The following is a 56500-nucleotide window of genomic DNA, read 5'->3' as shown; positions in this document are numbered from 1 at the left end:
TCGACTACCGCGCCGACAGCCTGGAACCCGGGCGGTACGCGTACGGAGCCGTCATGTTCCGGGCCGCGACCCCTTGACGGGCCGACTGCCGGCAGGGCCGAGCCGCGCGCGGAGGGCCGCAGCCTCCGGAATCGGTGCCGCCCGGGCCGCACGCCTGATCACCGACGGGCTCGATCCCAAGACCTGGATCATCGCCGACACCCTCCTGATCGGGTGGCACACCGGCGGCCTCGCCGGAATCGGATGGGGGCTCGTCGGCTGCCTGTTCGCCGCGGGCGTTCCGCTGGCCTTCATCACGTACGGCATCCGGCGCGGCCGCTGGGCCGACCGGCACGTCGGCCAGAGGCAGCAGCGGATCGTCGTGATGGCCGTCGTCATCGCGTCGGTCGCCACCGGCACCGCGTTGCTGTGGGCCGTCGGCGCCCCCCGGACGATGATCGCGCTCATCGCGGCCATGCTGAGCACCGTGGCCGCGCTGCTCGCCGTGACCCCCGCCTGGAAGATCAGCGTGCACGCCGCCGTGTCCTCCGGAAGCGTGGCCATGCTCACCGTCACGTACGGGCCGTGGGCGCTCCTCGTCTGCCCGGTGGTCGCCCTGGTCGGCTGGTCGCGCGTGGAGCTGGAGGACCACACCCTTGGCCAAGTGCTCGTCGGCGCCGCGGTGGGCGGGGCCATCGCCGCCGGCACCTTCGCGCTGCTCCGGTAGCGGCGCCCGATCCGGCTGCCGCGGCGTTCCTCATCGGGAACGAACGTCACCGAGGCCGGGGGTGGGAAGAGTGTCCGGCCGGTCCCCGTCGGTGGGTATCGGGAGGACGAGCCGGACCTCGAAGCCGCCGAGCGGTCGGGGGCCGGCGGTGACCGTCCCGCCGTAGATCTTCGCGCGCTCCCCCATCCCGATCAATCCGTGACCACGGGTGATCACCTTGTCCGGCAGCGGGTCGTCGCCGCCCTCGTCGGTGACCGACACCACGACCGCGCGGCTCTCGTAGCGGATGGTGACGGCCGCCCTGGTCGGCCCCGCGTGCTTGAGCACGTTGGTCAGTGCCTCCTGGATCACGCGGAAGACGCACAGCGCCATGCCCTGCGGAAGCGGTGTGGGGGAGCCGACGACCTCCATCGTGGCCCGGACCCCCGCGCCGCGCACCCGCTCGAGCAGCCGGTCCAGCAGGTCCAGCCCGGGGGCGGGGGCGTAGGCACCACCGTCCTCCGGCTGGTCGTCGGCGGCGTAGTCGACACCGACACCGGTTTCGGCTTCGGCCTCGGCCTCGGGTGGCCCTTCCTGGCCGACGCGGAGCAGTACGAGCATGCGGCGCATCTCCTCCAACGCCTCCCTGCTGGTGCGGGCGATGGTGTCCAGGGCCTGCCGGCTCACCGCCGGGTTCGTGGGGAACACGTAGGAGGCCATGCCCGCCTGGAGCGAGATGACGGACATGTGGTGCGCGACCACGTCGTGCAGTTCCCGAGCGATGCGCACCCGCTCCTCGGTGAGGGCCTGGCGGGCGATCTCCTCCTGCTGCCTGCGCAGTTGGAAGGTCAGTTCGGCGAACTGCCGGTTCCGCTCGGCCAGTCTTCCCGAGCCGCGCCCGACGACGAACACCACGGCCGGGAACAGGACGGCCTGGGCGAGGACGGTCGGCATGGAGCTGTTGTCGGCGTTGCCCAGTCCCGCGTACACCCACGTCCCGGCCACGACCGTCGCGCACACGAGGGACGTACGCAGCAGACGGGTCGCCGCGACCGTGTACAGGCCCAGAAGCGGCGGCATGGAGTTGATCACCGGCCAGTACCCGCAGGCGATGAACAGGATCCACAGCGCGCTGCTGGTGGCGAACACCCCGACGGGCGCGATACGGCGGGCCAGCAGGACCAGACCCACCAGTGCGGTGAGGACCGCCCCCAGCCCGTCCACGGGCTGCCATCCGACGGGCGGCTGCTCCTGCCCCAGGAGCAGGCCCGCGCCGGCGTAGCCCAGCGCGAGCAGCGAGTCGACGAGCAGCGAACGGTACCGTCCCGTGAGCTTGCCGAGGAACCCGAATCCAGCGCGCATCGCCGCAGCCTACGGGCCGCGGCCGAGGCAGGTACCCGGAATCCGGTCTCAGGCCGGCTGCGCCCGCACACGCTCCGGCACCGGCACCGGCTCGGGCATGGACGTCCGGCCGGTGACACTGCTCACACCTGAGGGGACACCGCGGGCCGCCCGACTCCGGCGGGGTCGGCCCGGACGCGGGTCAGGGCCTGCCTCACCGCCCCGGCGGGGGCCGTCGAACCGGCCGATCGGACGAGGAACGGGCCCGGAGTCATGACCTAGCCTGGATCGGCAAGGCGAGATCCGGGGGCCGAGCGCAAAGGAAGAACGCGTCCATGGGCATGACCACCAGTTCCGCACGTCGTCTGCGGGCGGGATCCGCCGCGGCGGCGGCCGTCCTCGGCCTCCTGGCGGCTGCCGGTACCCCGGCCCTGGCCGCGACGGACGACTCGGCGGGCCGGTCCCCGGGCACGATCCCCGGCCGCCACTCCACGGCCGCCCGAGGCTCCGGGCCCGGCCAGGGCGTCAGCGGGGTCCCGCTGGGGATCTCCCGGCTGGCGCAGGGAGCGGGCCGGGACGTGGCGATCACCATCGACGACGGTCCGGACCCCCGCTGGACGCCCCAGGTGCTCAAGGTGCTGCGGGAGAACCACGTCAAGGCCACCTTCTGCATGATCGGGACGAAGGTGCAGAAGTACCCGGACCTGGCGCGTGCGGTCGCCGCCGACGGGCACCGGCTGTGCAACCACTCCGTCGACCACGACGTGACGATGGACCACCAGCCCGTCGCCTACCAGCAGCAGCAGATACTCGATGCCAAGGCCATGATCGAGAAGGCTGTGCCGGGTGTCCCCGTCGGCTACTACCGCGCGCCGGGCGGAGCCTTCACCCCCGACAGCCGGGCGATCGCCGCGGCCGCCGGGATGCGGCCGCTGGGCTGGAGCGTGGACCCCAAGGACTGGAGCCGTCCGGGCCTGCCCGCGATCATCTCCGCCGTCGAGGACAAGCTCCCCCAGCAGCCGACCGTCCTCTTCCACGACGGGGGCGGCGACCGCAGCGAGACCGTCGCGGCGCTCAAGGAGTACCTGCCCTGGCTCACCGCACACGGCTACACCTTCTCCTTCCCGGCCCGCACCACCCCGTAGTCCCGTGCCGATGGGTACCGGGTACCCGTCGTGGGCGGCCGCCGGCTCAGGGCCGCTGTGCGGGGACGGGCCGGAGCGTGGGCCAGCGGGCGAGCATGCGCTGGCGCATGGCGGTGCTGAGGCCGCTCAGGCCGGTGAGTGAGGCGTCGTCGGCCGTCATCCGGGCGACGACCGCGAGCCGGTGCACGAGCCGTTGGCGGGCGGTCGCGGTGCCCCACGTCCAGTCCCCGTCGGGAAGCCGGGCCAGGTGGTCCGTGCCATCGCGGTGTGCCCGCTGGACCAGCGCGTCGCCGCGGATCAGCCAGCCGGCACAGGCGTCGGCGAGCCTGCCCCGGACTTCCGAGCCGGTCGCTGCGCGCCACTCCTCCCGGTAGGCGCCCTCCGCCCGCTCCAGTAGCGGCTCCGCCGCCGAAGTGACGCACCAGCAGGTCGGAAAGCCGATGCGCAGGTAGGCGAGCTCCATCATGCCGCTGCCCAGTGACGCTTGTTCGAAGTCGATGAACCTGATCCCCGAGGCCGTGTGGAGATCGTTGCCCGGGCAGGGGTCCCCGTGGAGGAGGGCATGCCCGGGTGCCTGGTCGAGCCTGTCGACGAGGTCGTCGAGTTCGCCGGACACACCGGACGGGACCGGTACCTCCAGCGCAACGGCCAGGCGTAGGAAGGACGCGACGTCGGCCCGGGTCGGGCCCTGCCACCGGGGAAGCACCCCGGCGTCGTCCGGGCGGGCCGTGGCGTGCAGCCGCGCCAAGGCGGTCGCGTAGTCGACGATCCAGTCGTCGGCGGGGCGTTGGTGTTCCAGGTCCTCCAGGACCAGGACCCGCTCGGCGGGATCGGTGGCCAGCAACGCCGGTACCACGGGCACACCGGAGCGGGCCGCGAGCCGCAGGCCGGCCAGCTCACGGGCGTACCGCTCGTCGGCGTCGGGACCGCCGACGAGCTGCTTCACCACCGCTGTGGACGCCGGCAACTCGACGCGCCACACCAGCGAGCGGGGGCTGCTGGCCAGTCTGAGAGGGCGTTTGGGCTCTCCCAACTCGGTCCGCAGCGCGTCTCCGAACGGCAATCGTGTCTCCATCAGCTCATCCTCCCACTCGCACGAACCGGCGGAGCGTCGCCTGCCACGTCTCGCACCACATCACGCCCTGTACGACGCCGAGGGCCTGCGACCGGCAGGCGTCGTCCGTGATCGGCGGCAAGGCCGCCGCCATACCGGGCAACAGGTCCCGCGCGAACTCCGACGACGGGTCGAAGGCGACGTACCGGCTCCTGCGGGTGGCCGGTTCCACGGCGAACACCTGCGCATGGCGCTGCCGTGTGGCGGCGTCCGTCGACTCCAGTAGTTTCCGCGCCTGTTCGGCGGTCACCTCCCGCAGTCGGCACCCGTCCGTCCCGCCACCGCCGGGCCCGTGGCCGGGGCAGTGGGCGCGCAGGGTGTCCGCCAGCAGTGCGGCCGGATCGACGGCCAGCGCCTCCTGTACGGAGGCGTCGAAGTGCTTCGCCGCCCCGGCGACGACGAAGGGCTCGACATGGAGCAGCAGGTCCTGGAGGGCGAACAGTCCTCCCCCGCCGCCCTCCCGCACCCGCCGGGCGCGTTCGTCGAGGATCCCGGTCATCAGCTCCCGCAGCGGTTCCAGCGCGGCCACCTGCTTCGTGACCTTCGGGAACGGCGTGAGGCCGTGCCGTGTGACGGTGTAGCCGAGGCTCCCCCGCACCGAGCCGGTCAGTTCGGCGCGGATGGTCTCGCGGAACGCGGGATCGCCGAGTACGGATTCGACGCCGGCGGTCCCCCGGCGCTGTATCCACTGCAGGGCGAAGACGCGTTGGCCGTCGCCGGGTTCGGCGAGCGGTATTCCCACCCGCCGCATCAGGGCGAGCAGTTCGAGGTCGACGCCGACGCCCCAGAAGTCACCCCCCAGCGATCTGCTCTCCAGCCCGAGCAGCGGGTCGCGGGTCTCGCCCGCCTCGCGCATCCGTGCCGCGATCGATGCCAGCACCGGCTCAAGGCCGGCGACGGGCTGGCGCAGACCCGCATACTGCCGGAGGAACAGCGTCAGCCAGGCGTTCGCCGCCTTCGCCGCCGCGGCGGGGTCGTCCTCCGCCCCTCCGGTGATCCGGTCCAGTCGGCCGAGGCGTGCCATCAGGGCGAGCCATGCCTCTGCGGCCGCGGTCTTCGCCACGGCCGAGGAGCCCCGGGGCTCCGGCAGGTGGGTCCTCAAGTGATCGACGGTGTCGGGGTGTTCCGCGAGGTCGCGCTCCAGCGGTGCCGTCCAGGCTTCCCACACGGGCGCCTGGGCCGTCGCCAGTGCGCCACCCCGCAGCAGCAGGTGGAAGATCTCGGTGTTGGTGTCGTCGGCGCCCGGCGGGCCGCCGCCGGTTCCCTCCGCCAGCTCCACGGCGAAGGACGCGGGGATGTCCCGCTGCCGGTGGTGCGTGACGCCGTCCCGGACGAAGGAGGTGGGGATCCCGCTCTCCCTGCGGAGCGACGCGAGGACGAGCCGCCGGTAACTCTCGTACGCCTGGCCCGCCGACGAGCGCGCGGCGACGTCGTCCCGGTACTGCCGGAGGAGCTTCTCGTCGACGACGCCGAGCGCGCGGAACTCCGCGACGCGATCCCACAGAGCGCTCTCGTCGATGCCGCCCAGCCGCTTCTCGGCGGCGCGTGCCTCGGTGTAGAGCGGCCTGGCCATCGCCACGCTGCCCGCCGCGGCCACGATCCGCGCACCCTCGTCCAGGGCGAACGGCAGGAGCTCGGGGTGAGGCGCCGTCAGCTTCTTCAGGCTCGTCGAAAGCTGCGTCGCGGCCCGGCCCGGTTTCGTGTCCGCCGTCTTCGCGCACATGCGCAGCGCAGCGAGCAGCCCCATCGCCTGCCGTGCCAGCTCCGGGTGCACGCGGCAGACCCGGGACAGGAAGTCCAGGGGCCGTACGGATGTCCGGCCGACCGGTGTGGCCCCGCCCGCGTCGGGCTCCAGGCCCAGCGCCTGCGCCACCGCATCCTGTGCGCCGACCGCTCGCGCCACGACCAGCCGTACGAAAGGCCCGCCGTCCTCCAGCAACGGCGATCCGTAGCGGCGCGCGGTCAGCGGTTCCTCGTCCGGGCCGGCGGGGTCGCCCGCGAGGACCGCGCCCGCGTCGAGGAGCCGGCGTGCGTCGGCAGGTTGACGCTCCTTCGGCGGGCCGGCGTCGGGAGCGCCCGCTGCGGCGTACTCCGCGCACGCGACGAGGAAGGACTGGTATCCGCAGGCCCCGTCGGCGGGCATGGTCCCGAAGGAGCGCCCCTGCGAGAGGTCCCGCTCGTCGTAGAGGGCCGCGATCGCTCTGATCCCCTCGGACCAGACGGTCCTCGGCACCACGTCGTACGCCCCGGAGCCCTGCCGCTGCCCGACGTCGCCGAACCAGAAGTCGTGCAGGCCGACGGGAGCCACAGGTCCCTGGTAGCGCAGGTCGGCCACCATGCCGTGCCGGCGTCCCTGGTGGCCGAAGGTGAATCCGGCCCGCTCCCCGCTGATGCGTCCGCCCAACCGCGCCACCGAGCGTTCGAAGCGGGCCCCTGACTCGTACGAGGCGCCGTAGAAGACGGTGATGCCCCCGCGGGTGCTCCGTGCTCCCGCAGCGGGCGCGGGCGAGCAGTCGGGCCGTACGTACACGGCGCGGTTCAGCTGCTCGATCCCCTGCTCGGCGCCCAGCGGTTCCAGCAGCTTCCGCCAGCGTTCGAGCAGCCCGGTGCCGCGCGGGTCGAGGAGCACCGGATGCGGGATCACGACCACGGCGTCGTCCAGCTCGTGTTCCCCGTCGAGTCCCGTCACCACCAGTGCGCTGCCGTCCGGGCGCGGCGCGAGGCCCGTGAGCACCCCGGCGCGACGCACGTCCGGCTCGCCCGACGACCCATCGGCCGCCGGCCCGTCACCCGGGCCGTCGTACGGCGCGATCACCGCGTACCGCAGGGCACGCTGCCAGTACGGGTCGGGCCACACCTGCCGTATCAACGCGGCGGGCACCGGCAGGCATTGCGTCATCCACCGCTCGACGCTCGCCCGCGTCTCGACGGCGTGGTCGCCGATCCATTCCGCGAGCGCGGTCAACTCCCGTGTCAGCGGCTCCGTCTTGAGCGCGGCCGGCACCTTCTTCAGCTCGCGTCCCGCCGCCGTACGGCAGCGGAGCACCGGCGTCGGCCCTGCCCAGGGATCGAGTGTCAGCTCGTAGTCCCCGGCGGCCCTCCATGCGGTGGTCGAACTCATCGTGTGTACCCCCGTGGTGCATCGGTGCCCGCACACGTACGAGCAGGCGATCACAACCTACTGGTCGCCACTGACAGCCGACCGTCCGAGCCTCGCCGGCCCGCCGTCCCGAGATGCCTACCGGCTGGTCGGTGACTAGTATCTTCCGTAGGTAACTGTGGCAATTGCGGGAAACACACCCTTTGCCTGCAGTGATGCGCCGGCACGCGTGGCCTGCGAGTTTGGCACCAGCCCCGAAGGTCCGTGGCCCGAACGAGGTCTCGTTGACGGCGGGCGCGCACCCTACACACCACATGTGCATGGAAAGTCATGGACACAGGTGCGGCGCGTGCATCACATCTCATGTGTGAGGAGGAAAAGAAGTCTTCGTGCTCAAAGCAATGATGAAGGGTTCTGAAACCATGCGAGCAATGAGAGTGAACCGACTCTTCGCGGTGTCTGCCATCGGCGTTCTGATGGCCGGCGGCGCCGCCATCGGAGCCGCAGGTACGGCCTCCGCGGCAACCCCGACCCATTCCGCCACGTACGTGACCGGCGGCGGCTGGGACCACGACCGGGGCGGCCACGGCTGGTACGACGACGATGACGACGACGACTGGGGCTGGGGTTACGGAGGGTATGGAGGGTACGACGACGACTGCTGACCCCAGCAGGGAGGCGCTGTGCGGCCCCGTCGCGGGCTGCACAGCGTCACGTCTCGGTGAGTGAGCCGTCCGCCCGAGGTGCCCGGGCCCCCGCGCGTCCCGCTTCGCGCAGGCGCCAGGTGAGCGTGACCGAGATGGCGGCCTTGGCCTCGCCGTCCGCCAGCAGGGCGACGGCCTTGCCCGGCTTCGCCATCAGCTCGATGCCGAAGGTGACGCCGACCTCGTCGGGTCCGGCGGCCAGCGCGGAGTCGAGTACGGCGGAGCCGATGCCGCTGACCAGTTCGTTCAGCTGGTCCACGCGGGCCGTGAGGTGGTCCAGCGCGCCCACGTCCTCGTAGGCGGGTTCGTCGGATCCGCGGGGAACGTCCTCGGGTCGCATCACGCTGACTCGGGCCAGTACGGTCTCCCCGCCCGGCAGTTCGATCTGTTGGATCCGTCGTTCCATCGGCTCTCCCCCTGCCACGGACCACCGGCTCCCGCCCGTGCCTCGACGACTCGCCGCAGGCCATTGTGCCCGTCGGGCCCGGCCCGTGCGGGGCGATGGCCCGATCCACGCCGAGCACCGACGGCTTCCGCCCCCGCCGGAACCACCGCGGACCGGCCGGATATCGTCGTACGGGACGTCCCCGGCCCACCCCCGCCCCGGGCCGCCCCCGCCCGGCAACCCGCCCGGGCGTCCTCCCGCCCTGCCCCGGCCCGTCGGCCGCCTATCCCGGACCTTCCCCACACATGAGCACCGACACGATCCTGCGTCCCGAACCCGCGCCCGCCCAGGCGCCGGACCCTTCCGCGAAGGGAGCCGGGCGGGCCCCGGCCAGGCCCACGCCGGCGGCGGCCCTCCACAGCATCTGCGCGGCGACCGCCGTCCTGCTGGGTCTCGTCGCGATCGGCGCGATGATCCACGAACCGGTGCTGATACCCCCGCTGGCCGCCAGTGCCGCGCTGGTCCACAGCGCCCCGGCCCTGCCGCTCGCCCAGCCCCGCAGCGTCGTCATCGGCCACCTGGTCGGCTGCGCCGTGGGCTACTGCGTACTGGCCGTGGCGGGCAGCAGCGCCTGGGCGGCGGCCGTCGCGGCCGGGGTCACGCTCGCCCTGAACATGACCGCCCGCACCCCGCACTCGCCGGCCGTGGCCACCTCCGTGATCATCCTGCTCCAGACGCCGGACCCCCGCCGGTTCGTCCCGCTGCTCTTCGGTTCGACCGTGCTGCTGGTACTGACCGGGTATGCCGCCTCCCGTGTTCGCCGCGGTGCTCCGCGGTACCCCGCCTACTGGTGGTGATCCGGCCACGGGCCGATCGGTGGTCCGTCCCGGTGGTTTTGACCCGGTGGTGTGTTGCTCGCTTTGATGGCGCCGGCGATGTGAGGTCGTTCGCACGAGTAAGCCAGAGGACGGGGGCGCGCTGACCATGGTGGCCGGGCGCTCGCTGGGTCGGCGGCTCGGGTGGCTGTGGGCCGCGTACGCGGTCAGCACGCTCGGCACGTGGCTCGCGTTCGACGCGTTCACCTTGATCGCGATCCTCGTACTGCACGCAGGGGCGACCGAGGTGTCGGTGCTGGCGGCCGCGGGGCTGGCGATCGGCTCGGTCGTGGCGTTGCCGCTCGGCCCGTGGGTGGAGTTCCGCCGCAAGCGGCCGGTGATGATCGCGATGGACCTCGTCCGGTTCGCGGCGTTGATGAGCGTGCCCGCGGCGTTCGCGTGCGGCCGGCTCGGCTTCGCCCAGCTGCTCGTCGTCTCGGTCGTCGTCGGCGCGGCCGACATCGCCTTCACGGCGGCCAGTGGCGCATGCCTGAAGGCACTGGTGCGGCCGGAGGACCTGCTCGTCGCGAACGGCCGGTTCGAGTCCACGACGTGGACCGCCACCATGCTCGGTCCCCCGCTCGGCGGTGCCGCGATCGTCCTGATCGGCCCGGTGATGACCGTGGTGGCCAACGCGGTGAGCTACCTGCTGTCCGCGGCGGGGATCCGCGCGATCGGCGGGGAGGAGCTGCGCCCGGTCCCCGCCGAGGGGCGGCCGGGGCTGCGCGTCCGCGACCTGGTCGAAGGATGGCGGTACATCCTGAGCGACTCCGCGCTGCGCCCGTTGTTCGCGAATACGGTCCTGGTCAACGGCCTGATCATGGCGGCCGCACCGCTGCTCGCCGTCCTCATGGTCCGCGACCTCGGTTTCACGCCCTGGCAGTACGGCCTCGCCTTCGCCGTGCCGTGCGTCGGCGGCCTGATCGGCGCACGGCTGGCTCCCCGGCTCGTCGCGCGGTTCGGCCGCCACCGGGTCATGGTCACGGCCGGGACGCTGCGGGCGTGCTGGCTGCCCGGACTGGCCCTCGTCGGCCCCGGGACCGCCGGCCTCGTGCTCGTCATGGCCGTGGAGCTCGGGCTGATCACCTCCATGGGCGTGTTCAATCCGGTGTTCGCCACCTACCGGCTCGAGCGGACCCCGGCAGACCGGGTCGCCCGCACCCTGTCCGCGTGGTCGGTCAGCAGCAAGGCCACCATCGCCGCGCTGACCGCTCTGTGGGGCCTGCTGGCCGGCATCACCAGCGCCCGTACCGCGCTCGCGATCGCCGGTCTCCTCGTCATGGCGACCCCGTTCCTCCTCCCCCGGCGCGAGGGCACGCCGCGGCACGAACGGGAACCGGCCCACGACCGCAGCTGACCTACCTGACAACGCCGCGCTTCACCGCCGGCGCCCGGAGGAGGCGGACGGCGGCGATCTGTCGGCGGGCGGCGGACGGCCGGACATGGCGCCGGCCGTCGACCGCCCGAGCGATGCCAAGGCACCGGCCCGGACGGTCAACAGCCCCCTTCCGTACGGTACGTTGGGCGTGCCTCGCGGTGACCTGTACGGACGGACAAGATCACGACGAGGTCATCTGGTCGAACCGACACACCGCCGTCCGGGCAGACCCGTACCGTCCACGCGGTCGGGGCCCCGCCCCGGACCGCCCTACTGCAGGAGTCACCCGTGGCGCGCTCGCTCGACGGCCTCGTCTTCGTCCCCGTGGCCGACCAGGCACCCGGGCAGGTCGGCCGGCAGACCCGGTTCGCGTACCACGAGCAGGACGGCCGGGTCTGGGCGGAGTACGGCGGCGGGGACGTGCTCCGGGGCTACCTCGTCGGCACGCGGGCGGACGACGCCGTCGACTTCCGCTACGTGCAGCTCCGCCTCGACGGCACGACCGCGTCCGGACACTGCACCTCGCTCGTCACGGAGCTCCCCGACGGCCGCCTGCGCCTGGAGGAGACGTGGACGTGGGAGTCCCAGGAGGGGCACGGCACGAGCACGGTCGAGGAGCCGCTCACCTGAGTCCCCGCTGCCACGCCCGGGGTACCCCCGCGCAGGAGTGCCCGGCGAAGGGCGCGGCCCCACCGGGAGCCGCGCCCTTCGTCCGTGACCTGTCGGTTCGTGACCTGTCGGTTCGTGACCTGTCCGTTCGTGTCCTGTCCGTTCGTGCCCTGTCCGTTCGTGTCGCCGCCGGTGTCACACCGCGAGCTCGACGGTGGAGCTGCCCGTGGGGCTCGGCACCGTGGGCCGCTGCCGGTCCGCGCACTGCTGGGGAGTGTCGATTCCGAGGCAGAGCTTCGTGCCCTGCGGAACCTTGACCGTGCCGTCGCCCTTCGGGAGCGGCTTGCCGTCGACGCACAGCCCCGGGAGCGCCTTCGGGTCGTTGCAGTAGCTCTCCTTGACCACACCGGACTCGGACTCCTCCGGCTCGGAGGCGTCCTGGCCCGTGCCGGAGCCCTCCTCCTGGGTGCCGTCCTGCTTTGTGCCCGACTCCTCGCTCCCGCCGGAACCCTCCTCGCCGGAGCCCTGCGAGTCCTCGTTCCGGTCCTCGCCCCGGCTCCGGTCCCCGCCCCGGCTCCAGCCCTCGTCCTGGCCGTCCTCGTGGTCGTCGCCGCCACGGTCGGACTGGACAGTGGCTGTGGTCGGGGTCGCCGGGGCAGCGAAAGCGCCGGTGGGCAGCAGCACGGCTCCGGCCGCGAGCGTGGTCGAGGCCGTCAGCATCACGAGGCGCAGGGAGCGGGAGGTGCGGGGCATCGGAGAACTCCTACGTGGGGGGATGGGGAGGGGGTCACCGGTTCTGCGTGGACCCATGACTCAAGTAGGCCCCGGCGCCCGCGTCGCGTCACGCCCCTGCATTTCGTGACTTGACGGATATCGGCACCGCTGTTATCTTCCTGTCGGCCCGGCGCCGCTGATCACCGGGCCGGCGGCTCCGGGCGCCGCTGCGACCACGGCCGGACCGTTTCCAACTGCGCCGCCACCCGGAGCACGGTCACCTCGTCGTCGCGGCGGCCCACCAGTTGCACGGCGAGCGGCAGCCCGTCCGGCCCGTGGCCCGCCGGGACGGAGGCGGCCGGGTGTCCGGTGACGTTCCAGAGCGCCGTGTAGGCGACCATCGGGCGCGAGCGTGCCAGTGCCGTCAGCAGCCCGGCGCCGTCCAGCGCGCCCACCGGGCGCGGGCGCTCGGCGATCACCGGGGTCAGCAGCAGGTCCATGGTGGTGAACATCCGGTCCGCGCGCGCCGCCAGCCGCTCCCCCGCCCGGATCCCGCGCTCCACGGCGGATTCGGGAACCAGCCGGGCGAGCGCGAGGGTGCTGCGGGTGCGCCGCTCCAGCAGGTCGGGGCGCTCGACGGCGGCGGCCTCCGCCCGTACGCCGCCGCAGAACTGGGCGGCGAACGGGGCCGTCGCGTCCGGGTAGCGGGGGTTGACCTCGCGTACGTCGTGACCCAGTTCGCGCAGCGCCCGTACGGTCTCCAGCATGGCCTCCACGTGCGCCGGATGCGGCCGTACGCCGGGCACGGCGGGCTTGGCGGAGTAGCCGATGCGGAGCCGGCCGGGCTGGGTCTCCAGGGCCCGGACCCAGCCGGTGGTCGCGGGGCGGGCGCTCCAGCGGTCCGTGGGGGTGGTGCCGGCGAGGACGTCGTAGAGCAGGGCGCTGTCGCGCACGGTGCGGGTCAGCGGTCCGACGGTGCCGAGCGCGTACCAGAGGTGGGCATTCGGGGCGGTGGAGACCCGGCCGCGCTGGGGCTTGAGGCCGAAGAGTCCGCAGCAGGCCGCCGGGATGCGGATCGAACCGCCGCCGTCGCCGCCGAGCGCCGCCCCGACCAGTCCGGCCGCGACGGCGGCGGCGCTGCCGCCGCTGGAGCCGCCGGGGGTGCGGGTGGTGTCCCAGGGGTTACGGGTGTGGCCGTGGGCGACGGACTCGGTGAACGGCCACTGGCCGAACTCGGGCATCGTCGTCTTGCCGATGACGACGGCTCCGGCCGCACGCAGGCGGCGTACGGCCTCGGAGTCGTCGGTGACGGGGGTGTGGTTGGCGGCGCCGCCGAAGGTGGTGACCTGACCGGCGACGTCCAGCTCGTCCTTGACGGCGATGGGCACGCCGTGGAGCGGGCCGTCCGGCCCTTCCGCGTCCCGGGCGTCGGCCTCGGCGAGGGCCTGCTCGGCGAGGACCACCCGGAAGGCTCCGAGCGCGGGGTCGATCCGGGCGGTGCGGCGCAGCGCGGCCTCGACGAGGGCGCGGGAGGTGGTCTTGCCGGTGCGGACCAGTTCGGCCTGCCGCTCGACGGACTGGTACATCAACTCCGCATCGTCCCAGGCCTGTTCATCGCCGTGTGCCCCGTCCTGCCACCCGCCCCGCGCGCCGTCCCTGTCCATGGCCACCCCTCCCGTTTACCAGTCGGTAACTCCGGGCAAGGCTGTCGTCCCGCCACCTGCACGTCAAGCATCCGTTGTCGGCCGGGGGCGCGGCGACATGCCCTGTCACACGGCTGTGACAGTCGGCGGACACGGTCATGAAGTCACCCGACCAATCTCTTTATCAGGGACAAACACCGCATTCCGGAAAGCGTCCCCTGCTTCCGAGGTCGTGAGCAGAGATGACCGAGACGAAACGTCGGAGGAATCCCATGAGCCTCACCCTCACCGCACCGACCCCCGAAGCCACCCTCCTCGCCCCCCGCGAACAGGAAGCCCTGCGCCACATCGCCGCCGGACGCACCTACCTCCAGACCGCCCGCCACATGGGACTCTCCAAACACACCGTCGACGCCTACCTCCGCCGCATCCGCGCCAAGCTCAACATCAACAGCACCGCCGAAATGACCCGCATGGCCATCGCCCTCGGACTCTGACACCGGCCGGCCTACGAGGCGCCGGGTACGGGAGACGGCCGGGCTGCTGCCCGGTCCGCGACGAGCCGGACCGCCGCGATCGTGAGGTCCGGGTCGTGGATCTGCACGTAGTGGTCACTGCCGGTCGCCAGCAGGTGGGGGGTCTGCGGGCGCAGGTCCACCAGCGCCTGCTGGGCCTTGGGCCAGGCCGTCTCCAGCTTCGCCAGGAGGCTCTTGGACATGGTGGCCGGCGCGGCGAAGGGTTCGGTCTTGCTGAGCACCGCGACCGGGACCGGCGGGAGCGGGCCGCCGCGCTCGACGGCGGTGGCCGCGCCCGCGATGTCGACCTGTTCGAAGGCCGGGTCGGCGTCGAAGGGCGTGCCCGGATGCCGTAGCGCTTCGACGTACGCCGCCCAGTCGGCCCCCATGGCGGGCTTCAGCGCGGGGCCCAGCGCGTCGACCAGGACCAGCCCGCGGGTCCGCTCCGGGTGCTCCTGCGCGTACCGCAGGGCGAGCATCCCGCCGAACGAGTGCCCCACCAGCAGGTACGGACCCGGTACGTGTCCGGCGGTCAGCACCCGGTCCAGGTCCTGGACCGCGGCCGACAGTTCCCGGGTGCCCTGTACGGGCGTGCTGCGCGTGGTGAGCGCCGGCGGCTGCGTGTAGCGGATGGTGCCCGGGCGGTCGTAGGTGCAGACACGGGTGAACGCGGCCACGCCCGGCAGCACCGCGGGCGCCTTCGGGACGGGCGGGGTGGTGTCGGTGAGGGACCACGGGTCGGAGGCCTCGTGCAGCCCGGACACCAGGACGACGGTGGGACTCCCGGAGCCGGAGCAGTGCAGGTACAGGCTCCGCCCGCCGCCGACGCCCACCCGCTGCTCGGTGTCCCCGCCGCCCGGCCCCGGCGTGCCCGCCACCAGCAGGACGACGGCGACCGCGGCGGCCGTCACGCCGCCGCGCACGCTCCATCGCATGTCCCCAGCGTCCCGCGGCCCCCGGCACCCCGCCAACCGGACCCGGCCCGGCCGCCCGCCCGGGTGAGCCGCGTCTCACCTGGCTGCCGCCGCTTGTCCGTGCAACGAGTTGCATAGCAAGATCGCGGCATGGCGCTCGAACACGCGATCCTCGTCTCCCTGCTGGAGAAGCCGGGCTCCGGCTATGAGCTGGCCCGCCGCTTCGACCGGTCCATCGGCTACTTCTGGACCGCCACCCACCAGCAGATCTACCGCGTCCTCAAGCGCATGGAGAGCGACGGCCTGCTCACCGTCCGCACCGTCCCACAGCAGGGCCGGCCGGACAAGAACGAGTATTCCGCCGCCGACCCGGGCCGCGCCGCACTCGCCCGGTGGCTGCACGAGCCGATCGAACCGGAGAGCCTGCGGCACGACCTCGCCGTGAAGATCCGCGGCGCGGCCTTCGACGACCCGGCCTCGCTGATCCGCGAGGTCGAACGGCACCAGCAGGCGCACCGGGACCGCCTCGCGCGCTATCTCGCCGGGGAGCTGCGCGACTTCACCGGGCCCGACGCCCCCGCCCCCCTGGACGCCGGTCAGGAACTCCAGCACGTCGTCCTGCGCGGCGGCATCGCGCAGGAGCGGATGACGATCGCCTGGCTCGACGACGTCCTGGCGACCCTCCACCGGCTCGCCCGGCCCGCGACCGACTGAACCGCACCGCACACGCCCCCGGCCCCACCACCTCCTCCCCCGCGCGTCCGCGCGGCCTTCGACTCCCACCCCTCGGAAGGTGCATCGCCATGTCCGACCCGCTGCTGTTCCACCCGCACACCTACGACCCCGCGCACTTCGACCCCGAGACCCGCAGGCTCCTGCGCGCCACCGTCGACTGGTTCGAGGCCCGCGGCAAGCGCCGGCTCATCGAGGACTACCGCTCCCGCGCCTGGCTGGCCGACTTCCTCGCGTTCTCCGCCAAGGAGGGACTCTTCGCGACCTTCCTGACCCCGGCCGCCGCGGCCGACGAGGACGAGCCGGACAAGCGCTGGGACACGGCGCGCATCGCGGCCCTCAACGAGATCTTCGGCTTCTACGGCCTCGACTACTGGTACGCGTGGCAGGTCACCATCCTCGGCCTCGGCCCGGTCTGGCAGAGCGACAACGCCGCCGCCCGCGCCCGCGCCGCGCAACTCCTCTCCGAGGGCGAGGTGTTCGCCTTCGGCCTGTCCGAGAAGTCCCACGGCGCCGACATCTACTCCACCGACATGCTGCTGGAGCCTGCCGCCGACGGTTCCGGTGGCTTCCGCGCCAGCGGCTCCAAGTACTACATAGGCAACGGCAACGCCGCCGGCCTCGTCTCCGTCTTCGGCCGCCGCACCGACGTCGAAGGCCCCGACGGGTACGTGTTCTTCGCCGCCGACAGCCGCCACCCGGCCTACCGCCTGGTGAAGAACGTCGTCGACTCCTCCAAGTACGTCAGCGAGTTCCGCCTCGACGACTACCCGGTGGCCGCCGCCGACGTGCTGCACACCGGCCGCGCCGCCTTCGACGCGGCCCTGAACACCGTCAACGTGGGCAAGTTCAACCTCTGCACCGCCTCCATCGGCATCTGCGAGCACGCGATGTACGAGGCCGTCACCCACGCGAACAACCGGATCCTCTACGGCCGCCCCGTCACCGCCTTCCCGCACGTGCGCCGCGAGCTGGCCGACGCCTACGTCCGCCTCGTCGGGATGAAGCTGTTCAGCGACCGCGCCGTCGACTACTTCCGCTCCGCCGGACCCGACGACCGCCGCTACCTGCTCTTCAACCCGATGACCAAGATGAAGGTCACGACGGAGGGCGAGAAGGTCATCGACCTGATGTGGGACGTCATCGCCGCCAAGGGCTTCGAGAAGGACAACTACTTCGCCCAGGCGGCCATCGAGATCCGCGGGCTGCCGAAGCTCGAGGGCACCGTCCACGTCAACCTCGCGCTGATCCTCAAGTTCATGCGCAACCACCTGCTGGACCCGGCCGAGTACGCGCCCGTGCCGACCCGTCTCGACGCCGCCGACGACGACTTCCTGTTCCGGCAGGGACCGGCCCGCGGTCTGGGCTCCGTACGCTTCCATGACTGGCGTCCCGCGTACGACTCCTACGCCGCCGTGCCCAACGTCGCGCGCTTCCGCGAGCAGGCCGACGCCCTGTGCGAGTTCGCGGCCACCATCGCCCCCGACGAGGAGCAGGGCCGCGACCTCGACTTCCTCCTGTCCGTGGGCCAGCTGTTCGCCCTGGTCGTCCACGGACAGCTCATCCTGGAGCAGGCCCGCCTGACGGACCTGGACGAGTCCGTGCTCGACGAACTGTTCTCCGTCCTCGTGCGCGACTTCTCCCAGCACGCCATCGAGCTCCACGGCAAGGACTCCACCACGGTCGAGCAGCAGGCCTGGGCGCTCGGCGCCATCCGGCGCCCGGTCGTCGACGAGGCCCGCGCGGCCCGCGTCTGGGCGCGCGTCGAGGCGCTCTCCGGAGCCTACGAAATGACCCCGTAGTCGCCTGGTCCCTCGTCGGCCTGCCGCCACACCACCGGCGTGCAGGCCGCCGAGGGGCACCGCTTCATCTGAGGGAGCGACGCTGACCAGGGGTTTCTCGGGGAGTGACGACCGGACCGGCGACGGGGGGCCGGCGTTGTCACACGGCTGTGACAGTCGGCGGACACGGTCATGAAGTCACCCGACCAATCTCTTTATCAGGGACAAACACCGCATTCCGGAAAGCGTCCCCTGCTTCCGAGGTCGTGAGCAGAGATGACCGAGACGAAACGTCGGAGGAATCCCATGAGCCTCACCCTCACCGCACCGACCCCCGAAGCCACCCTCCTCGCCCCCCGCGAACAGGAAGCCCTGCGCCACATCGCCGCCGGACGCACCTACCTCCAGACCGCCCGCCACATGGGACTCTCCAAACACACCGTCGACGCCTACCTCCGCCGCATCCGCGCCAAGCTCAACATCAACAGCACCGCCGAAATGACCCGCATGGCCATCGCCCTCGGACTCTGACACCCGACTGTCAGTGGGGGCTGAGAGCATCGGTCCATGACGGACCGTGCTGCTTTGATCACCGCCTACTGGGATGCCGCCGCAGCGACATTCGACGACGAGCCCGACCACGGGCTGAGGGCCGCCGCCACACGCACCGCGTGGATCCGGCTCCTGCAGCCGCTGCTGCCGACGGACCCGGCCGACGTCCTCGACATCGGCTGCGGTACGGGGTCCCTCTCGCTGCTGCTGGCCGAGGCCGGGCACCGGCCGACGGGCATCGATCTGGCGCCGCGCATGCTGGAGCGGGCGCGCGCGAAGTTCGAGGCCGCGGGCGTGACGGGCCGCTTCGTGGTCGGTGACGCCATGTCGCCGCCCACCGGGAAACAGCGGTTCGATGTCGTGCTGTCGCGCCATCTGGTGTGGACACTGCCGGATCCGGAGGCCGCCTTGCGCGCGTGGGTGACGCGCCTGCGGCCGGGAGGCCGGCTGGTCCTGGTCGAGGGGCGTTGGCGCGAGGCGGGCCAGAACGGTGCCCCGTACGTCCCCGGCGCCGCGTCACTCCCGTGGAACGGCGGAATCACCGCCGAAGACCTGGCCGCGGCCGTCCGCCCGCTCGCTGCCACGGTCCGCATCCAACCGCTCAGCGACGACCCGGACCTGTGGGGCGGGCCGGTGGCCGACGAACGGTACGCCCTGATCGCCGACGTGTGAGGCGCCACCGCCACGCATTCCGGCAAGATCGGGACGAGTCGACTCACACGACCGGCGGGCGGCCCAGGCGGGTCATGCGGACCACGGTCGACCACCGCATGGGCCGTCTCCGGCCGCCGCTGGTGCGCACGCCTTCGGCGAAACCCGCGAGCCAGGCCCGCAGACCGGGGAACGAGCGGGTGCGGGCCGCGGTCAGCACGGTCCAGACACCGAGGTAGACGGGGATCAGGAGGGCGGGCAGGCGGCGCTTGGCCAGCCAGACCCGGTTGCGGGCGGTCATCCGGTAGTACACCGCGTGCCGCGCCGGGGACGTCTTCGGGTGCCGGAGCAGCAGAGCGGGTTCGTAGAGGACGTCCCAGCCGGCGTCCAGCGCCCGCCACGCGAGGTCGGTCTCCTCATGGGTGAAGAAGAACGCGTCCGGCCAGCCGCCGGTCTGCTCCAGCATCGGCATCGACAGGGCGTGCCCGCCGCCCAGGAAGGTGGTGACGCGGCCACGTCGCATCGGGTCCTTGGCCCGCAGCCGCGGGATGTGCCGGCGTTGCGTCTGACCCGTCTCGTCCGCGATGCGGAAGCCGACGATGCCGAGGCGGCCGTCGGCCTCGTAGAGGTCGGCGATCGTACGGATCACGTCGGCGTCGACGAGGAGGCCGTCGTCGTCCAGGTCCACGAGCACGTCGATGCCGCCGAGCTCGCGCAGCGTGCGCCAGGCGACGTTGCGGCCGCCGGACACCCCCAGATTGTCCGCCAGCTCCACCCCGGTCACACCGGGCGGCAGGTCCGGCAGGGCGCAGCCGTTGCCGACCACCACGACGGCCGCGGCCGGCTCGTCCTGGTCGGCCACCGAGGCGAGCAGCGCCCGCAGGGCGGGCATCCGGTCCCCCATGGTCAGCACGGCCACACCCACCCGCGGTCGGCTCACGACCACTCCCCCTTGCTCCTGGTGAAGGGCGAGCGTACCGCCGACCGACCCCGGTTACCGGCCAGGCCGGGCGGCGCCGGGGGTGAAGGTCACCGGGAGGGTCTGGGGGCCGCGGAGGCCGCCGGGGCGCCAGCGGATCTCGTCCGGGGACACGGCGAGGGCGAGCCCGGGGAGTCGGCGCAGGACGGTGCCGATGGCGATCTGGCCCTCCAGTCGGGCCAGGGGTGCGCCCAGGCAGTAGTGGATGCCGTGCCCGAAGGCGAGGTGGGGGTTGTCCCGTCGGGTGATGTCCAGCTGGTCGGGGGCCGCGAACCGGGCCGGGTCGCGGTCGGCGATGGCCGAGGCGATCAGTACGGTCGCCCCGCGCGGAATGGACGTGCCCGCGATCTTGACGTCCTCGCGTGCGAAGCGGGCGATGCCCGGGCTGACGGGTCCGTCGTAGCGGAGGAACTCCTCGATCGCGCCCGGCAGCAGCTCGGGGTCGGAGCGCAGCAGGTCCAGCTGGTCGGGGTGGGCGAGCAGCATGGCGATGCCGCCGCCGATCAGGTTGACCGTGGTGATGTAGCCCGCGACCAGCAGCAGGAACACCATGGCGATGAGTTCGTCCTCGCTCAGCTGCTGCTCCTCGTCGCGGGCGGTGATGAGGCCGCTGAGCAGGTCATCGCCCGGCGCTGCCCGTTTGGCGCGGATGAGCTCGGCGACGTACGCGCGCATGTGCTGCCACGCCTCGTTCACCACCACGGGGTCCGGGGGCTCGGCTCCCCGCATGATCATGCGGTCGGTCCAGCCCTGGAAGTCGTGGCGGTCGTCGACCGGGACCCCGAGCAGTTCGCTGATCACCGTGACCGGGAGGGGTAGCGCGAAGTCCGCGATGAGGTCGGCGCGGCCGTGCGGGACGACCGCGTCCAGCAGCTCGTCGGCGAGGGACTGGATCCGGGGCCGCATCCCGGCCACCCTGCGGGCGGTGAACGCCTTGGAGACCAGGCGGCGCAGGCGCGTGTGGTCGGGCGGGTCGCTGCGGAGCATGTTGCTCAGCATCGACTCGCGCTCCGTTTCGGGCAGCTGTTGCAGGAGCCGGGTGTCCGAGGCGTCGCGTACGTCGCTGCTGAGGCGGGGTTCGGAGAGGGCGGCGAGCCCGTCTTCGTAGCGGGTGACGAGCCACGCCTCCAGAGCTCCGGCGATGACGACGCGCCGGACGGGGCCGTCCTCGCGCAGTTGCCGGTACAGGGGGAAGGGGTCCGCGACGAAGGCCGGGTCGGCGTAGGGGAGAAGGACCGGCTGCTCGCTCATCGTGCCTCCAGAAGTACGTCGCCTTCTCTCTGGAGCGCGATGATATACGCCCAACTCTCCCCGATTGCCGGTTTCCGGCCACGCCCGGCGCCGCCCGCCCCGGGGGAGGACCGCGTTACTTCAGGCCGATCTCGTCGCACGTGGCCTTGAGCTTGTCGGTGCAGATCTCCTCGATGGTGAAGACACCGTCGAGGACCACGGTGCTGCTGATGTTGTTCCTGGTCACGGAGGTGCCGGGAATGAGGACCGAGGGCACGCGCTTGGTGGTCGGGCTGCTGACCACCTGGTTGATGATCCCGTCGATCTTCTCGCCTTCGGCGAGGGTGACGGCGAGCTCCGCGGCGGCCTCGGCCTCGCGGGGGTACGGCTTGTAGACGCTCATGTACTGTTCGCCGGCCACGATGCGCTGGACGCCGGCGAGTTCGGCGTCCTGGCCGGTGACCGGGGGCAACGGGTTGACGCCCGCGGCCTTGAGGGCGGCGATGATGCCGCCCGCCATGCCGTCGTTGGCGGAGTAGACGGCGGTGATCTTGTCCTTGCCGAGGGCGGAGATCGCGGCCGCCATGTTGCTGTTGGCGTTCTCCGGCTTCCACTCGACGGTGTCGTACTCCTTGCCGACGTTCACCTTGCCGTCAAGGACGGAGCGGGCACCGGATCTGAACTGAGCGGCGTTCGGGTCGGTGACCGCGCCGTTCATCATGACGATCTTCCCGGTCCTGGCCTTGTCGCCCAGGGCCTCCAGCAGTGCCTTGCCCTGCACGCGACCGACGTCCTCGTTGTCGAAGGAGGTGTACGCGTCGATCGGACCCTCGGCCAGGCGGTCGTAGGCGACGACCGCGATCCCCGCGGCCTTGGCCTTGGCCACCGCCCCGGCGATCGTCTTGGCGTCCACCGCGTCGATGATCAGGGCATCGACCTTGTTGCCGATCATCATGTCGACCTGGGCGTTCTGCTTCGCCGCGTCCCCCATGGCGTTGGCGTAGACGACCTTGCCCTTGCCGAGCGTCAGGAGGGCGACCTTCTTCTCGATCAGGGGCTTGTCGAACTTCTCGTAGCGCGCGGTCTCGTTCTCGGGGAGCAGGAGGCCGATCTTCACCGCGCCCTCACCCCCGCCGGCTCCGCCGGCCCCGCCGTCCGCACCACCGCAAGCGGCGAGCGTGACGGTGAGGGCCGAAAGGACCAGTCCGACGGTGGCGCGACCCACATACACGTTCACGAAGTGAACCTCCCTGACGGGGCCGTGTTCCGAACGGCCGAGGTGGGGGCAGTCAACGGGGCCGCTTCACTGCCGTCAAGAAGTGAAGTGTTAACGACCTGGCAACGTTGTCTTGACCTGGCCGCAAATCGCCTATGACGGTGTTTTGTCCCCTCCTTGCGCCACCACTTCCTGACTTCACGTCAACTTCTGAACGAATGGTCCAGGCCAGATCCGGTGGGCGAGACCGGCGGCAGGCCCTCGGTGTGTCGGTACCGACCGTCGGAGCTGCCGTCCGGCACGGTGGGCGCATGGCCGAGAACGACACCCACCGGACCAGCCGTCGTGCTGTTCTACGAGCCGCCGGTACGGCCGGGGCGGCCGCGCTGGCCGCGGCCTGCGCCGGTCCCGCCGGCACACGGGGCGCGGCCGGACAGCCGTCGGCCTCGGCGCCCCGGCCGCCGACCGGCACCGGCACCGGCACCGGCAGCCCGTCCTGCGTCCTCGCCGTCGCGGCGGGTGCGGGCCCGTACTACCTGGATCTGGAGCGGGTGCGTTCGGACATCACCGAGGGCGTGGGTGGGGTGCCGTTCCGGCTCGACCTGACGGTGGTCCGGGTGTCGGCGGGCTGCCGGCCGCTCGCGGCCGCCTCCGTGGACGTCTGGCACGCCGACCCCTCGGGCGCCTACTCCACCGGCAAGTCCACCTTCCTGCGCGGCACGCAGGTCACCGACGCCGCCGGGCGGTGCGTGTTCCGCACGATCGTGCCCGGCTGGTACGCGGGGCTGGCACCCCACATCCACTTCAAGGTGCACCCCGACCACCGGACCGAGACGACCTCCCAGTTCTTCTTCCCCGAGGACCTCCTGCTGGAGGTGTACGCGCGCCAGCCCTACGCACGCCGCCGCGCACCCGAGCACCCCAACCAGCGGGACAGCCGCTACCGGGCCGCCGGCGCCGCCATGACGCTGGCCGTCTCGCCCGACGGGGACGGCTACCGCGCCGCGTACACGGTGGGAATCGCCTGAGCCGGGCGACCGCCGGAGAGGCGCGTCCCCGCCGCCCGGAAGCGGCTGCGCGGCCTCGTCCCCGGCGTCACCTACCGCTCTGCGGTCGTCAGAGGGCGCTCTTGGTCGCGCTGTCGACGGAGCACTTCTTGTACTCGCTGCCGTCGCCCTTGCCGGTGTACGCGGTCTTGGCCTCGGCCTGGGCGGAGGCACCCGCCTTGACGGTGAGCGCGCTCACCCCGGCCTGGGCGGAGGTCGCGGTCGAGGTGGTGTCCCCGCTGAACTTCATGGTGATGTTGTAGGTGTAGTCCACCGAACCGCTGTTGGTGACGGTGAGCCGCGCGACCAGGTTCTTGCCCGCGTCGTCCAGCTTGCAGCTGTCGATCCGGATGTCGCGCTCGGCCTTGTTCTTGCTGCTGGAACCGCCGGTGACGGACGTGCCGCCGGAAGTGCTGCTGCCGCTGGTGCTGCTGCTGTCGCTGCCACCGGTGCTGCCACCGCTGGTGCCCCCGCTGGAGCTGCTGTGGCTCGACCCGTGGCTGCCGCCGCAGCTGGCGCCGTGGGAGCCACGGGCTCCGGTGAGTGCGACGATCGCGATGCCGAAGACGGCGACCGCGCGGACATGGCGAAGCTTCACGTTCAACCCCGTTGAAATATCAGTGACCGAAAACGGCCCGTCTTGACGGGCACACGTCACCCTAACAGCGGTCACGGGATGCCCCGCCCGAGCCCACGCCGGCGGCGCGTCGGCACGGCGGCGCAGCGGCACCCGGGTGTCTCGACGTGCCGCCACCAGGCGGCTCGCGCATCATGAGTGCTGTGCCAGACCCACACAGGGGAGCGATCTCGCTGTCGATCGTCGTCCCGATCTTCAACGAGGAGGAGGTCCTGCCTGTTCTGGTGGCGCGGCTGCGGCCGGTCCTGGACGGGTGCGACGAACCGTACGAGGTCCTCGCCGTCGACGACGGCTCGACCGACAAGTCCCCCCGGCTGCTGGAAGACCTGCGCACCACCTGGCCCCAGCTGCGCGTCGTGTCCCTCCGGCGCAACAGCGGCCACCAGGCGGCCCTTACGGCCGGCCTGCACCGCGCCCGCGGCGCGTACGTGATCAGCATGGACGCGGACCTCCAAGACCCGCCGGAGGTCATTCCGGCCATGCTCGCCCTCGCCCGGGCGGACGGCCTGGACGTCGTCCACGGCGTCCGCGTGGACCGCTCCACCGACACCGGCTTCAAGCGCCGGACCGCCGCCGCCTACTACTGGCTCATGCGCCGGCTGGCCGGTTCCTACGTCCCCGCCCAGGCGGGTGACTTCCGGCTGCTGACCCGCCCCGTGGTCGAAACCCTCAAGGCCCTCCCCGAGCAGCAGCAGATCTACCGCCTGCTCATCCCCTGGCTCGGATTCCCCAGCGGTCAGGTCACCTATGAGCGCGCGGAGCGGGTGGCGGGCACGACCAAGTACCCCCTGCCCAAGATGGTCCTCCTGGCCTTGGACAGCATCACCAGCTTCTCGGCCGTTCCCCTGCGCCTGGCCACGGCGCTCGGCGCTTTCAGCCTCGTCGTCTGCCTCGGGTTCCTCACGTGGATCCTCGTCGTCCACGCCACGGGGAACACCCTGCCGGGCTGGACGTCCTTGATCACCACGATCCTGTTCTTCGGCGCCGTCCAGCTGTTCTGCGTGGGCATGCTCGGCGAGTACGTGGCCCGCATCTACACGGCCGTGCAGGCCCGGCCCACCTATTACGTCGCCCGCGACACCGGCGAGGAAGAGCAGTAGGCCACCCGTCTACACCAGCACCCCGGCGAAGAACATCGCGCCCAGAAGGGCGTACTGGGCGGCGCACAGCACCAGCAGCGGCACCTGGACGAACACGGACATGCGTCTGACCAGGAGGAGCCCGACGAACATCTGCGCGTGGTTGCGGTACCACGACATTTCGGCGCCCGCGAAGAACGGCACCAGGAAGACGGCCACCGTCAAGGCCAGGGCGGCCCATTCCTCGACCTCGAGTCGACGGTGACGGACGAGGAGAACGACGGCCGTCGCCACCACGAGCAGCACGTAGACGAGGTTCAGCCACAGCTGGGGCCGGTGGGCGGCGAGAGCGTGCTCCACCAGCCACGGCAGGTGTCCCTTGGGCGTGTACCAGTCACGGAACGGGAAGTCGTAGGCGTCCGCCATCGCCGCGAAGGGCTGGTGCAGGCCCCCTTGCCCGTAGCTCGACGCCTGGAGGATCTCGTACGCGTCCCAGTGGCCGGTCGCCTGCCACATCAGCCATTTGGCCCACAGGACGCCACAGCCGGCGAGGGCCGCCGACACCCCGGCTTTCGCGAACCGGATCGGCCACGTGTCCCCCCGCCACGCGAAGAACGCGCTCGCCAGCAGCATGCCGACGGCGACGGCGCCGACGGGATGGCAGGAGGCCGCGACGAAACCGCCGGCGGCGGCGAGCATCCAGGAGCCGCGTTTCACTCCGGCGACGCAGACGAGGAGCGCCATGGTCACGGTGGCGATGGGGAACACGGCATGGAGGTAGACGCCGCCGGGGAACACCGTACCGATGGCCAGGGTGAGTCCCGTGGCCCGGGTGAGGCGGGCGCCGAGCAGCCACCACAACAGCGCGAACATGCCGAGCAGGGACACCTCGGTGACGACCACGGCGGACAGCTCGTAGGAGAGCCCGGTGGCGGAAACGGCCCGGACCGACATTGGATATCCGGGAAACCAGGCGACGTTTCCGCACATGACGTCGCGGAAGTCCGGATAGCGTTCCCGGCACCAGAACATCTCGTAGCCGGTCCTGGCGATGGACAGGTAGTGGGCGGAGTCCCAGCGGCTGCGGCCGCCCGTGGACCAGTACGCCACCCGGGATCCGTCGCCGGCGACCGATGCCCTCGCGACCGTCCAGGTGACGAGGTTCGCGATCAGCCACGCGGCGACGGGCGGCAGCAGGGCATGGCGCCAGTCGCGGCGCGCCGGCCGGGCAGGTTCCCCCACCGCCGGGTCAGGCATCAGGCACCGTGCCGATCATCAAGAGCTCCGCGGTCCGTCGTCCAGCCCGTACGGTGCCGTGCCGCACGGTCGGTTGCGCGAACGCCTCGCGGAGCCGCACCCGGAAGTACCCCTCCGGCCGAGCCCGGGGGGTGTTACGGAACGGCGGGCTCCTCCTCGGACGGGAAGCGCGCGAGCGGGCGCTCGCCGTGGAAGAACGTCTTGGCGCGGACCATCGCGCGTTCGTCGTCCTGCACCTGACCGGGGCGCGAGCCGTTGCCGAACAGCACCCCGCCGAACCGCATCCGCATGTAGGCCGCCGAGTTGTTGAGGCTCGCCACCAGGCCGTCCGCGACCAGCTCGTCGCGCTCGGCCATGACCGTCACCCCCACAGGGTCCGGCCCGCGATCCGCTGCTTGAAGTCCGAGCCGGGCTGCGTCAGCCATCCCGACCAGTGGTCGAGGTAGCGCTTGGTCTGCGCGGAGAGCGAGTACCAGTACAGGGGCGAGGCGATGACGATGTCCGTGGCCTCCAGGGTGGCCTGGCGCAGCAGTTCCTCGTTCTCGTGGACGGTCGTCTTCGTGCCGTCCGTCCTCGAAATCGGGCAGGGGCAGCTTGGCCAGGTCCACCCAGCGCCGCGCTACCTCAGCGGGTAGTTGTTCGGCCGCCGCCCGCGCGAGCATCTCGGTGTTGCCGTCCGCGCGGGAGCTGCCGAGGACGAAGAGGAACGAGCGGTCTGCGCCACGGGGTGCCTCGGTCTGCATGTCTGCTCCGGGTCTCCGACCCCCGCGTACGGGGGAACGACTGCGATCGTCGCCTCCAACACCCGGAGCCTGCACGGCCATTCCGACAGACGTACGAGCCGCGAGGTGGACCCAGTAGCCGGCGCTCTCGTCGTGCGTGAGGCGGCTGATCGCCGCACGTGCGGCAGGGCGAGGAGGTTGCCGAGCAGGATGCTGCAGTCGCCTCCGAGGACGACGGGAAAGCGGCCGTCGTCGAGGACGGCGCCGACGGCGTCGGCGAGCCGGACGGAGTACCGGGCGATCCCGACGGGGTTGCGGACCTGGGTGTCGGGGGCCCGTCGCGGGTCGTACGCCGGTGGCTCGACCCGGCCGGCGTGCACCGTGCCGGGGTGGTCCGTCAGACCGGCCGCGAGGAGGGCCGCGGGCAGGTCCTGGACGCCGCCGGGGCGCAGCCCGAGCACGGACGGTGCCTCGACGATCGCCGTTTCGCGCACGGAACCATGGTCCGGTGCGACGGGGCGTCGTGCTGAGGTGGGGTGGGGGCCTCAGCCGGTGTCGAGGACGAGGTCGGCGCGGTGTCGGCCCGGCGCGACGAGCCGGGCGTTCGCCTCGTCTGAGCGCCTCACCCACTCGCGTGCGTACTCCGGCTCCTTGCCGTGGCGTACGTGCCGCTCGACCAGGCGCCGGACGCGCTGTTCCTCGTCCGGGGCGAGGTACCAGGCCTCGTCCAGCAGGGGTCGGACCGACGCCCACTCCCCCACGTCGTGCAGCAGGTAGTTCCCCTCGGTGATCACCAGAGGTACGGCCGGGTGGACGGGGATGCTGCCCGCGATCGGCTCCTCCAGGGAGCGGTCGAAGGCGGGTGCGTACACCGTGGGCCCGTCGGATGCGCGCAGGCGGCGCAGCAGCGAGACGTACCCGGCCGCGTCGAAGGTGTCCGGGGAGCCCTTGCGGTCGGCCAGACCCACCCGCTCCAGCTCGGCCTGGGCGAGGTGGAACCCGTCCATGGGAACCACCACGGCCGTGTCCGGCCCGAGCGCTTCGGCGAGCCGAGCGGCCAGCGTCGATTTCCCGGCCCCCGGTGGCCCGGCGATGCCCAGGATCCGCCGGCTGCTCCGTACGGCAGGCCCGGCCGGTCCTTCCGCCGGACCGGCCGGTGTGTCCCGCCCGGCCAGCCTGGCCGCCCTGAGTACCAGCTCCGTAATCGTCCGCACCTGCATCTGCACATCCTGCCCGAGGATCACGCACCCGTGGGCGTCCCGCCCTTCCACCCCCAGGCCGTGAGCATGCCCGGGGACAGGCCGGTGCACCGGGGGGAGTCCAGGTAGCGCACGGCCTCGTCGAGCTGTGCGTCGTCGACGATGCCGGTGCCGACCATGGCCTCCCGTGCCCGCTCCCAGGTCTCCGCCCAGAACCTGCTGATCGCGCTGCCCGGCAGGAGCGGTGGTACGTGGATCTCGGCCGCCACGGATTCCAGCCCGGCTTCGCGCAGCAGCTCGGGATGGCCGGGCACCCGGGACACGTCGGTGCCGATGCTGACGCGCAGCCCCTCCCACATGGCCCGCATGGCGCGGGTGTAGGGGGTGACGGGCGCCGAGGCGGTGGTGAGGTCGACGGCGTCGCTGACGACCAGGACGCCGCCGGGGGCGAGCAGTCCGCTCAGCTTGGCGATCATGCGCTGCGGGGACGGCAGGTGCATGAGGACGAACCGGGCGTGGACCAGCTGGAACGGGCCGGGAGCGAAATCGTCGGAGGTGACGTCCCCCTGCAGCACCGTCAGTCCGGGAACGGGGTGCGCCGCGAGGAACCGTACGTCGCGGTCCACGGCGAGGACCGTGTCGACGCCCGCTTCGTCCAACAGGCCGCGCGCGACCGTGCCGGTGCCGGCGCCCACGTCCAGGCAGTTCCAGCCGGGGCCCGCCCCCAGCAGCTTCAGGCGGGCCAGGGTCGTCGCGTCGTAGGTGAGGGCTCCGAGGTCGATCCGCTCGCCCTCGCCTCCCTCGTCGGGCCGGAAGACCCGCTCGCCGTAGCGCCCCTCCCCCGGGGAGGGCGTGTGGTCCGGTGAGAGCTCTGCGCCGGTCATGGGCCGATTGTCCCCCGATCGGTTCTCGCGGGCGCGCCCGCGACTTGCCTAAAAGCTTTAGGTAATTTATTAATGGCTATAGGTAGACGGGAGAGTGCTGATGGCGCGCGTAGGACTGACCACGGAACGACTGGTCCGGGCGGGTGCGGAGCTCGCCGACGAGGTCGGTTTCGACCAGGTGACCGTCTCGGCGCTCGCCCGGCACTTCGACGTCAAGGTGGCGAGCCTGTACTCGCACGTGAAGAACTCCCAGGACCTCAGGACCCGGATCGCCCTCCTCGCTCTGGAGGAACTCGCCGACCGGGCGGCCGCGGCGCTCGCGGGGCGGGCCGGCAAGGACGCCCTGACCGCGTTCGCCCACGTCTACCGCGACTACGCCAAGGAACACCCCGGCCGCTACGCCGCGGCCCAGCTGAGGCTCAGCCCCGACGACGCGGCCGCCGGCGCGGGCGTCCGGCACGCGCAGATGACCCGGGCGATCCTGCGCGGCTACGACCTGACGGAACCCGACCAGACCCACGCCGTCCGGCTCCTGGGCAGCGTCTTCCACGGCTACGTCAGCCTGGAGCTGGGCGGAAGCTTCAGCCACAGCGCCCCCGACGCACAGGAATCCTGGTCACGGGTCCTCGACGCCCTCGACGCCCTGCTGCGGAACTGGCCCGCGCCCGCCGACGGACCCGGCCGCTCAGCCCCCTCGGACGACTCGGACGACTCCGACAACTCAGACTCCACAGATCACAGGCTGGAACCGTGAGCACCGCACCCCACTGGATCACCACTCCCATCACCGCCGACCTCCTGCGCGGCGCCCTCGACCTGGAGCGGACCGCCCTCGGCGTGCTGCCGCACCGGCTGCCCGCCCGGGCCCGCGCCGAGAACACCGACGGTCAACTGGCCATGGCCGAGGCCCAGCCCTCGGGCGTGCGCCTGGTCCTGCGCACCCGCGCCACCGTCATCGAGCTCGACGCACTGCGCACGAAGCGCGCGTACGTCGGCGCCCCGCCGCGCCCCGACGGCGTCTACGACCTCCTCGTCGACGGACAGCCGGCCGGGCAGGCCCGCGTGAGCGGCGGCAACCTGCTCACGATCGACATGGCCACGGGCTCAGCGGAGACCCGGACCGGCCCGGTCGGCACCGTCCGGTTCGCCGGTCTCCCCGAGCGCGTCAAGGACGTGGAGATCTGGCTGCCGTACAACGAGACGACCGAGCTGGTCGCCCTGCGCACCGATGCCCCCGTCGAACCCGTGCCGGACCGGGGCCGCGCGCGGTGGGTCCACCACGGCAGCTCGATCAGCCACGGCTCCGACGCCGCGAGCCCCAGCGCGACCTGGCCGGCCGTGGCCGGGTTCCTCGGCGGTGTGGAGCTGACCAACCTCGGTCTGGGCGGCAGCGCGCTGCTCGACCCGTTCACCGCCCGGGCGGTGCGTGACACCCCCGCCGACCTGATCAGCATCAAGATCGGCATCAACCTCGTCAACACCGACGTGATGCGGCTGCGCGCCTTCGGCCCGGCGGTGCACGGCTTCCTCGACACCGTCCGCGAAGGCCACCCCGCAGTTCCGCTCCTGGTCGTCTCGCCGATCCTCTGCCCCATCCACGAGGACACGCCCGGCCCCAGCGCCCCGGACTTCGAGGACCTGAAGGCCGGCCGGATCAGCTTCCGCGCCATGGGCGACCCCGCGGAACGGGCGGCCGGAAAGCTGACCCTGGGCGTCATCCGGGACGAACTCTCCCGGATCGTGCGGCAGCGGGCGGCCGAGGACCCCCACCTGTACTACCTCGACGGCCGGGCCCTCTACGGGGAGGCGGACTTCGCCGAGCTGCCGCTGCCCGACCAGCTCCACCCGGACGCCGCGACGCACCGTCGCATGGGTGAGCGCTTCGCCGCGCTGGCCTTCGCCTCCGGCGGCCCGTTCGCCACCGGCGGGTGACCGGGCGGGGCTGCGGCGCTGAGCCGCGAGGCGGGGTCGGCGGCGCAGTCGGTCCGGATCGGGCGTGGCGTCCACCTCCGCCGACGTGAATGCCGATATACCCCAGGGGTAGTCCCACCAGGTCCCTCTCCCCCGGCCCGCGGGAGGCCCCGTGTTCCACCGCCTCGGCCTCGCCGCACTCGGCCTGGCCCTCGCCCTCGCGGCCGGCCCGTCCATGGCGGCCGCACCGCCGGCGGCCACTGCGGGCCCCGGGTCCGGGCCGGGGCCGGGACGGCAGGTCACGGCGGTCACCGCCGTCACCGCCGTCGCGTCCGCCCCCGGCAGTACGACGGCCCTGGCCGGGTACGCCATCCGGTCGACTGCGGAGGTCACCGACGCTGCGGCCACCGTCTCCAGCCCCGGATATCCGGCGACCGGCTGGTATCCGGCCGGCGCACGCTCCACCGTCCTCGCGGCGCTGCTCGCCGCGGGCGCGTACCCCGACCCCTTCTACTCCACCCAGCAGCAGCGGATCGCGGCCGCGGACTTCGACGTGCCCTGGTGGTACCGGTCCGATTTCACCGTCGCCGACACGACGGCCCGCACCCACCTGGACTTCAGCGGGGTCATCTCCGCGGCCGACGTGTACGTCAACGGCCACCGGATCGCCACCGCCGACGACGTCGCCGGCGCGTACACCCGGCACGAGTTCGACGTGACCGACCTGATCAAGGAGGGCACCAATACGGTCGCCTTCCGGATCCAGCCCAACGATCCGCGGAAGCAGCTCACCATGAGCTGGCTCGACTGGCTCCAGCCGCCGCCCGACGAGAACATGGGCATCGTCCGTGACGTCACCGTCCGCCGCGGCGGGCCGGTCGCCCTGCGCGACGCACATGTGGTGACGGCCCTGGCCGTGCCGTCGATGGCCTCCGCCGACCTGACCGTGAAGGCCCAGGTGCGCAACGACTCGGCCGCCACCGTGACCACCACGGTGTCCGGCACCGCGGGTCCGGCCGCCGTCAGCCGCACCGTGACCCTGTCCCCGCACGAGACGCGGACCCTGGTCTTCTCCCCCGCCGACCACCCCGCGCTCCGCCTCGGCGCACCCCGCGTGTGGTGGCCCGCCGCGATGGGCGAGCAGCCGCTGTACGAGCTCGACCTGACCGCGGCCGTGGACGGCGCGGCCTCCGACACCGCGCGCCAGTCCTTCGGCATCCGCGACGTACAGGCCCCGCTGAACGCCGACGGCGACCGGCAGTACCGCGTCAACGGCCGGCCGCTGCTGATCAAGGGGGCCGGCTGGTCCCCCGACGCGTTCCTGCGCTGGGACCGCACCTACGTCGAGGACCGGCTGAAGTACGCCCTCGACCTGGGCCTGAACACCCTGCGCCTGGAAGGACACATCGAGCCCGACGAGTTCTTCGACCTCGCCGACCGGTACGGGATCCTGACGCTGCCCGGCTGGGAGTGCTGCAGCAAGTGGGAGGGCGAGGTCAACGGCACCGAGGCCGGGGAGGAATGGGACGACGGCGACTACCCCGTCGCCCGGGCCTCCATGGCCGCCGAAGCGGCCCGGCTCCGCCATCACCCCAGCGTGATCTCCTTCCTGATCGGCAGTGACTTCGCGCCGGACGAGACGATCGAGCGGGGTTACGTCGAAGCGCTGCGAGCCGCCGACTGGCCGGCCCCCGTGGTTGCGGCCGCCTCCGACTCCTCCGCTCCGCTCACCGAACGCTCCGGCATGAAGATGACGGGACCCTACGACTGGGTGCCGCCCGGCTACTGGTACGGGAAGCGGGAGGGCGGCGCCACCGGCTTCAACTCCGAGACCAGCGCCGGCCCGGACGTACCGACCCTCGACACGCTGCGCCGCATGATGTCACCGGCCGAGCTGGAGACCCTCTGGAAGAACCCGTCCGCCGCCCAGTACCACCGCTCCCCCTCCCGCACCTTCGCCACCCTGGGCCTGTACGACGCGGCGCTGGCCGGCCGCTACGGCGCCCCGACCGGCCTCGCCGACTACGTGCGCAAGGCGCAGCTCGCCCAGTACGAGAACGTACGCGCGCAGTTCGAGGCCTACGGGCGCAACGCCAAGGACGCCTCCGAACCGTCGACCGGGGTCGTCTACTGGATGTTCAACAGCGGCTGGACCTCCCTGCACTGGCAGTTGGTGGACCGGTTCCTGGACCAGGGCGGCGCCTACTTCGGCGCGAAGAAGGCGAACGAGCCGCTGCACGTCCAGTACGGGTACGACGACCGCTCGGTGTCGGTCGTCAACAACCGGCCGTCCACGGCCTCAGGCCTGACGGCTCGGGTGACGCTCTTCGACCCGGACGGCGCGCAGCGGTACGACCGGACGGTGACCGGCCTGAGCGTCGCGGGCGACGGCGCGAGCCGCACCGCGCTCACGGTCCCGGAGCCGGAGTCGGTCCCGGGCCTGGCCACCACGTACCTGGCCCGGCTGCTGCTGACCGACGGCGCCGGGCGGGAGGTGAGCCGGAACGTCTACTGGCTCTCCACCCGGGCGGACGTCCTCGACTACGAGAACAGCGACTGGTATCACACGCCGACCACCTCCTACGCCGACCTGCGGGGGCTGAACTCGATGCCGCAGACGGCGGTCGCCGCGGTCGCGTCGACGACGCAGGACGGCAGGGGGACGTCCACGACGACGGTGACCGTGCGCCACACGGGTGCGGGCACCACCCCGGCCCTGCTCACCGACGTCCACCTCGTCGGCGCGGACGGCACTCCGGTGCTGCCGGTCCGGTGGAGCGACAACCAGGTCTCCCTCTGGCCGGGCGAGTCGGCGACAATGACCGCGACCTACCGGACCGCGGACCTGCGCGGCACAGCACCGCGGCTGCGGGTCTCCGGCTGGAACACCCCGACGACCACGATGTGACCCGCCTGGAGGGACCGTGTCCGTGTCGAGCCTGCTGGGGGTCTTCGCGCACCCCGACGACGAGTCCCTGCTCGCGGGCGGCGTTCTCGCCCGGCAGGCCGCCTCGGGCGGCCGTACGGCCGTCGTGACCGCGACCTGGACGCCGGGCAGCCACCGCGCGGCCGAACTCGCCGACGCGCTGCACGTGCTGGGCGCCGGTGAGCCGAGGCTGTTGGAGTACGCCGATGCGCGCGTCCCCGAATCGGCGTCGGGGCGGCCGCGGTTCATCGACGCCCCGCTCGACGAGGCGGTGGCACGGCTCGTCCGCCACGTACGCGCGTTCCGGCCCGACGTCGTGGTCACGCACGACGACTACGGTCAGCTGACCGGGCACCCCGACCACGTCCACACCCACCGGGTCACCCTGCTGGCCGTGCACGCCGCCGGCCTCGAACACCTCTATCCGGAGGCGGGCGAACCCTGGCAGCCCGGCTCCCTGTGTCTGGCCACCCATCCGCACTCGGGCGTCGGTGAGCTGGGCGGGTTGTTGGCCGGCGTCGGCAAGGCCGTGCGCAGCGTTCCTGACGAGCGGGTCACCGAGACGGTCGACGTACGTCCGTGGCTGGACCGGAAATGGGCCGCCATCACCGCGCACCGGAGCGAGGTGCAACGCCACCGCTCGCTGCCCGGAATCCTTGCGCGCCTCCCCGCCGATGCCCGCGGGCGCATCCTCGCGACCGAGTGGTTCACCCGCCTTGCCGTGCGTCCGTCGCCGGGTGGCGCGGGGGACGCGGGTGGGTGGAACGGCTGAGGCGACGCCGTCGGCTCGCGGCCCCTCACCCGCGCGGGTGGTTCGGGGCGTCCAGAGGGCGCAGCGCGGCCAGCCGCACGCGCTCGGCCGTGCCGCTGCCAACAGGCTGTGGCCCGTCACAGGAGGCGGTGGCCCGCTGCGCGGCGGCGAGCGGGCAGGAGGGACTCAGATCGACATGTCCGCATTCCCTTCCGGTCCGAGAAGAACGCTGGGACGTGCCGCGGTCGCGGCCGCCACCGGCCTGGCCTTCGTCCTGACCCTGCCGGGGGCCGCTCTGGCAGCGCCCGGCGACCTCGATCCCACCTTCGACGGGGACGGGCGGGTCGTCACCGACTTCGCCGGTTACGACGAGAGCCGTGACATGGTCGTGCAGGCCGACGGCAAGATCGTCACCGTCGGTCTCAACACTCCTCCGCAAGGCGGCGCCGCCGACTTCGCGGTGGCCCGCTACCTCGCGGACGGCAGCCTCGACACCTCCTTCAGCGGCGACGGCATGGTCCTGAGCGACCTGCGCGGTGACGGTGACGACGTCGCCAACGGGGTGGCGGTGCAGCCGGACGGCAAGATCGTCGTGGTGGGCACCAGCGCGGCGCCCGACAGCGGCGGGCTGTTCACCGTGGTCCGCTACCAGAGCGACGGCAGCCTCGACACCGGCTTCGACGGCGACGGCGTCGTCCTCACCGACTTCGGCGGGGGCCCGCAGGAGGCCTTCGCGGTGACGGTGCAGGCGGACGGCGGCATTCTCGCCGTCGGCATGAGCGGCGCCGAGGTCGCGCTCGCCCGCTACCGCGCGGACGGCAGCCTCGACACCTCCTTCGACGGCGACGGCAAGGCGACCACCGCCTTCGCGGGGGGCGCGGCGACCGCCTTCGACGTGACGACGCAAGCCGACGGAAAGATCGTCATCGCCGGCCGCGCCGGCTACAACTACCCCGCCAACGCCTCCGACTTCGCGCTGGCCCGCTACCACGCGGACGGCAGCCTGGACACCTCCTTCGACGGCGACGGCAGGGTGACCACGGCCTTCGCCGAGGCCGACGTGGCCGGCGGGGTGCAGGTGCAGTCCGACGGGAAGATCGTCGCGGCGGGATCCAGCGCCTTCGACTTCGCACTGGCCCGCTACCTCCCCGACGGCACGCTCGACGGCGGTTTCGACGGCGACGGCAAGGTCACCACCGATTTCGGGACCGGCACCCTGGACGGAAGCTCCGACCTCGCCCTGCAGCCCGACGGGAAGATCGTCGCCGCGGGCATCAGCCGGGCCGATTTCGCGGTGGCCCGCTACAACGTCAACGGCACCCTGGACAGCGGTTTCGGTACCGGCGGCAAGGTGACCACCGACGTCTACTTCGGGTTCTTCGACACCGCGAGCGCGGTGGCCCTGCAGTCCGACGGCAAGATCGTCGTGTCCGGGAACACCGGCGACGACCGCGGTCTGGTCCGCTACCAGGTCGCCGCCACCCCGCCGCCCCCGCCCGGAGTGAACCTGACCGTCACCAAGACCGGACCCGCCACCGTCAGCCTCGGCGACCAGGCCGCCTACACCGTGACGGTGACCAATACGAGCACCACGACGACGGCCACCGGCGTCACACTGACCGACACCCTCACCGGACCCGGCTCACTCCTGTCCGCCACACCCGGCCAGGGCACCTGCACCACGACCGCCACCGGCGCCGACTGCGCTCTGGGTGCCCTCGCCCCCGGGGCGAAGGCCACGGTGCAGGTGGTCGCCGAGCCGCGAGCCACGGGCACCCTGTCCGACCGGGCCACGGCCGGCGCCGCGCAGACCGACCCGGTTCCCGCCGACAACACGGCGACGGCGGTCACTACCGTCAACAACGCGCGCGGCTGCACGATCGTCGGCACCAGCGGCGCCGACAACCTGGTCGGCGGCTTCGGCAACGACGTCATCTGCGCCCTCAGCGGCAACGACGTCATCAGGGCCGGCTACGGCAACGACACCGTGTTCGGCGGACCCGGAAACGACAACGCCGACGGGGGCTTCGGGAACGACACCCTGAACGGCGGGCCCGGCAGCGACACACTGACCGGCTCCTACGGCGACGACCGGCTCAACACGGTCGACTCCGTCTCCGGGAACGACACCGCCAACGGCGGCCTCGGCACCGACACGTGCACGACCGACCCGGGCGACACCCGCCTGAGCTGCCCGTAGTCCGTCGATTCCGGAACCCTGCCGGAACTCTCGCGCACCTCCCCCGGATCTCCCCCGGAGCTCCTCCGGCCCTCCTCCCGATCTCGTGCGGATCCCGTGCGGGCCTCTTCCGGCCCGGGCGGGCTCCGCGGGGGCTCGTCCTTTAGGGTGGCCCCGCGCACGGTCCGTACGGGACGGGTCGGCAAGGGTCGTGGGAGCAGGTGGAGTTGGTGGAGTCTTTGCTGCCCGGTGACCCGCCGGAGATCGGGGGGTACCGCCTGCTGGCGCGGCTCGGCGCGGGTGGAATGGGCGAGGTGTTCCTCGCCCGCACCGCCTCCGGGCGGCCGCTGGCCCTGAAGACCGTGCACCGGGACCTGAGCCTGCAGCCGGACTTCGCCGAACGCTTCGACCGGGAGATCCGCACCAACGACCGCGTGCGCAGCGCGTGGACGGTCTCGGTGGTGGACTTCAGCCGGCCGGGCGCGTTCCCGCAGTGGCTGGCGACGGAGTACGTCGCCGCGCCTTCGCTGGGCGACTGGGTGCACCGGTACGGGGCGCTGCCGGCGCCGGCCGTACGGTCCCTGGCCCGGGAGCTGGCAGCCGCGCTCGTCGCCGTACGGGCGGCGGGGGTGGTCCACCGGGACATCAAGCCCGCGAACGTGCTGCTGGGCCGGGAGCGGCCCTTCCTCATCGACTTCGGCATCGCCCGCGCGGTCCGCGACCCCCGCTACACGCAGACCGGCGCCGTCATCGGCACGCCCGGCTTCCTCGCGCCGGAGCAGGCGACCGGATCCGTGGCCTCGGCGCCGGCCGACGTGTTCTCCCTCGCCGCCGTCCTCGTGTACGCGGCCACCGGGCGCAGCCCGTTCCTGGGCGGCGGCGAGGAACTGGACGTGCCGGCCCTCCTGTACCGAATCGTGCACGACGAGCCCCTGCTGGACGGCGTGCCGGACGTACTTCTTCCGCTCGTCCGGGAGTGCCTGGCCAAGGACCCGGACCGGCGACCGACCGCCGAGGAGCTGCGGGACCGGCTCGGTGCTGCCGAGGAGGAACACGGCGGCTGGAGCGGGGCGGTGCCCGCGGCCCTGGTGACGGAGGTCGGCCGCCGGGAGGCCGCACTCCGTTCGCTCCTCACCGACCCGCAGCCACCCGCCCACGCCCCCGGGGGTACGGGACCTTCCCCGCTCGGCCCGCCGCAGGCGCCCGCCCCGTCGCAGCCGCCCGGGACGGCTCCGGGCACTCCCCCGCCGTCCCCCACCCACGGTCCCGGTCCCGCCGGGCGCGTCGGCGGGTGGGCGTCCCGTAGGCCCCGCGTGGCCACCGCGGGCGCCGGCGCCGCCGTCCTCGCCGCGGTCGTCGCGGTGACCGTCCTGCTCCCGCGGCACGGTGACGGCGACAAGGCCGCGCCTGCCGGCACCTCACCCGCACCGTCCTCGTCCGCCGCTTCCGCTCCCCCCGCCGCTTCCGCCTCGTCGTCCTCCGGTCCGTCGCTGCCGGCGTCGTGGGTCGGCACCTGGACCGGTGTCGGCCCCGGCACTCCGGAGGCGGACGGCATCACCCGCGCGCGGGCCGGTGAGTTCTCCGTCACGGTCACCCTGCACGCCGCCGCCGTGGGGGAACTCGTGGGCCGGCAGGTCAGTGATCTCAAGGAGCTCTCGACAGGTCGGAACCTGGGGTGCACGGAAGCCCTCCAACTGCGCCAGATCCGCCAGGACAGTGCGGTCTTCGAGGCGGTGACCAGCCACCCGACCGACCAGACGGGCACCTTCGACTGCCCCAAGGGCAACCTCTACGTCCTGACCATGGCGGAGCCGGACCGGCTGACGCTGGAGTCGGAGGGAGCACAGTCGGCCGGCGCGCCCGGTGCGCTGACCCGCCGTCAATGAACCGGCGTTGACCTCAAGCGGGCTTGAGGTCGTAAACCTGTGCTCATGACTACTCCACTGCGCATCGCACTCGTCGTCGGCAGCACCCGGGAAGGCAGGTTCGGCCCGACGGTCGCCCGCTGGTTCGAAGCCGTCGCCACCACCCGCGCCGACATCGAGCTCACCGTCATCGACCTGGTCGACGCCGACCTCCCGGCCCACTGGACCAGTGAGCTCACGCCGCGCGGCCGGGCCTTCGTCCAGCGCCTCGCCGAGGCGGACGCCTACGTACTGCTCACCCCCGAGTACAACCACTCCTTCCCGGCCTCGCTGAAGCAGGCCATCGACATCGCCGGGCGCGTCTGGGCGCGCAAGCCGGTCGGCTTCGTGTCCTACGGCGGGCTGTCGGGCGGCCTGCGCGCCGTCGAGCAACTGCGCCTGGTCTTCGCCGAGCTGGCCGCGGCCACCATCCGCGAGACCGTCAGCTTCCACCAGTTCCCGTTCGACGAGGCGGGCCGACCCCACGACACCGGGGCGGCCGAGAAGGCGGCGGTGACGATGCTCGACGACCTGGTCTGGTGGGCCGGCGCCCTCCGGACGGCGCGCGAGCGCGACACGGTGTGGAGCGAGGCCTCGTAAGGGCCGCCCGCCACGACGCCTGAGGCCTGGACGCGTGCCGCAGCCTGGCGGCTGACCGGGGACGCCGACACTACGGTGGCGACCCTGCTCCCCGAGCTGCACGCCGCCCTCGGCGCGATCGGCCGGCCCGCCGCGGCGGCGGCGCCCCTGCTGGCGGAGGTCCCCCTCTCGGAGCGCCGCTACGGCGGGGACATCGTGCGGGACGAGGCACGGTGCCGGGTGGTGCGCACCGCTTTGGCGGCGGTGGGCTGACTCCGGCCCGCGATGCCCCCGGACGCCGCCACGGGGCGGCGCGCGGCCGGCGCGGGCTGCCCGGCCGGCACCGAGGCGGTGTCGACGGCGTGGGTGAGGCTGGCGCGTTGGAAGTTCCTCCGCATCCCGGCGCGCCTGGACGGGATCCGGTGCCTGGGGCACCCACAGACCTTGGCCCTGCCGACTGCGGGGTCTCGCGTGGCACCGGCTTGCGAGGCGGCGGTGCCTGTCGCATAGTCCGAGGTATGGACGCGCGCGAGGCGGCGTTGCGACGAGCACACGACCATGCGCTCCGCTGGCTGGCCGGCCTGTCCGACCGCCCGGTTCCCGCACGTGCTTCGGTCGACGAGATCGTGCGCGCGCTCGGAGCCGAACTCCCCGAGGGTCCCTGCACCCCTGCCGACGTCGTCGATCTGCTGGCCACCGCCTGCGAGCCGGGGCTGACCGCTTTCCCCGGCGGCCGCTTCTACGGGTTCGTGATCGGGGGCACCGAACCGGCCTCGCTCGCCACGGACTGGCTGGTCAGCGCCTGGGACCAGAACTGCGTGATGCGCGCCGTCTCGCCCGCGTACACCGCGGTCGAGGACATCGCCGGCGCGTGGCTGCTGAGGCTGCTCGGCCTGCCCGGTGACAGCGCGGTCGGCTTCACCACGGGGGCCACGATGGCGAACTTCACCTGCCTCGCCGCCGGGCGCGACGCGGTGCTGCGGCGCGCGGGCCGGGACGTCGCCCGCGACGGACTCGCGGGCGGCCCGCCCGTACGCGTCATCGCCGGCGAGGACCGGCACATGGCCGTCGACCTCGCGCTGCGCTACCTGGGTCTCGGCAGCCCCGAGCTGGTACGGGCGGACGGGCAGGGGCGCATGGAGCCGGAGGCCCTGCGGGACATCCTGGCGGACGGCGGCCGGGGCCCCACGATCGTGGTCCTCCAGGCCGGAGACATCCACTCCGGCGCCTTCGACGACTTCGCCGGGACGATCCGGGCCGCACGCGGGGCGGAAGCGTGGGTGCACGTGGACGGCGCCTTCGGGCTGTGGGCCGCCGCCTGCCCGCGCCTCGCACACCTGACGGAGGGCTGCGGGGAGGCCGACTCCTGGGCGACGGACGCCCACAAGACGCTGAACGTCCCCTACGACTGCGGGCTCGCCATCGTGCGCGACCCGCTCGCGCTGCGGGCCGCGATGGGTGTGCACGGCGACTACCTCATCCTGCACGAACACGGGGACCCCGCCGACAAGGTCCCCGAACTCTCCCGGCGCGGACGGGCCTTCACCGTGTGGGCCGCGCTGAGGTCCCTCGGACGGTCGGGGGTGGCCGACCTCGTCGACCGACTGTGCCGTCACGCCTGCGCGTTTGCCGAAGGCATCGCCGCGATCGACGGCGCGAGCGTCCTCAACGACGTGGTGTTCACGCAGGTCTGCGCCGAGTTCGGCGGCGACGAGCGTACGGACCGGGTGCTCGCCCGGCTGCTCGACGACGGCACGGCGTGGATCAGCGGCTCCACCTGGCACGGGCGGCGCGTCATGCGGATCTCGGTGAGCAACTGGTCGACGACCGACGAGGATGTGGCGCGCACGCTCGACGCGATCCGGCGTGCGGCGGCCGGAGCCTGATCCGGAACCACCCTGCCGCGACCCCGGCCGTGCCACCCCTCCCGCACCCGGGTGCAGGTCCGCGTCTAGCATCTCCCCGTTCGTACGAAGACCTGGATGATCCGCCGCGCGGCGGTTCCGGCGGTCGGACAGAGAAGAGACACGACACCGTGGTGCCGGTACGTTCCCCGCGCCGGGGCCTGATCGTGGGCCTGGCCGTCACCATCGGCGGTGTGTCCGGCCTCGGCCTGCTGGCCGGGTCGCTCTACCTGCTCTTCTACGGTTCGGAAGGCGCGTGTGAGGAACCCGGCGCACGGGAGCGGCTGGCGCGGGTCTCCGCCGTGGCGCCCGCCGCCGCGGCCGGGACGGCCCTCGTGGCGGACCGGACCGGTGCGCAGTGCATGGACGACAGCGGGGACCCCTGGATGGCCGCGGACAGCGTGTACACCCACGGCGGAGACGTCCAGGCGCTGATCACCCACTACCGGGACACCGCCACGGCGGACGGGTGGAAACCGGTCGGCACGCGGGGAGACGCCCGGGAGCGGTTCCGGGGCGTCTCGGGCATGTGTTTCCGCAAGGACGTGGCGGGCGAGCCGGCCCTGCTCCGGGTGGGATCCGCAGGGCCCGGGGAAGTGCTCGTGGCCGTGGGGTCCGCGCTGGACGGATCCTCGATGGACTGCTGAACCGCGACCAGGGTGTCCCTGCCCACCCTGGCGGCCTGTCAGTCGGGTGCGGATGAGACCCCGTTGGGGCTCGCCGCGGGCCGGCCCGCCCCGGGCGCGTGCGGCGGCGGGGCGGGCGACCGCGCGGGGTGCTACCGGAGCCCTCGGCCGGTCAGCCCCGGAAGCCCTCGGGACGGACCGGGGAGGCTTCGGCGAGGGCCTTGGTGACGCCGTCGACGCCTTCGCGGAGCCCATAGACGGGGGTCTCCGGCTGCTGGCGCCAGGAGTCGTCGATGCCTCCCGCGTCCACGGTGTCGAAGCCGAGCTCATCGATCAGGGCGCGGACGGCCTTCTTCCCCGCCTCGTCGTCGCCCGCGACGGGCAGGGCGATCCGGTCGGGCGCGCCGGCCGGGCGGTGCCGGTCGAGGATGTCCTGCGCGTAGGTGCCGTTGAAGGCCTTGATGACGGAGTGTCCGAGCTGCCGTTCGGTCCAGCGGCTCTCCGTCAGGCCCTCGTCCTCGACGGCGGCGATCCGGCCGTCGCGCTGCTGCGGGTAGTAGTTCCCGGTGTCGATGACGGTGAAGCCCGGGGCCGCCTCGTCGAAGAGGCCGGCGGGCAGGTCCGGTACGTTCTTGAAGGGGATGGTGACCACGACGATCTCGGCTCCGCGCGCGGCTTCCGCCACGGTCACGGGGGTGGCGCCGGTCTCCGCCGCGAGGGCCGACAGGGTTTCGGGGCCGCGCGAGTTCGCCACGGAGACGTCGTGGCCGAGGGCCGTGAGCCGGCGGGTGAGGTTGCCGCCGATGTTGCCCGCGCCGATGATGCCGATCTTCATGAGCTCTCCTGTGCCTGCTGGGTCAGTGTCGCGCTCGTGCCAACTTCCGGCGTCCGCCCGGCATTCCGGTCCCGGACGGCCGGCCCGCGGGAGAACGACGGGATCGCGCCGCGCCAGGAGGGCCGATCGGCGTGCGGGGCCGCGTGGGACACGCCCGATGCGTCCACCAGCGTGACTTTTCGGCCATTTCTCACATTCCGCGAACCGGGCGGGCCCTGGGGTGCGTCGAACCGTTCAGTCACTCAGCACGGGGAAAGGCTCAGCCGATGTCCAAGCCCTCAGCCAAGCGAACCGTCTCCCTCACCCTCGCGGCCGCCGCCGTACTCACCCTCGCCCTCGCCACCACCACCGCAGCCTCCACCTCGGGCGACGGGTCCACGCCGCAGCGGGCCACGGCGGCCGCGGCGTTGCCGTCCGTCTCGGGCAGCCCGGAGGCGGCCTTCACCCGCATCGCCGACTTCTACGGTTCCTACGTCGACGCGGTCTACGACGGGGACGGGCAGACCGCAGAGCGGCTGCGCGCCCTGTACCTCTCGGAGCCGCTGCGGACGGAGCTGCGGCAGTGGGAGGAGACGAACCACGCGGACGGCGTGCTCCGCGCCCAGAACGTACCGCTGCAGTGGAAGGTCGCCTCCACCGGCAGCGGCACGGGCAGGACCAACGCCACGGTGACCCTGACGTGGGGCGGCGGCGCCACGACGAAGGTCTACGTCCAGGCCGACCTGGCCACCCGGAAGATCGTGTCCGTGCGGGACTGACCGGCGGACGCACGGACGCGTACCGGCGCCCGCGCCCCGCCCTCAGTGGATGACGCTGAAGCTGCGCCAGGGCAGGCTGTCGGGCGCCGTCACGTTCGAGAGGGTGGTGGCCACGTAGATGCCGTCGGCCCGGTCGGTCTTGCGACAGTTCTCCGTCCGGTACAGCACGATGTCGACGAGGGTGTTGTTCTCCACGTGGGTGGCACCCTTGGGGATGGCGATCTTGTGGCAGCCCACGACCGGGGTGTTGGTGTAGCTGAGCTCGACGGGCGAGTCGTGGCCGCGGAAGGTGAGCATGCCGACGGTTCCCCGACCCAGGCCCGAGCAGGCGGTGGCCGACAGCAGCAGCGCTGCCGCCCCCGCGAGGATGCTGATACGTCGCCTGTGGGACATGGTGCGGTCCTCGTCTGTGCGGTGGTGGCGGTCCTTGCACACAGCGTGGCCCGGCCGGGCGCGCGTGGCTTGCGCTGCTCGGCCGACCGGATGAACACGGCGGCGGATGGCGGGTGGGACACACCCGCGCGAGGGATCCGTCCGGGCCGACGCGTAACCACGGCGAGGGTGAATCGTTTCTCTATCTGTCGCAGATACACCACCGCGTCCCCCGCGGCGTCAGCGGCACGAGGGTCCGGGGAAGTCCATCACTCCCCGGGCCCTCGGCTCCTCCCCCGGCCGGCGGGACCGGACGCCTGGTCGGGCCCGTCCGGTCACCGCCCCCGCGTCGGGCGGCGCCGAAGCGGTCAGCGGCCGCGGCGGTTGTCGTAGACCGTGAGGGACAGCGCCTTCATCGCCGTCTCGGCCCGCTTCGCGTCCAGGCCCTCGTCGATGGCTTCGAGGGCGGCGGCCGCCGAGGTCTGCACCGGGTGCGGCAGGCCCTCGTAGGCGGCGATCCGATAGGCCATCGTGCGGCGGGCCGTGCGCTCGGCCTCGGTCACCCCGTCGGGGGTGAGGGGGAAGACGGCGGCCTGGTACGTCGCGATGCACACGAGGGTCGCGTCGGAGAGGCCCTCCGCGTAACCGTCCGCGGGGAGGGCGTCCTCGCGCTCGGGCCGGAGGAAGGCGAAGACCTGGCGGCGGGAGAGGAAGGCCCCCGTGCCCGCGCCCAGGCCTGCCGCGCCCGCGCAGACCAGGGCCATCAGCCGGCCGGACAGGAGCAGACCGAGGCAGGCTCCCGCGACAGCACCGCACGTCACCAGGACGAAGGTGATCATCAAGTGGATGCGGTGGGCGGGCGGCGACTCCATGCCAGCAGTATGCACAGCGCCGACGGGCCGGCCGGGCCCGGGCCGGCCACCGGGCGGGGCGCCGCCGCCGACCACGGTGCCGCGTAGGGGACAGCGCGCTCAGACCCCGCGGTCGGCCGCGTCGAAGCGGGCCAGGGACAGGGCTCCGGCGTGCAAGGAGTCCTCCAGCGCGCGCCGCGTCGCCCCGTCCAGTCCGCCCAGGGCTTCCGCCACCTCCTCGGTGGCGTCCCGGGCCATCTCGACGGCCAGTTCTGCCGGCGGCGTACGGGGGCCCAGCTTGCTCACCGCCGACGCGGCCCGGGCCGGGGTGAGCAGGCCGGTGCCGTGCGCGAGCAGCCAGCCGGGGACACCGGCCGCGCCCTGCGCGGGTGCCTGGTAGGGGCGCGAGCCGTCGAACCGTTCGTCCTCGGCGAAGGCGGGCTGCTTGAACTTGGCCATGGGCCGCCCGGACCCCCCGGTTTCCCCGGTTTCCCCGGTTTCCCCGGTTTCCCCGGCGGGCTTGACGACCAGGCCCTCCGCGAGGTTGTCCGGCAGCGCGGGCAGGCCCAGCAGGCCGGGCAGCCGGGTGGGGAAGCGCACGGGCAGTTCCTGGAGCCGGGCGATCGGCCCCTCGGCCAGCCGCGGGACGCAGACCAGGCCGGCCGCGGCCGCCGCCGCGCGCAGCGTCCGGTCGGCGACCCAGCGCGGGCCGTCCTCGTTCCCGTGGGCGACGGTCGCGTCGAAGGGCAGCCACAGCAGGTCGGGGGCGTACCAGACGCCGGTCTGTACGGGCTCCGCGCCCTGCGTCGGCGGCACGTCGGGGTGGGGGTAGCGGCCGCCCGCGAGTTCGCCGTAGAGGGTCACGACCGCCGTGGCCGGGGCCCCGCAGTCCGTACGCAGGGCTTGCGCGCAGCGCAGCGCCGCGACCGCCAGGGCGGGCCAGATCCGGCCGACGCCGAAGAACTCGTCCAGTCCGGCGTCGGCGAGGAGTTCGCGCCGCTTGGCCGGATGCGCGCCCGCCCCGTCGCACACGACGGCGAAGTTGGCGCCGTGGATCTTCTCGTGGGCGACCCAGTTCCGTCCGCGGACCTCGCCCAGTCGGCGGTTCGCGGGGATCTTCGGATACGGGGACCAGGGGCGGGGTTCGGGGTGCACCGCGCGATGGTAGCGAGCACGTCGGGTGCGGGGCACGGGATTTGCGCGGGGCGCCGACGCGGCCTCGGGGAGGGCATCCCCGGCAGCGAGGTGGCTGGTCGGCGCCTTCTAGGGTGGCCACGACAACCGACCGGCTTGGAAGGGGAATCCGGACGTGTTCGCTGTGATCTACCGGTGGCGGCTCCACCCGGGCCTGGAGCGGCAGTTCGCCGACGGCTGGCACCGGGTGACGGCGGCCATCCACGCGAGGTGCGGCTCGTACGGCTCGCGGCTGCACCGGGCGGACGACGGCACCTGGGTGGCGTACGCCCGCTGGCCCGACGAGCAGACGCGTGAACGGTGTTCGGCGCCCGACCCGCAGGGAATGGCCATGATGCTGGAGGCGATCGCGGAACGCTTCCCGGAGACCCGGCTGCAGATCGTCGACGACCTGCTCTCCGAACCCGAGCGGGAACCCGCTCCGGAACCCGCGAACGAGCCGCTCGGCTAGTGCCCGTCGGCGGGGACGGGCACGAGCCGGTAGGCGCCCTCGTGGGAGACGACGCGGCCGGCGGTGGGCGGCGCGAAGTGGGTGCCCAGGAGGAGGGCGTCCGTACCGGCGAGCGTGCCGAGCAGCGTGCGGCGCGACGTCTCGGACCGTGCCGGGTCGATGTCGACGCAGGCTCCGATGCCGGGGTGGGCCAGCTGGACGGGGTGGTGGATGCAGTCACCGGTGATCACGGCCGTCCGGTCACGGCTGGTCAGCTCGACGGCGACGTGGCCGGGGGTGTGGCCGGGCGTGGGGAGCAGGCGTAGGTGCGGGGCGAGGGTGGCGCCCCCGGCGGGGACGTCGACGAGGTCGAGCAGCCCCGCCTCCTCCACCGGGATCACGGAGTCGACGAACATCTGCCTGCGCGCCCCGTCCATGTCGTAGCCGGCCCAGAACTCCCTCTCGGTGCGGGAGGTGACGTAGCGGGCGTGAGGGAAGGTCGGGACCCACTCTCCGTCCACCTGGCGCGTGTTCCAGCCGACGTGGTCGGCGTGCAGGTGGGTGAGGACCACGAGGTCGACCGATTCCGGGGGGAATCCGGCGGCGGTGAGGCGCTGGAGGTAGTCGGTGTTCAGGTCGTGCCATGCGGGGTTGGCGCGTTCCTTGCCGTTGCCGATGCCGGTGTCCACCAGGACGCGCAGCCCGTCGACGGTGAACGCGAAGCTGTGACTGTCGATGCGCAGGATGCCCTCGTCGTCGGCGAAGTGGGGGCGCAGCCAGTCCTGCCCGGCGACGACCGCGGGGGTGGCGTCCGGCAGCAGCCAGGGCCCGGTGGCGGGCGGCAGGAGGGTCTCGTCGATGCGGTGGACGGTGACGTCTCCCACGGTCCAGGTGGGGAGGGCGGTCGGATGGGCGGCCGGCGGAGTGCTCATGGCGGTGCGTTTCCTCGGTCTCGTTCCGGGTCCGGTCGGTTCGGCCTGGCCGGTCTGGTGGTTGGGCTCCCAGGCGCTCAACGCAATCGGTTCGCTTTAACTCACCGTAGAGCCGTACGGTCGACTAACGCAAACCCTTCGCTTTTGCGCTACGGTGGACGGCGTGAGCAGGCAGATGGTGCGCCCCGGCGGGCGCAGCGCCCGGGTCCAGGCAGCGGTGCACACCGCGGTACGCGAACTCACCGCGGAGGTGGGTCGGGACGCCCTGACGGTTCCGCTGATCGCCCGGCGTGCGGGGGTGACCCCGTCGACGGTCTACCGTCGCTGGGGCGACCTGCGGGAGCTGTTGTCGGACGTGGCGGTCGAGCGCCTGCGCCCCGAGACCGCGCCCGAGGACCACGGCACGCTGTCGGCCGACCTGACCGACTGGGCCGAGCAGTTCCTCGACGAGATGTCCTCCCCTGCCGGCCGCGCCTACGTCCGCGACGCCCTGCTCGGCGACCCGGACGGCAGCAACGCCGGCCGGTGTTCGGCCTACGCCGCCGAACAGATCGCCGTCGTCCTGACCCGTGCCGCGGAGCGCGGGGAGCGGGCACCCGACGTCGAAACGGTCATGGACCGGATCGTCGCCCCTCTGATGTACCGCCTCCTCTTCCGCCCCCAAGGCCTCGACACGGCGTACGCGCACCGCCTCGTGACGGCAACCCTCGACACGGCGACTCTCGACCGCCCCGACCACTGACCGCCGGAACACCGCCACGCACCGGGAAACCCGCTTCGTCCCGGGGCACCCGTGGCGTTAGCGTGGCGCGATGACGCATGTGCGCGAGATGGACGCGGCCGACATCGAGGCCGTCTCGACGATCCGCGTCCGGGGGTGGCAGGCGGCGTACGCCGGCATCGTTCCCCGGACGTACCTGGACGCGATGACGGTCGAGGCCGATGCGAGCATGCGGCGGCAGTGGTTCTCCTCACCCCGCGGGGAGTCGATGGACCTGGTGGCGCACGGCGAGCGCGGCCCGGTGGGGTGGGTCTGCTTCGGGCCGTGTCGAAGTCCGCTGCCGGGCCCGCTACGGGTGGCCGAGGTCTACGCCCTGTACGTCTCACCCGACCTGACCGGCCAGGGCATCGGGCGGATGCTCCTCGGCGAGGCCCACTCCCGGATGGAGGGGCAGGGGTTCGGGGCGTCGGCCCTGTGGGTGCTGCGCGACAACCGGCGGGCCCGCCGCTTCTACGAGCGGGCCGGCTATCGGGCCGACGGCGCGGCTCAGGACGACGTCTACGGCGAGGTCACGCTCACGGAGCTCCGCTACCTGCGCGGGCTCTGAGTTCAAGGGCGCTCGCGGCCACTCGGCGCTTGCGGCCGCTCAGAGGGGGTCCACGTCCAGGAAGGCGGCGATCGCGGGTTCGGCGCCGCCCGGGGTGCCGGGGAGGAGCAGTTCCGCCCAGATGACCTTGCCCTCGGGGGTGTAGCGCGTGCCCCAGTGTTCGCTGAGCTGGGCCACCAGGAACAGTCCGCGGCCGCCCTCGTCCGTCGTGGCGGCGTACCGCAGGTGGGGGGCCGTGCTGCTGCCGTCCCACACCTCGCAGGTCAGGGTGTGGTCGTGGAGGAGGCGGACGCGGACCGGCTCGCTGCCGTGCCTCAGGGCGTTGGTGATCAGTTCGCTGAGGATCAGTTCCGTGGCGAAGCCGAGTTCGGACAGGCCCCACTCGTCGAGCTTCTTCGCCGCGACGCTGCGCATGGCGCCCACGGCGCTCGGCTCGAACGGTACGTTCCACTGCGCGACCCGGTCCGGTCCGAGGGTCCGGGTCCGCGCGATGAGCAGCGCCACGTCGTCGGTCGGCCGGGGCGGCAGCAGCATGTCGAGCACGGCCCGGCAGCTTTCCTGGGGGTCGCGGTCGGGATGGCTCAGCGCCGCCCGCAGCAGTTCCAGTCCCTCGCCGATGTCCCGGGTCCGCTCCTCGATCAGACCGTCCGTGTAGAGGACGAGCTGGCTGCCCTCCTCCAGGTCCAGCTCCGCGGTCTCGAACGGCATGCCGCCGAGGCCCAGCGGGGGTCCGGCCGGCAGCTCCACGATCTCCGTCGTGCCGTCGGGGGCGACGACGAGGGGCGGCAGGTGCCCCGCCCGCGCCACCGTGCAGCGCTGGGACACCGGGTCGTAGATCGCGTAGAGGCAGGTCGCGCCCATGATCCCGCCCCCGCCGTCCGTGTCGTTGCCGTCCCCGTCGCGGTCGTGGTCGATGCGCTGTACGAGGTCGTCGAGCCGGGCCAGGATCTCGTCGGGCGGCAGGTCGAGGGAGGAGAAGTTGTGCACCGCCGTGCGCAGCCGCCCCATGGTGGCGGCGGCGTGCAGGCCGTGTCCGACGACGTCTCCGACGACCAGCGCGACCCGGCCGCCCGGGAGCGGGATCACGTCGAACCAGTCGCCGCCCACTCCGGACTGCGCGGGCAGGTAGAAGTGCGCCACGTCCATGGCGCTCTGCTCGGGCAGGGCACGCGGCAGCAGGCTGCGCTGGAGGGTCAGGGCGAGGGCGTGCTCGCGCGTGTAGCGGCGGGCGTTGTCCATGCTGACGGCGGCGCGTGCGACGAGTTCCTCGGCCAGCGACAGCTCGTCCTCGTCGAAGGGTTCCTTCTTCTCCGACCGCCAGAAGTTGACCACTCCGAGTACGACGCCGCGGGCCATGAGGGGGGCCGCGATGAGCGAGTGGATCCCGTACTCGACGATGGCCTGCGCGCGGGGCGGGTCCTGGGCCTGCCAGCCCGGCGCGTCGGCAAGGTCGGTCACGAGCTCCGCGCGGCCGGTGCCGTAGCCGCGTGCCTGCGGGGTGGACGGCAGGAAGTCGATCAGCCGGCCGACCGGGTAGAGCGGGTGGTCGGACCGGATGCCGCTGACCGCCGTGCGCCGCATGTCGGCGCCCGGGGCGGGTTCGTCGCCGTCGAGCACCTGGTCCGCCAGGTCGACCGTGACGTAGTCCGCGAACCGGGGGACGGCGACGGCCGCGAGCTCCTCGGCCGTCCGCACCACGTCGAGGCTGGTGCCGACCTCGCCGCCCGCGTCGTAGAGCAGCTTGAGGCGCCTGCGGGCCGTCTCGGCCCGGGCGGTCAGGACCCGCATCTCGGTGGAGTCGCGGATGGTGACCGCGCTGCCCTCCGGCCGGCCCCGGGGGTGGGTGGGCCGCTGGTTGACCACGAGCAGCCGGTCCCCGCTCTCCAGTACCTCGTCGGTGGCGGTCCGGCCGGAGAGCAGCAGGTCCGACATCCGGCGGTCCAGGCCCGGTACGTCCGCGATGTGGCGTCCGTCGGCGTCCTCCGGCAGCCCGAGCAGCCGCTTGGCCTCGTCGTTCGCGAGCAGCAACCGTCCTTCACCGTCGGTGATCAGCACCCCCTCGCGGACGGCGTGGAGCACCGCGTCGTGGTGCTCGTACATGCGGGTCATCTCCTGCGTGCCGAGCCCGTGGGTCTGGCGGCGCAGGCGTCTGCTGATCAGGGCCGTGCCGACGGTCGCCAGCGCCAGGCCGGTGGCGATGGCCAGGAGGATGACGGGGAGCTGGCGGTCGACGACACCGGTCACGTTCTTCACGGTCAGGCCGGCCGAGACCAGCGCGACGACCTTGCCGTTCTGGTCCTTGACCGGAACGATGGCCTGGATCTCCTTGCCGAGGGGGCCCTGCACGCTTTCGGTGTGGACCTTGCCGGCGAGGGAGGGCTCGATCGTGCCGACGAACCGTTTCCCGATGCGGTCGGGCTTGGGATGGCTGTAGCGGATGCCGTTGGTGTCCATCACGACGATGAAGTCCACGCCGGCGGCCTTGCGCGTCTCTTCGGCACGGGGTTGCAGGAGCGCGGACGGGTTGGACGTCTTCAGCGCGGCCTCGAGCCCCAGGGAGTGGGCGAAGGTCTCGGCCACGGACACCGAGCGGTTGCGCGCCTCGCGGTCGATGTCGTGGCGCGACTGGAGTACGAGGGCCAGCAGTGCCCCGGCCGCGAGCAACACCACGATCGCCACCTGGAGGACGAATACCTGTCCGGCGACGCTCCTGGTCCTGTTGCCTAGCGGTGACCGCACCGACGTGCCCGGCACGGGTGGCGAGGAATGGTCACGAACCCAGTTGTAGCACTTCCGGGCCGCCATGGCTCCCATCGCGCACGGCGCGCGCCGGATCTGTCACACCTCGTCCCGGACCAGCGGTCGGTGTGGCGGGTTTCCGCCGAGGGCGGGCGGGCCGCCCTGTGGCCGTGACGGACGGGGGCTGCGGCCCGAGCTACGGGGTACGCGGCGCTTGCGCTGCCTGGGCGATCCCGTCGGCCCGGCGGGTCTCCGGGGTCTGGCGGCTCCCGGGGGTCTGCTCGGCCGGCTGGGTTCCCGGGGTCGGCGAGGCTCCCGGGGTCTGCGGGGCGCCCGGGGTCGGCGAGGCCTCCGGGGTGCAGGTCACCTCGTCGCGCGGTGTGTAGTGGGTCTTGAACTCCTCGTGCCTGACCTCCTTCCCGCCCTGGACGAAGACACGGCCGACGGCCACGTCGAACCCTTCGAGCGGGGTCTGCACCTCGCACGTCGGCCCACTGCCCGTCCGCTTGGCGGGCGGGGTGATGTTCGTGCGCGGCCCCTTGGTCGCACGGATCTCGTCGTACTTCTTCGTGCCGAGGAGGGAAATGGTCAGCGAGGTGTCGGTGGACCGGGCCTGGATGTAGAGGGGGTGGCCGGAGTCGTTGACCCAGCGCAGGTCGAGGGTGCCCCAGGCGACGGTGGCTTCCCGGCCCTCGGGGTACCGCTCGATGTAGAAGGAGTGGGCGCCGTGCTCGACGGGCTTGACGCCCGCGAAGAACACCGCGTTGTACATGGTGGTGGCGACCGCCGAGACTCCTCCGCCGGGCGATTTCACGTACTGACCGTCGTTGATCATGATGCCGTCGACGAAGCCGTTCTCGGGGGTGCGCTCGCCGACGGTGCGGTTGAAGCTCCACTCCTCCCCCGGCATGACGACGGAGCCGTTGATGAGCTCCACGGCGCGGCCGATGTTGGTGGTGCGGTACGGGGCGGCCGGGAACTCGACGGTGAAGGAGGAGACCTTGTCCCTGATGCCGAGGCGCCGCGCCTCCTCGGCGGAGAGCTCCGGCGGGACGGCCACGGTGGCGAGCTCGCCGGTGCGGGCGTCGCCCGAGCGGGTCAGCAGGGGCAGCACGGCCTTGCCGAGCGCCGCCTCCGTGACCTGCCGTCCCTCGCGGCCCGGATCGCCGATGACCACCCTGCCGTCCGCGTCGAGACGGGGCACGGCGTCGCGCGGGGCCGAGGTGACCGCCCCGATGGGGCGGGCCACGGCGGGGTCGGCGAGCAGGCCCTTGGAGTCCAGGGCCGGTACGAGACGGCCCTGGGCGTCGGCCCGCATCTTCAGGTGCTCGCCGAGGACGCCGGGGCCTATGGACAGGCGCTGCCCTGCGACGGTGAGGTTGACGGGCGCGGACATCGCGGGCTGCGCGAACTGGCGCATGGCCCGTCCCGTCTCCTCGGCGCCGATGCGGGGCTGGGTGCGCTCGACGGGCATCGCGACGGGGCCGCCGGCCGGCCGCAGGTAGGCCGTACGGAGGGTGTCCAGGGCCCGGTCCTCGACGAGGGTGACGCCCTGCTGCGGGGCGACGGCCTTCGCCGCGCCCTTCTCGAACGTGATCGCCCCGTCGCGGGCCTGCTGCCCGGTGGCCGCGCCGATGCGGTCGACAGCGGCCCGGGCGGTCTGCTCGTTCATCCGGATCACCGGTTCGACCGCGCGGTCGCCGGAGGCGAAGAGCCGCCCGATGACGGTGGCCGGGCCGTAACCCGGCCGGACGGCGTGGTCGACGGTCGCGGCGGTGTCGAGCGAGAGCCCGAGCGTGGCGGGGTCGGCCTTCTCCACGCGGTCGCCGATCTGCAGGGCGACGGGGGCCGCGGCGGCGGGTCCGAGCTCATGGGTCAGCTTCCGCTGCGCCTGCGCGCGGCTCATCCCGCCGATGTCCACTCCCAGGACGCTCGTGCCCTGGTCGATGTCACCGCCGGCCACGAGCCCGGTGACGTAGAGGCCGCCGCCGAGTCCGAGCACGACGGCGCCGCCCGCCAGCGGCAGGGCGATACGTCGGTTGGAGGTCCAGTTGGCCACGCGTCCCATGTCTCTCCCACGGCGCCTACCGGTCAAGCGGATGGCGCGGGCCTCACAAGCGACCCATATACGACAGTTCCGGGAGGCAATGATCCATGCCAAATGGGTGATTCTGGGGTGAATGTAATAGTTCTCACGATGCCGATCAGGGCTCGCGGGGGTTGAGGTGCCCGCGACCCGTCGCGGTGTGTGAGCGGCACGCGAGGGCGGTCGACCTCTCGCGAGCCGTTGCGACGGCGTGGACGATCTTGCCTGTCGTACGGCGGCCGTCGGCCCGCTCGTGGGCCTCGGCCGCGTCCGCGAGCGGGAGGACGGTGTCGAGCGCGGGTCGCAGCAGCCCGCCTGCGGCCAGTGCGGCGGTCCCGCCACGAAGGCGGCGCCCGGTCCGAGCGGGCGCACGGTGTCAGCCCGTCGCACCTCGGCCGGAGAGGCGAGCGCGACGAGGATGCCGCCGGGGAGCAGCGAGCGGGCCCTGAGGCGCCGGCGAGGCCTCCGGGGGCTCGGTGCCGGGAGTCGGTCGGGTTGGCTCCGGCCGGGCACACCCGTACCAGCACCTCGGTGGGCCCGGGCACCGGGAGCACCTCATCGTCCCCCTGTTCACCTGCAGCCCCGAAGAGAACCCGGGCTGGCTGCCCGACGAACCGGCCGAGGCGCTCGCCCTCTCGCCTCGGGGCTCTGTACGCGACCGTCCAGGCCGGCCGGCTGGGCATCCCGCTCCTGCCCCCCCTGCTCGATGGCGAGGTACCCGTACGCTCCCCGGACCACCTCGGTGATCTTCCGCCGGGTACGCTCGCTCGCAGCAGTGAATCCGGCGTCAGATGCGCACTTTCCGACCAATGGAGGTTCTCGTGGCCAAGGGCTACTGGGTCAGCGCCTACCGCACCATTTCCGACCCCGAGAAGCTGGCTGCCTACAACCAGCTGGCCGGTCCGGCCGTCGAGGCCGGAGGCGGACGGCCGCTCGCCCTCGGCGGGCGGGCCGTCGCCCATGACGACGGCATCGCCGAGCGCGTCGTCCTGATCGAGTTCGACAGCTTCGAACAGGCCGTCGCAGCTCACGCGAGTGAGGCCTACCAGCAGGCGCTGGTCGTCCTGTCCGACGGCGTCGAGCGCGACTTCCGCATCATCGAAGGCGTTTAGGGAGAGCCAGCGCCAAGTCGGCGCTTGGCCAGGCGCGTTGTGCGGGGCAGATCGTCGGGTTAGATTCCTAGAAACTGATTCTAATTCGAGCGGGGCAGACGTGTTAGAGCTGACGGGGAGCGGAGCCGAGCCGCTGGAGGCGGGGGATCCGCGCCGGATCGGGGCCATTCCGCTGGCGGGCCGGCTCGGGGCCGGCGGCATGGGGCGGGTGTACCTCGGCGTCCAAGAGGGCCGGTACGTCGCCGTCAAGCAGCTGCTGTCCTCCGTCGTCGGCGAGGACGAGGACTTCCTGCGGCGGTTCGGGCACGAGCTGGACAACCTCGCCCGGCTGCCCGCGGAGGCCACCGCGCCGCTGCTCGCCTGCGACCGCACCGCGAGCCCGCCGTGGTTCGCCACCGCGTACATCCCCGGGCTCACCCTGCGGGAGGCCATCACGCTGCACGGGGGCCCGCTGCCCGCGGACGCGCTGTGGCTGCTGCTGCGGGAGGCGGCGGCGGGCCTCGCGTCGGTGCACGCGCTGGACATGGTGCACCGGGACCTCAAGCCGTCCAACGTGATGCTGACGCTCGACGGTCTCACCCTCATCGACTTCGGCGTCGCACGCGCCGCGGAGCAGAGCCAGCTGACCCGGACCGGCATGGTGGTGGGCACGCCCGCCTACATGGCGCCCGAACAGGCCTCGGGCAGGCGACGGTTGAGCGGTGCCACCGACGTCTTCGCGCTGGGCTCGGTCCTCGCGTACGCGGCGTGCGGCCGGCCGCCCTTCGGCGACGAGTCGGGGCACGGCGTGCTGTACCGCATCGTCCACGAGGAGCCCGACCTGGATCCGTTGCGGGAGGCGGAGCCGGAGCTGGCCGACCTCGTCGCGGCCTGCCTGGCCAAGGACCCCGACGAGCGCCCCACCGCCGCCGAACTCCTCGAACGCGCCACGGGGCACGGCCCGTTCACGGAGCCGCTGTGGCCGGCGGCCATCTCCGAGCGGCTGACGGAGCGGGCCGCCTTCGCCGCGAACGTGCAGGAGGTCGACGTACCGACGCTCCCGCTCGCGGGTGAGAAGCCGGACCCGGATGCCGAAACCGAACCAGCCGCAGCCCCGGCCCCGGACAAGGGTTCCGGGAAGGCACCGGAGGATGCCGGGCCTGCGCCCACGCCCGCCGCGTCCCGCCCGGAACGGCCCGAACGGCGCCGCCGCACCCGCGTCCTGCTGGCCGTCTTCCCCGTCGTCGTGGTCGCGGGCGGCACGACGCTCGGCGTCCAGTACCTGCCGCACACGGGCTCGCCGCAGGCCGACGCGCGCAAGGCCCCGCAGTCGTCGGTCACGGCGCCGGCCGACCCGTCAGCGCCGACGGCGACGGGCGCCGGTCCGGCGGCGACGGCGTCCCCCGCGCAGTCGCCACCCCAGGACCAGGCCCAGGGCGGGGCGGCCGGCGTCCCCCCGAACGCGGCCGCCGCGGGCGCCGGCCAGGGTCCCGGACCCGGCTCCGGCCCGGGCGGCGGCGCCCAGACCGGTCCGGGCGGCGGGGGCGGCGCGGGCGGATCGGGCAACTCCGCGAACGGGGGCGGCGCCGGCAGCACGCGCCCCTCCGGCGGCGGAGCGTCCACGGCCCCCACGGCCCCGGCCCCTCCCGCACCCCCCGCCTCCGGCACCTACCGCTACCGCAACGGCAACAACGGCAAGTGCATCACCCAGGTGTTCGGCGCCTCGGACTTCGGCGAGTGCTCGGACGGCTCCGCCCGCTGGACCGTGCAGGGCAGGTCGGACGGCGGCTTCAGGCTCGTCAACCAGCAGAGCGGTCAGTGCCTGTACTCCAACGGGCTCGGCCAGGCCGTCTTCGTGGGCGACTGCGCCCAGGACATCGGCCGGGTCTGGCGCACGGGCGCCAACGGCAGCCTCCGCAGCGACCTCGGCGGCGGCTGCCTCGACCTGGGCATGGCGAGCGGCCTGGTCACGAACTCCTGCGGCGGGGAGGCCTCCCAGCGCTGGACGAGGCAGAGC

Annotated in this window: 53 protein-coding genes and 1 pseudogene (2 of these 54 running past the window's edge); 31 read left to right on the top strand and 23 right to left on the bottom strand. The window is 72.9% G+C overall.

From position 1 onward, the window contains the following. Together ACFYP3_RS09985 and ACFYP3_RS09980 are read left to right on the top strand one after the other, a co-directional pair. Positions 1–77 carry the end of a hypothetical protein gene (locus ACFYP3_RS09985; protein ID WP_388829561.1) on the top strand. Its footprint begins 418 nt before the window's first position, so the window shows 77 of its 495 coding nt (coding positions 419–495); its start codon lies off the left edge, out of view; its stop codon occupies positions 75–77. After that, on the top strand, positions 74–706 hold the full coding sequence (locus tag ACFYP3_RS09980) for a hypothetical protein (RefSeq protein ID WP_388829558.1): 633 nt from the start codon (positions 74–76) through the stop codon (positions 704–706). Before ACFYP3_RS09985 ends, ACFYP3_RS09980 begins: the two co-directional genes overlap by 4 nt. 30 nt (positions 707–736) lie before the next feature. Here ACFYP3_RS09980 and ACFYP3_RS09975 read toward each other — a convergent pair whose 3' ends face one another. Next, positions 737–2047 (bottom strand): sensor histidine kinase, encoded by a 1311-nt coding sequence (locus ACFYP3_RS09975; protein ID WP_388829555.1) that lies wholly within the window; start codon positions 2045–2047, stop codon positions 737–739. A gap of 314 nt (positions 2048–2361) precedes the next feature. Between ACFYP3_RS09975 and ACFYP3_RS09970 the strand changes: the two genes are divergently transcribed. Beyond that, positions 2362–3171, top strand: a complete 810-nt coding sequence (locus ACFYP3_RS09970; RefSeq protein ID WP_388829552.1) for a polysaccharide deacetylase family protein — start codon at positions 2362–2364, stop codon at positions 3169–3171. A gap of 46 nt (positions 3172–3217) precedes the next feature. Here ACFYP3_RS09970 and ACFYP3_RS09965 read toward each other — a convergent pair whose 3' ends face one another. Together ACFYP3_RS09965 and ACFYP3_RS09960 are read right to left on the bottom strand one after the other, a co-directional pair. After that, positions 3218–4246, bottom strand: a complete 1029-nt coding sequence (locus ACFYP3_RS09965) for a phosphotransferase (protein WP_388829549.1) — start codon at positions 4244–4246, stop codon at positions 3218–3220. 4 nt (positions 4247–4250) lie between these two features. Continuing rightward, positions 4251–7406 carry a DUF4132 domain-containing protein gene (locus ACFYP3_RS09960; RefSeq protein WP_388829546.1) on the bottom strand — a complete coding sequence of 1052 codons (3156 nt, stop codon included), beginning with the start codon at positions 7404–7406 and terminating at the stop codon, positions 4251–4253. A 410-nt stretch (positions 7407–7816) separates the two neighbouring features. On the opposite strand from ACFYP3_RS09960, the gene ACFYP3_RS09955 reads away from it, so the two are divergent. Next, complete coding sequence (locus tag ACFYP3_RS09955) at positions 7817–8050, top strand: hypothetical protein (protein ID WP_388829544.1); 234 nt, start codon at positions 7817–7819, stop codon at positions 8048–8050. Positions 8051–8096: 46 nt separating this feature from the next. Here ACFYP3_RS09955 and ACFYP3_RS09950 read toward each other — a convergent pair whose 3' ends face one another. Further along, on the bottom strand, positions 8097–8495 hold the full coding sequence (locus ACFYP3_RS09950) for a CU044_2847 family protein (protein WP_388829541.1): 399 nt from the start codon (positions 8493–8495) through the stop codon (positions 8097–8099). Positions 8496–8779: 284 nt separating this feature from the next. Here ACFYP3_RS09950 and ACFYP3_RS09945 point away from each other — a divergent pair, with 284 nt between their 5' ends. The 3 genes from ACFYP3_RS09945 to ACFYP3_RS09935 all read left to right on the top strand — a co-directional run bounded on the left by ACFYP3_RS09945 (position 8780) and on the right by ACFYP3_RS09935 (position 11357). After that, positions 8780–9331, top strand: a complete 552-nt coding sequence (locus tag ACFYP3_RS09945) for an HPP family protein (RefSeq protein WP_388829538.1) — start codon at positions 8780–8782, stop codon at positions 9329–9331. Between the two features lie 127 nt (positions 9332–9458). After that, on the top strand, positions 9459–10706 hold the full coding sequence (locus ACFYP3_RS09940) for an MFS transporter (RefSeq protein WP_388829535.1): 1248 nt from the start codon (positions 9459–9461) through the stop codon (positions 10704–10706). 309 nt (positions 10707–11015) lie between these two features. Next, on the top strand, positions 11016–11357 hold the full coding sequence (locus ACFYP3_RS09935) for a hypothetical protein (RefSeq protein ID WP_388829532.1): 342 nt from the start codon (positions 11016–11018) through the stop codon (positions 11355–11357). Between the two features lie 174 nt (positions 11358–11531). Here ACFYP3_RS09935 and ACFYP3_RS09930 read toward each other — a convergent pair whose 3' ends face one another. After that, positions 11532–12089: a hypothetical protein gene (locus ACFYP3_RS09930; RefSeq protein WP_388829529.1), complete on the bottom strand. Its 558-nt coding sequence runs from the start codon at positions 12087–12089 to the stop codon at positions 11532–11534. A 161-nt stretch (positions 12090–12250) separates the two neighbouring features. Then, the gene (locus tag ACFYP3_RS09925; RefSeq protein WP_388829526.1) at positions 12251–13714 is read right to left on the bottom strand and encodes an amidase; all 1464 of its coding nucleotides are present in this window, start codon (positions 13712–13714) and stop codon (positions 12251–12253) included. 251 nt (positions 13715–13965) lie between these two features. On the opposite strand from ACFYP3_RS09925, the gene ACFYP3_RS09920 reads away from it, so the two are divergent. Next, on the top strand, positions 13966–14190 hold the full coding sequence (locus tag ACFYP3_RS09920; protein ID WP_388829514.1) for a response regulator transcription factor: 225 nt from the start codon (positions 13966–13968) through the stop codon (positions 14188–14190). An 11-nt stretch (positions 14191–14201) separates the two neighbouring features. On the opposite strand, the gene ACFYP3_RS09915 is transcribed toward ACFYP3_RS09920, so the two are convergent. Then, a complete protein-coding gene (locus ACFYP3_RS09915; RefSeq protein WP_388829523.1) occupies positions 14202–15143 on the bottom strand; it encodes an alpha/beta fold hydrolase in 942 nt (313 codons plus the stop codon). Between the two features lie 129 nt (positions 15144–15272). On the opposite strand from ACFYP3_RS09915, the gene ACFYP3_RS09910 reads away from it, so the two are divergent. From ACFYP3_RS09910 to ACFYP3_RS09895, 4 genes are all read left to right on the top strand, one after another. Then, the gene (locus ACFYP3_RS09910; protein WP_388829520.1) at positions 15273–15836 is read left to right on the top strand and encodes a PadR family transcriptional regulator; all 564 of its coding nucleotides are present in this window, start codon (positions 15273–15275) and stop codon (positions 15834–15836) included. Positions 15837–15925: 89 nt separating this feature from the next. Next, positions 15926–17656: an acyl-CoA dehydrogenase family protein gene (locus ACFYP3_RS09905; RefSeq protein WP_388829517.1), complete on the top strand. Its 1731-nt coding sequence runs from the start codon at positions 15926–15928 to the stop codon at positions 17654–17656. Positions 17657–17941: 285 nt separating this feature from the next. Then, positions 17942–18166 carry a response regulator transcription factor gene (locus tag ACFYP3_RS09900; RefSeq protein ID WP_388829514.1) on the top strand — a complete coding sequence of 75 codons (225 nt, stop codon included), beginning with the start codon at positions 17942–17944 and terminating at the stop codon, positions 18164–18166. A 36-nt stretch (positions 18167–18202) separates the two neighbouring features. Further along, on the top strand, positions 18203–18859 hold the full coding sequence (locus tag ACFYP3_RS09895) for a class I SAM-dependent methyltransferase (protein WP_388829511.1): 657 nt from the start codon (positions 18203–18205) through the stop codon (positions 18857–18859). A 43-nt stretch (positions 18860–18902) separates the two neighbouring features. Here ACFYP3_RS09895 and ACFYP3_RS09890 read toward each other — a convergent pair whose 3' ends face one another. The 3 genes from ACFYP3_RS09890 to ACFYP3_RS09880 all read right to left on the bottom strand — a co-directional run bounded on the left by ACFYP3_RS09890 (position 18903) and on the right by ACFYP3_RS09880 (position 22284). Further along, positions 18903–19778 carry a glycosyltransferase family 2 protein gene (locus tag ACFYP3_RS09890; protein WP_388829508.1) on the bottom strand — a complete coding sequence of 292 codons (876 nt, stop codon included), beginning with the start codon at positions 19776–19778 and terminating at the stop codon, positions 18903–18905. A gap of 54 nt (positions 19779–19832) precedes the next feature. Beyond that, positions 19833–21068, bottom strand: a complete 1236-nt coding sequence (locus ACFYP3_RS09885) for a cytochrome P450 (protein ID WP_388829504.1) — start codon at positions 21066–21068, stop codon at positions 19833–19835. 115 nt (positions 21069–21183) lie between these two features. Continuing rightward, positions 21184–22284, bottom strand: a complete 1101-nt coding sequence (locus tag ACFYP3_RS09880) for a substrate-binding domain-containing protein (protein WP_388829501.1) — start codon at positions 22282–22284, stop codon at positions 21184–21186. 290 nt (positions 22285–22574) lie between these two features. Here ACFYP3_RS09880 and ACFYP3_RS09875 point away from each other — a divergent pair, with 290 nt between their 5' ends. Then, positions 22575–23291: an intradiol ring-cleavage dioxygenase gene (locus ACFYP3_RS09875; protein ID WP_388829498.1), complete on the top strand. Its 717-nt coding sequence runs from the start codon at positions 22575–22577 to the stop codon at positions 23289–23291. A gap of 88 nt (positions 23292–23379) precedes the next feature. On the opposite strand, the gene ACFYP3_RS09870 is transcribed toward ACFYP3_RS09875, so the two are convergent. Continuing rightward, on the bottom strand, positions 23380–23907 hold the full coding sequence (locus ACFYP3_RS09870; RefSeq protein WP_388829495.1) for a hypothetical protein: 528 nt from the start codon (positions 23905–23907) through the stop codon (positions 23380–23382). A 173-nt stretch (positions 23908–24080) separates the two neighbouring features. On the opposite strand from ACFYP3_RS09870, the gene ACFYP3_RS09865 reads away from it, so the two are divergent. Beyond that, positions 24081–25046, top strand: coding sequence for a glycosyltransferase family 2 protein (locus tag ACFYP3_RS09865; protein WP_388829492.1), 966 nt, complete (start codon positions 24081–24083; stop codon positions 25044–25046). 9 nt (positions 25047–25055) lie between these two features. On the opposite strand, the gene ACFYP3_RS09860 is transcribed toward ACFYP3_RS09865, so the two are convergent. Continuing rightward, on the bottom strand, positions 25056–26282 hold the full coding sequence (locus ACFYP3_RS09860; protein ID WP_388829489.1) for a hypothetical protein: 1227 nt from the start codon (positions 26280–26282) through the stop codon (positions 25056–25058). A 134-nt stretch (positions 26283–26416) separates the two neighbouring features. Continuing rightward, positions 26417–27025: pseudogene (locus tag ACFYP3_RS09855) on the bottom strand (flavodoxin family protein). Positions 27026–27183: 158 nt separating this feature from the next. Here ACFYP3_RS09855 and ACFYP3_RS09850 point away from each other — a divergent pair. Further along, positions 27184–27534 carry a hypothetical protein gene (locus tag ACFYP3_RS09850; protein ID WP_388829486.1) on the top strand — a complete coding sequence of 117 codons (351 nt, stop codon included), beginning with the start codon at positions 27184–27186 and terminating at the stop codon, positions 27532–27534. A 15-nt stretch (positions 27535–27549) separates the two neighbouring features. Here ACFYP3_RS09850 and ACFYP3_RS09845 read toward each other — a convergent pair whose 3' ends face one another. Further along, complete coding sequence (locus ACFYP3_RS09845) at positions 27550–28224, bottom strand: nucleoside/nucleotide kinase family protein (protein ID WP_388829483.1); 675 nt, start codon at positions 28222–28224, stop codon at positions 27550–27552. A gap of 20 nt (positions 28225–28244) precedes the next feature. Continuing rightward, positions 28245–29087, bottom strand: a complete 843-nt coding sequence (locus tag ACFYP3_RS09840; RefSeq protein WP_388829480.1) for a class I SAM-dependent methyltransferase — start codon at positions 29085–29087, stop codon at positions 28245–28247. A gap of 100 nt (positions 29088–29187) precedes the next feature. Here ACFYP3_RS09840 and ACFYP3_RS09835 point away from each other — a divergent pair, with 100 nt between their 5' ends. The 10 genes from ACFYP3_RS09835 (at position 29188) to ACFYP3_RS09790 (ending at position 41888) form a co-directional block, all read left to right on the top strand. Further along, positions 29188–29841, top strand: a complete 654-nt coding sequence (locus tag ACFYP3_RS09835; RefSeq protein WP_388829477.1) for a TetR/AcrR family transcriptional regulator — start codon at positions 29188–29190, stop codon at positions 29839–29841. Further along, entirely contained in the window at positions 29838–31019 is a 1182-nt protein-coding gene (locus tag ACFYP3_RS09830; RefSeq protein ID WP_388829473.1) for a GDSL-type esterase/lipase family protein, read from the top strand. Before ACFYP3_RS09835 ends, ACFYP3_RS09830 begins: the two co-directional genes overlap by 4 nt. A gap of 214 nt (positions 31020–31233) precedes the next feature. Continuing rightward, positions 31234–33906 (top strand): sugar-binding domain-containing protein, encoded by a 2673-nt coding sequence (locus ACFYP3_RS09825; protein WP_388829686.1) that lies wholly within the window; start codon positions 31234–31236, stop codon positions 33904–33906. 16 nt (positions 33907–33922) lie between these two features. Continuing rightward, positions 33923–34696: a PIG-L deacetylase family protein gene (locus ACFYP3_RS09820; protein ID WP_388829470.1), complete on the top strand. Its 774-nt coding sequence runs from the start codon at positions 33923–33925 to the stop codon at positions 34694–34696. 175 nt (positions 34697–34871) lie between these two features. After that, positions 34872–36875, top strand: a complete 2004-nt coding sequence (locus ACFYP3_RS09815) for a calcium-binding protein (protein WP_388829467.1) — start codon at positions 34872–34874, stop codon at positions 36873–36875. A gap of 209 nt (positions 36876–37084) precedes the next feature. Then, the gene (locus ACFYP3_RS09810) at positions 37085–38740 is read left to right on the top strand and encodes a serine/threonine-protein kinase (protein WP_388829465.1); all 1656 of its coding nucleotides are present in this window, start codon (positions 37085–37087) and stop codon (positions 38738–38740) included. 45 nt (positions 38741–38785) lie between these two features. Further along, positions 38786–39358, top strand: coding sequence for an NADPH-dependent FMN reductase (locus tag ACFYP3_RS09805; RefSeq protein ID WP_388829462.1), 573 nt, complete (start codon positions 38786–38788; stop codon positions 39356–39358). Between the two features lie 75 nt (positions 39359–39433). After that, positions 39434–39610, top strand: a complete 177-nt coding sequence (locus tag ACFYP3_RS09800; RefSeq protein ID WP_388829459.1) for a hypothetical protein — start codon at positions 39434–39436, stop codon at positions 39608–39610. A gap of 245 nt (positions 39611–39855) precedes the next feature. Then, positions 39856–41223 carry a pyridoxal phosphate-dependent decarboxylase family protein gene (locus ACFYP3_RS09795; protein ID WP_388829456.1) on the top strand — a complete coding sequence of 456 codons (1368 nt, stop codon included), beginning with the start codon at positions 39856–39858 and terminating at the stop codon, positions 41221–41223. A 152-nt stretch (positions 41224–41375) separates the two neighbouring features. Beyond that, positions 41376–41888: a hypothetical protein gene (locus ACFYP3_RS09790; protein WP_388829453.1), complete on the top strand. Its 513-nt coding sequence runs from the start codon at positions 41376–41378 to the stop codon at positions 41886–41888. Between the two features lie 151 nt (positions 41889–42039). On the opposite strand, the gene ACFYP3_RS09785 is transcribed toward ACFYP3_RS09790, so the two are convergent. Further along, positions 42040–42819 carry an NADPH-dependent F420 reductase gene (locus ACFYP3_RS09785; protein WP_388829683.1) on the bottom strand — a complete coding sequence of 260 codons (780 nt, stop codon included), beginning with the start codon at positions 42817–42819 and terminating at the stop codon, positions 42040–42042. Positions 42820–42968: 149 nt separating this feature from the next. Here ACFYP3_RS09785 and ACFYP3_RS09780 point away from each other — a divergent pair, with 149 nt between their 5' ends. Beyond that, positions 42969–43460: a hypothetical protein gene (locus ACFYP3_RS09780; protein WP_388829450.1), complete on the top strand. Its 492-nt coding sequence runs from the start codon at positions 42969–42971 to the stop codon at positions 43458–43460. Positions 43461–43502: 42 nt separating this feature from the next. Here ACFYP3_RS09780 and ACFYP3_RS09775 read toward each other — a convergent pair whose 3' ends face one another. From ACFYP3_RS09775 to ACFYP3_RS09765, 3 genes are all read right to left on the bottom strand, one after another. Then, positions 43503–43853 (bottom strand): hypothetical protein, encoded by a 351-nt coding sequence (locus tag ACFYP3_RS09775; protein ID WP_388829447.1) that lies wholly within the window; start codon positions 43851–43853, stop codon positions 43503–43505. A gap of 347 nt (positions 43854–44200) precedes the next feature. Beyond that, on the bottom strand, positions 44201–44704 hold the full coding sequence (locus ACFYP3_RS09770; protein ID WP_388829444.1) for a hypothetical protein: 504 nt from the start codon (positions 44702–44704) through the stop codon (positions 44201–44203). Positions 44705–44803: 99 nt separating this feature from the next. After that, complete coding sequence (locus ACFYP3_RS09765; RefSeq protein WP_388829441.1) at positions 44804–45838, bottom strand: RNA ligase family protein; 1035 nt, start codon at positions 45836–45838, stop codon at positions 44804–44806. Between the two features lie 154 nt (positions 45839–45992). Here ACFYP3_RS09765 and ACFYP3_RS09760 point away from each other — a divergent pair, with 154 nt between their 5' ends. Then, positions 45993–46328, top strand: coding sequence for an antibiotic biosynthesis monooxygenase family protein (locus tag ACFYP3_RS09760; RefSeq protein WP_388829438.1), 336 nt, complete (start codon positions 45993–45995; stop codon positions 46326–46328). Here ACFYP3_RS09760 and ACFYP3_RS09755 read toward each other — a convergent pair. Continuing rightward, entirely contained in the window at positions 46325–47239 is a 915-nt protein-coding gene (locus tag ACFYP3_RS09755; protein ID WP_388829435.1) for an MBL fold metallo-hydrolase, read from the bottom strand. The two genes, ACFYP3_RS09760 and ACFYP3_RS09755, sit on opposite strands and share 4 nt — an antisense overlap. A gap of 175 nt (positions 47240–47414) precedes the next feature. Here ACFYP3_RS09755 and ACFYP3_RS09750 point away from each other — a divergent pair, with 175 nt between their 5' ends. Both ACFYP3_RS09750 and ACFYP3_RS09745 read left to right on the top strand, forming a co-directional pair. Next, complete coding sequence (locus tag ACFYP3_RS09750) at positions 47415–47981, top strand: TetR/AcrR family transcriptional regulator (RefSeq protein ID WP_388829681.1); 567 nt, start codon at positions 47415–47417, stop codon at positions 47979–47981. 70 nt (positions 47982–48051) lie between these two features. Beyond that, positions 48052–48567: a GNAT family N-acetyltransferase gene (locus tag ACFYP3_RS09745; protein ID WP_388829432.1), complete on the top strand. Its 516-nt coding sequence runs from the start codon at positions 48052–48054 to the stop codon at positions 48565–48567. A 39-nt stretch (positions 48568–48606) separates the two neighbouring features. Here ACFYP3_RS09745 and ACFYP3_RS09740 read toward each other — a convergent pair whose 3' ends face one another. The 3 genes from ACFYP3_RS09740 to ACFYP3_RS09730 form a co-directional block, all read right to left on the bottom strand. Beyond that, positions 48607–51246, bottom strand: coding sequence for a SpoIIE family protein phosphatase (locus ACFYP3_RS09740; protein WP_388829429.1), 2640 nt, complete (start codon positions 51244–51246; stop codon positions 48607–48609). A gap of 256 nt (positions 51247–51502) precedes the next feature. Continuing rightward, positions 51503–53374 carry a VanW family protein gene (locus ACFYP3_RS09735; protein ID WP_388829426.1) on the bottom strand — a complete coding sequence of 624 codons (1872 nt, stop codon included), beginning with the start codon at positions 53372–53374 and terminating at the stop codon, positions 51503–51505. Positions 53375–53510: 136 nt separating this feature from the next. Then, positions 53511–53717, bottom strand: a complete 207-nt coding sequence (locus tag ACFYP3_RS09730) for a zinc-binding dehydrogenase (protein ID WP_388829678.1) — start codon at positions 53715–53717, stop codon at positions 53511–53513. A gap of 496 nt (positions 53718–54213) precedes the next feature. On the opposite strand from ACFYP3_RS09730, the gene ACFYP3_RS09725 reads away from it, so the two are divergent. Next, on the top strand, positions 54214–54504 hold the full coding sequence (locus tag ACFYP3_RS09725; RefSeq protein WP_388829675.1) for a DUF1330 domain-containing protein: 291 nt from the start codon (positions 54214–54216) through the stop codon (positions 54502–54504). Positions 54505–54604: 100 nt separating this feature from the next. Further along, positions 54605–56500 carry the 5' portion of a protein kinase gene (locus tag ACFYP3_RS09720; RefSeq protein ID WP_388829423.1) on the top strand. Its footprint extends 3 nt past the window's final position, so the window shows 1896 of its 1899 coding nt (coding positions 1–1896); the start codon lies at positions 54605–54607; its stop codon lies off the right edge, out of view.

Source organism: Streptomyces sp. NPDC005533 (genome assembly GCF_042871845.1).
Classification (GTDB): Bacteria; Actinomycetota; Actinomycetes; order Streptomycetales; family Streptomycetaceae; genus Streptomyces.
This window is presented reverse-complemented; position numbering and strand designations above follow the sequence as displayed.

Bases quoted from the DNA above. Each gene is read 5' to 3' on its own strand.
- ACFYP3_RS09775 (WP_388829447.1), bottom strand. From the start codon at position 43,853: ATGTCCCACAGGCGACGTATCAGCATCCTCGCGGGGGCGGCAGCGCTG.
- ACFYP3_RS09950 (WP_388829541.1), bottom strand. From the start codon at position 8,495: ATGGAACGACGGATCCAACAGATCGAACTGCCGGGCGGGGAGACCGTA.
- ACFYP3_RS09930 (WP_388829529.1), bottom strand. From the start codon at position 12,089: ATGCCCCGCACCTCCCGCTCCCTGCGCCTCGTGATGCTGACGGCCTCG.
- ACFYP3_RS09860 (WP_388829489.1), bottom strand. From the start codon at position 26,282: ATGCCTGACCCGGCGGTGGGGGAACCTGCCCGGCCGGCGCGCCGCGAC.
- ACFYP3_RS09975 (WP_388829555.1), bottom strand. From the start codon at position 2,047: ATGCGCGCTGGATTCGGGTTCCTCGGCAAGCTCACGGGACGGTACCGT.
- ACFYP3_RS09915 (WP_388829523.1), bottom strand. From the start codon at position 15,143: ATGCGATGGAGCGTGCGCGGCGGCGTGACGGCCGCCGCGGTCGCCGTC.
- ACFYP3_RS09835 (WP_388829477.1), top strand. From the start codon at position 29,188: ATGGCGCGCGTAGGACTGACCACGGAACGACTGGTCCGGGCGGGTGCG.
- ACFYP3_RS09840 (WP_388829480.1), bottom strand. From the start codon at position 29,087: ATGACCGGCGCAGAGCTCTCACCGGACCACACGCCCTCCCCGGGGGAG.
- ACFYP3_RS09885 (WP_388829504.1), bottom strand. From the start codon at position 21,068: ATGAGCGAGCAGCCGGTCCTTCTCCCCTACGCCGACCCGGCCTTCGTC.
- ACFYP3_RS09940 (WP_388829535.1), top strand. From the start codon at position 9,459: ATGGTGGCCGGGCGCTCGCTGGGTCGGCGGCTCGGGTGGCTGTGGGCC.
- ACFYP3_RS09965 (WP_388829549.1), bottom strand. From the start codon at position 4,246: ATGGAGACACGATTGCCGTTCGGAGACGCGCTGCGGACCGAGTTGGGA.
- ACFYP3_RS09780 (WP_388829450.1), top strand. From the start codon at position 42,969: ATGTCCAAGCCCTCAGCCAAGCGAACCGTCTCCCTCACCCTCGCGGCC.
- ACFYP3_RS09755 (WP_388829435.1), bottom strand. From the start codon at position 47,239: ATGAGCACTCCGCCGGCCGCCCATCCGACCGCCCTCCCCACCTGGACC.
- ACFYP3_RS09735 (WP_388829426.1), bottom strand. From the start codon at position 53,374: ATGGGACGCGTGGCCAACTGGACCTCCAACCGACGTATCGCCCTGCCG.
- ACFYP3_RS09770 (WP_388829444.1), bottom strand. From the start codon at position 44,704: ATGGAGTCGCCGCCCGCCCACCGCATCCACTTGATGATCACCTTCGTC.
- ACFYP3_RS09945 (WP_388829538.1), top strand. From the start codon at position 8,780: ATGAGCACCGACACGATCCTGCGTCCCGAACCCGCGCCCGCCCAGGCG.
- ACFYP3_RS09750 (WP_388829681.1), top strand. From the start codon at position 47,415: ATGGTGCGCCCCGGCGGGCGCAGCGCCCGGGTCCAGGCAGCGGTGCAC.
- ACFYP3_RS09845 (WP_388829483.1), bottom strand. From the start codon at position 28,224: ATGCAGGTGCGGACGATTACGGAGCTGGTACTCAGGGCGGCCAGGCTG.
- ACFYP3_RS09925 (WP_388829526.1), bottom strand. From the start codon at position 13,714: ATGGACAGGGACGGCGCGCGGGGCGGGTGGCAGGACGGGGCACACGGC.
- ACFYP3_RS09920 (WP_388829514.1), top strand. From the start codon at position 13,966: ATGAGCCTCACCCTCACCGCACCGACCCCCGAAGCCACCCTCCTCGCC.
- ACFYP3_RS09970 (WP_388829552.1), top strand. From the start codon at position 2,362: ATGGGCATGACCACCAGTTCCGCACGTCGTCTGCGGGCGGGATCCGCC.
- ACFYP3_RS09910 (WP_388829520.1), top strand. From the start codon at position 15,273: ATGGCGCTCGAACACGCGATCCTCGTCTCCCTGCTGGAGAAGCCGGGC.
- ACFYP3_RS09815 (WP_388829467.1), top strand. From the start codon at position 34,872: ATGTCCGCATTCCCTTCCGGTCCGAGAAGAACGCTGGGACGTGCCGCG.
- ACFYP3_RS09895 (WP_388829511.1), top strand. From the start codon at position 18,203: ATGACGGACCGTGCTGCTTTGATCACCGCCTACTGGGATGCCGCCGCA.
- ACFYP3_RS09805 (WP_388829462.1), top strand. From the start codon at position 38,786: ATGACTACTCCACTGCGCATCGCACTCGTCGTCGGCAGCACCCGGGAA.
- ACFYP3_RS09900 (WP_388829514.1), top strand. From the start codon at position 17,942: ATGAGCCTCACCCTCACCGCACCGACCCCCGAAGCCACCCTCCTCGCC.
- ACFYP3_RS09745 (WP_388829432.1), top strand. From the start codon at position 48,052: ATGACGCATGTGCGCGAGATGGACGCGGCCGACATCGAGGCCGTCTCG.
- ACFYP3_RS09865 (WP_388829492.1), top strand. From the start codon at position 24,081: ATGAGTGCTGTGCCAGACCCACACAGGGGAGCGATCTCGCTGTCGATC.
- ACFYP3_RS09795 (WP_388829456.1), top strand. From the start codon at position 39,856: ATGGACGCGCGCGAGGCGGCGTTGCGACGAGCACACGACCATGCGCTC.
- ACFYP3_RS09955 (WP_388829544.1), top strand. From the start codon at position 7,817: ATGAGAGTGAACCGACTCTTCGCGGTGTCTGCCATCGGCGTTCTGATG.
- ACFYP3_RS09905 (WP_388829517.1), top strand. From the start codon at position 15,926: ATGTCCGACCCGCTGCTGTTCCACCCGCACACCTACGACCCCGCGCAC.
- ACFYP3_RS09825 (WP_388829686.1), top strand. From the start codon at position 31,234: ATGGCGGCCGCACCGCCGGCGGCCACTGCGGGCCCCGGGTCCGGGCCG.
- ACFYP3_RS09960 (WP_388829546.1), bottom strand. From the start codon at position 7,406: ATGAGTTCGACCACCGCATGGAGGGCCGCCGGGGACTACGAGCTGACA.
- ACFYP3_RS09875 (WP_388829498.1), top strand. From the start codon at position 22,575: ATGGCCGAGAACGACACCCACCGGACCAGCCGTCGTGCTGTTCTACGA.